Origin of the sequence: Flavobacterium frigidimaris (assembly GCF_002217275.1) — a bacterium.
Lineage (GTDB): Bacteria > Bacteroidota > Bacteroidia > Flavobacteriales > Flavobacteriaceae > Flavobacterium > Flavobacterium aquidurense.
Map to the genome: position 1 here is coordinate 57,672 of NZ_MUGV01000026.1, position 57,671 is coordinate 115,342.

Annotated in this window: 53 protein-coding genes (2 of these 53 cut by a window edge); 34 read left to right on the plus strand and 19 right to left on the minus strand. The window is 32.6% G+C overall.

All coding sequences use genetic code 11. The features are described from left to right. On the plus strand, positions 1–578 hold the 3' portion of the coding sequence (locus tag B0A65_RS15950) for a peroxiredoxin (protein WP_074659163.1). Its footprint begins 61 nt before the window's first position; 578 of the gene's 639 nt are visible here — the last part of the coding sequence; its start codon lies beyond the left edge, outside the window; it ends in the stop codon at positions 576–578. Between the two features lie 92 nt (positions 579–670). On the opposite strand, the gene B0A65_RS15955 is transcribed toward B0A65_RS15950, so the two are convergent. From B0A65_RS15955 to B0A65_RS15970, 4 genes are all read right to left on the minus strand, one after another. Continuing rightward, positions 671–2,908, minus strand: coding sequence for a cation:proton antiporter domain-containing protein (locus B0A65_RS15955; RefSeq protein ID WP_074659162.1), 2,238 nt, complete (start codon positions 2,906–2,908; stop codon positions 671–673). Between the two features lie 262 nt (positions 2,909–3,170). After that, the gene (gene purB / locus B0A65_RS15960; RefSeq protein ID WP_074659161.1) at positions 3,171–4,517 is read right to left on the minus strand and encodes an adenylosuccinate lyase; all 1,347 of its coding nucleotides are present in this window, start codon (positions 4,515–4,517) and stop codon (positions 3,171–3,173) included. A gap of 187 nt (positions 4,518–4,704) precedes the next feature. Next, complete coding sequence (locus tag B0A65_RS15965) at positions 4,705–5,409, minus strand: SIR2 family NAD-dependent protein deacylase (protein ID WP_074659160.1); 705 nt, start codon at positions 5,407–5,409, stop codon at positions 4,705–4,707. Between the two features lies 1 nt (position 5,410). Continuing rightward, positions 5,411–5,935, minus strand: a complete 525-nt coding sequence (locus B0A65_RS15970) for a GNAT family N-acetyltransferase (protein ID WP_074659159.1) — start codon at positions 5,933–5,935, stop codon at positions 5,411–5,413. A 133-nt stretch (positions 5,936–6,068) separates the two neighbouring features. Here B0A65_RS15970 and B0A65_RS15975 point away from each other — a divergent pair, with 133 nt between their 5' ends. Then, on the plus strand, positions 6,069–6,704 hold the full coding sequence (locus tag B0A65_RS15975; protein WP_074659158.1) for a hypothetical protein: 636 nt from the start codon (positions 6,069–6,071) through the stop codon (positions 6,702–6,704). After that, complete coding sequence (locus tag B0A65_RS15980) at positions 6,697–7,359, plus strand: TrmH family RNA methyltransferase (RefSeq protein WP_074659157.1); 663 nt, start codon at positions 6,697–6,699, stop codon at positions 7,357–7,359. Before B0A65_RS15975 ends, B0A65_RS15980 begins: the two co-directional genes overlap by 8 nt. Positions 7,360–7,438: 79 nt before the next feature. On the opposite strand, the gene B0A65_RS15985 is transcribed toward B0A65_RS15980, so the two are convergent. The 7 genes from B0A65_RS15985 to B0A65_RS16015 all read right to left on the minus strand — a co-directional run bounded on the left by B0A65_RS15985 (position 7,439) and on the right by B0A65_RS16015 (position 17,313). Next, the gene (locus B0A65_RS15985) at positions 7,439–9,034 is read right to left on the minus strand and encodes a PepSY-associated TM helix domain-containing protein (RefSeq protein ID WP_074659156.1); all 1,596 of its coding nucleotides are present in this window, start codon (positions 9,032–9,034) and stop codon (positions 7,439–7,441) included. Positions 9,035–9,136: 102 nt separating this feature from the next. Next, complete coding sequence (locus tag B0A65_RS15990; RefSeq protein ID WP_074659155.1) at positions 9,137–11,296, minus strand: TonB-dependent receptor; 2,160 nt, start codon at positions 11,294–11,296, stop codon at positions 9,137–9,139. A gap of 101 nt (positions 11,297–11,397) precedes the next feature. After that, positions 11,398–11,601 carry a hypothetical protein gene (locus B0A65_RS23550; protein ID WP_242670294.1) on the minus strand — a complete coding sequence of 68 codons (204 nt, stop codon included), beginning with the start codon at positions 11,599–11,601 and terminating at the stop codon, positions 11,398–11,400. 397 nt (positions 11,602–11,998) lie between these two features. Next, entirely contained in the window at positions 11,999–15,340 is a 3,342-nt protein-coding gene (secA, locus tag B0A65_RS16000; protein WP_074659153.1) for a preprotein translocase subunit SecA, read from the minus strand. Between the two features lie 89 nt (positions 15,341–15,429). Beyond that, positions 15,430–15,651, minus strand: a complete 222-nt coding sequence (locus B0A65_RS16005; protein ID WP_007138072.1) for a DUF2795 domain-containing protein — start codon at positions 15,649–15,651, stop codon at positions 15,430–15,432. Between the two features lie 277 nt (positions 15,652–15,928). Beyond that, positions 15,929–16,498, minus strand: a complete 570-nt coding sequence (locus B0A65_RS16010) for a cob(I)yrinic acid a,c-diamide adenosyltransferase (RefSeq protein WP_074659152.1) — start codon at positions 16,496–16,498, stop codon at positions 15,929–15,931. Between the two features lie 128 nt (positions 16,499–16,626). Beyond that, complete coding sequence (locus B0A65_RS16015; RefSeq protein WP_074659151.1) at positions 16,627–17,313, minus strand: ABC transporter ATP-binding protein; 687 nt, start codon at positions 17,311–17,313, stop codon at positions 16,627–16,629. Between the two features lie 293 nt (positions 17,314–17,606). Here B0A65_RS16015 and B0A65_RS16020 point away from each other — a divergent pair, with 293 nt between their 5' ends. Next, positions 17,607–18,266, plus strand: a complete 660-nt coding sequence (locus B0A65_RS16020) for a DUF6565 domain-containing protein (protein WP_074659150.1) — start codon at positions 17,607–17,609, stop codon at positions 18,264–18,266. A 55-nt stretch (positions 18,267–18,321) separates the two neighbouring features. On the opposite strand, the gene B0A65_RS16025 is transcribed toward B0A65_RS16020, so the two are convergent. Then, on the minus strand, positions 18,322–19,113 hold the full coding sequence (locus B0A65_RS16025; protein WP_074659149.1) for an O-methyltransferase: 792 nt from the start codon (positions 19,111–19,113) through the stop codon (positions 18,322–18,324). Between the two features lie 180 nt (positions 19,114–19,293). Between B0A65_RS16025 and B0A65_RS16030 the strand changes: the two genes are divergently transcribed. Next, entirely contained in the window at positions 19,294–20,844 is a 1,551-nt protein-coding gene (locus B0A65_RS16030; RefSeq protein ID WP_074659244.1) for an SDR family oxidoreductase, read from the plus strand. 166 nt (positions 20,845–21,010) lie between these two features. Here the strand turns inward: B0A65_RS16030 and B0A65_RS16035 are convergent, their stop codons facing one another. The 5 genes from B0A65_RS16035 to B0A65_RS16055 form a co-directional block, all read right to left on the minus strand. Beyond that, a complete protein-coding gene (locus B0A65_RS16035; protein WP_074659148.1) occupies positions 21,011–21,553 on the minus strand; it encodes a hypothetical protein in 543 nt (180 codons plus the stop codon). A gap of 237 nt (positions 21,554–21,790) precedes the next feature. After that, the gene (locus tag B0A65_RS16040; RefSeq protein WP_074659147.1) at positions 21,791–22,255 is read right to left on the minus strand and encodes an FKBP-type peptidyl-prolyl cis-trans isomerase; all 465 of its coding nucleotides are present in this window, start codon (positions 22,253–22,255) and stop codon (positions 21,791–21,793) included. Between the two features lie 71 nt (positions 22,256–22,326). Next, on the minus strand, positions 22,327–22,701 hold the full coding sequence (locus B0A65_RS16045) for a four helix bundle protein (RefSeq protein WP_074659146.1): 375 nt from the start codon (positions 22,699–22,701) through the stop codon (positions 22,327–22,329). A 109-nt stretch (positions 22,702–22,810) separates the two neighbouring features. Continuing rightward, positions 22,811–24,673: an ABC-F family ATP-binding cassette domain-containing protein gene (locus B0A65_RS16050; protein WP_074659145.1), complete on the minus strand. Its 1,863-nt coding sequence runs from the start codon at positions 24,671–24,673 to the stop codon at positions 22,811–22,813. 93 nt (positions 24,674–24,766) lie between these two features. Continuing rightward, positions 24,767–25,732: a hypothetical protein gene (locus B0A65_RS16055; protein ID WP_074659144.1), complete on the minus strand. Its 966-nt coding sequence runs from the start codon at positions 25,730–25,732 to the stop codon at positions 24,767–24,769. A 652-nt stretch (positions 25,733–26,384) separates the two neighbouring features. Here B0A65_RS16055 and B0A65_RS16060 point away from each other — a divergent pair. The 14 genes from B0A65_RS16060 (at position 26,385) to B0A65_RS16125 (ending at position 44,011) form a co-directional block, all read left to right on the plus strand. Next, positions 26,385–27,917 carry an aldolase catalytic domain-containing protein gene (locus tag B0A65_RS16060; protein ID WP_074659143.1) on the plus strand — a complete coding sequence of 511 codons (1,533 nt, stop codon included), beginning with the start codon at positions 26,385–26,387 and terminating at the stop codon, positions 27,915–27,917. A 6-nt stretch (positions 27,918–27,923) separates the two neighbouring features. Then, entirely contained in the window at positions 27,924–28,616 is a 693-nt protein-coding gene (locus B0A65_RS16065) for an acylneuraminate cytidylyltransferase family protein (RefSeq protein WP_074659142.1), read from the plus strand. Next, entirely contained in the window at positions 28,609–29,235 is a 627-nt protein-coding gene (locus B0A65_RS16070; RefSeq protein ID WP_074659141.1) for an HAD family hydrolase, read from the plus strand. Before B0A65_RS16065 ends, B0A65_RS16070 begins: the two co-directional genes overlap by 8 nt. 259 nt (positions 29,236–29,494) lie before the next feature. After that, a complete protein-coding gene (locus tag B0A65_RS16075) occupies positions 29,495–30,955 on the plus strand; it encodes an MATE family efflux transporter (RefSeq protein ID WP_123890368.1) in 1,461 nt (486 codons plus the stop codon). A gap of 10 nt (positions 30,956–30,965) precedes the next feature. Beyond that, entirely contained in the window at positions 30,966–31,985 is a 1,020-nt protein-coding gene (locus tag B0A65_RS16080; RefSeq protein WP_074659139.1) for a polysialyltransferase family glycosyltransferase, read from the plus strand. A gap of 26 nt (positions 31,986–32,011) precedes the next feature. Further along, complete coding sequence (locus B0A65_RS16085) at positions 32,012–32,971, plus strand: glycosyltransferase family 2 protein (protein ID WP_074659138.1); 960 nt, start codon at positions 32,012–32,014, stop codon at positions 32,969–32,971. Beyond that, positions 32,971–34,101 carry an O-antigen ligase family protein gene (locus tag B0A65_RS16090; RefSeq protein WP_083370412.1) on the plus strand — a complete coding sequence of 377 codons (1,131 nt, stop codon included), beginning with the start codon at positions 32,971–32,973 and terminating at the stop codon, positions 34,099–34,101. The genes B0A65_RS16085 and B0A65_RS16090 overlap by 1 nt, the downstream gene beginning before the upstream one ends. Further along, positions 34,094–35,317, plus strand: a complete 1,224-nt coding sequence (locus B0A65_RS16095) for a glycosyltransferase family 4 protein (RefSeq protein ID WP_074659136.1) — start codon at positions 34,094–34,096, stop codon at positions 35,315–35,317. Before B0A65_RS16090 ends, B0A65_RS16095 begins: the two co-directional genes overlap by 8 nt. 38 nt (positions 35,318–35,355) lie before the next feature. Further along, positions 35,356–36,609, plus strand: coding sequence for a sialidase family protein (locus B0A65_RS16100; protein WP_074659135.1), 1,254 nt, complete (start codon positions 35,356–35,358; stop codon positions 36,607–36,609). 290 nt (positions 36,610–36,899) lie between these two features. Further along, the gene (locus B0A65_RS16105; RefSeq protein ID WP_074659134.1) at positions 36,900–38,123 is read left to right on the plus strand and encodes a right-handed parallel beta-helix repeat-containing protein; all 1,224 of its coding nucleotides are present in this window, start codon (positions 36,900–36,902) and stop codon (positions 38,121–38,123) included. Positions 38,124–38,149: 26 nt separating this feature from the next. After that, positions 38,150–39,256 (plus strand): DUF1972 domain-containing protein, encoded by a 1,107-nt coding sequence (locus tag B0A65_RS16110; RefSeq protein WP_074659133.1) that lies wholly within the window; start codon positions 38,150–38,152, stop codon positions 39,254–39,256. Position 39,257: 1 nt separating this feature from the next. Next, positions 39,258–40,676: an undecaprenyl-phosphate glucose phosphotransferase gene (locus tag B0A65_RS16115; protein WP_074659132.1), complete on the plus strand. Its 1,419-nt coding sequence runs from the start codon at positions 39,258–39,260 to the stop codon at positions 40,674–40,676. A 140-nt stretch (positions 40,677–40,816) separates the two neighbouring features. Then, positions 40,817–41,605, plus strand: a complete 789-nt coding sequence (locus B0A65_RS16120) for a polysaccharide biosynthesis/export family protein (RefSeq protein WP_074659131.1) — start codon at positions 40,817–40,819, stop codon at positions 41,603–41,605. 15 nt (positions 41,606–41,620) lie between these two features. After that, positions 41,621–44,011: a GumC family protein gene (locus B0A65_RS16125; RefSeq protein WP_074659130.1), complete on the plus strand. Its 2,391-nt coding sequence runs from the start codon at positions 41,621–41,623 to the stop codon at positions 44,009–44,011. Between the two features lie 81 nt (positions 44,012–44,092). Here B0A65_RS16125 and B0A65_RS16130 read toward each other — a convergent pair whose 3' ends face one another. Then, positions 44,093–44,836 carry a tyrosine-protein phosphatase gene (locus B0A65_RS16130; protein WP_074659129.1) on the minus strand — a complete coding sequence of 248 codons (744 nt, stop codon included), beginning with the start codon at positions 44,834–44,836 and terminating at the stop codon, positions 44,093–44,095. A 149-nt stretch (positions 44,837–44,985) separates the two neighbouring features. Here B0A65_RS16130 and B0A65_RS16135 point away from each other — a divergent pair, with 149 nt between their 5' ends. The 15 genes from B0A65_RS16135 to B0A65_RS16210 all read left to right on the plus strand — a co-directional run bounded on the left by B0A65_RS16135 (position 44,986) and on the right by B0A65_RS16210 (position 57,383). Beyond that, on the plus strand, positions 44,986–46,176 hold the full coding sequence (locus tag B0A65_RS16135; protein ID WP_074659128.1) for a DUF5009 domain-containing protein: 1,191 nt from the start codon (positions 44,986–44,988) through the stop codon (positions 46,174–46,176). A 151-nt stretch (positions 46,177–46,327) separates the two neighbouring features. Then, on the plus strand, positions 46,328–47,512 hold the full coding sequence (locus tag B0A65_RS16140; protein WP_242670296.1) for a BamA/TamA family outer membrane protein: 1,185 nt from the start codon (positions 46,328–46,330) through the stop codon (positions 47,510–47,512). A gap of 30 nt (positions 47,513–47,542) precedes the next feature. Next, complete coding sequence (locus tag B0A65_RS16145; RefSeq protein ID WP_074659127.1) at positions 47,543–48,706, plus strand: glycosyltransferase family 2 protein; 1,164 nt, start codon at positions 47,543–47,545, stop codon at positions 48,704–48,706. A gap of 84 nt (positions 48,707–48,790) precedes the next feature. Then, complete coding sequence (locus B0A65_RS16150) at positions 48,791–50,125, plus strand: dihydrolipoamide acetyltransferase family protein (protein WP_074659126.1); 1,335 nt, start codon at positions 48,791–48,793, stop codon at positions 50,123–50,125. A 206-nt stretch (positions 50,126–50,331) separates the two neighbouring features. Further along, positions 50,332–51,102 carry a 3'-5' exonuclease gene (locus B0A65_RS16155; RefSeq protein ID WP_074659125.1) on the plus strand — a complete coding sequence of 257 codons (771 nt, stop codon included), beginning with the start codon at positions 50,332–50,334 and terminating at the stop codon, positions 51,100–51,102. 74 nt (positions 51,103–51,176) lie between these two features. Further along, positions 51,177–51,788, plus strand: coding sequence for a fumarylacetoacetate hydrolase family protein (locus B0A65_RS16160; RefSeq protein WP_074659124.1), 612 nt, complete (start codon positions 51,177–51,179; stop codon positions 51,786–51,788). Then, positions 51,788–52,132, plus strand: coding sequence for an Hpt domain-containing protein (locus B0A65_RS16165; protein WP_026984878.1), 345 nt, complete (start codon positions 51,788–51,790; stop codon positions 52,130–52,132). Before B0A65_RS16160 ends, B0A65_RS16165 begins: the two co-directional genes overlap by 1 nt. Positions 52,133–52,516: 384 nt before the next feature. Continuing rightward, on the plus strand, positions 52,517–53,770 hold the full coding sequence (locus B0A65_RS16170; protein ID WP_074659123.1) for a CinA family nicotinamide mononucleotide deamidase-related protein: 1,254 nt from the start codon (positions 52,517–52,519) through the stop codon (positions 53,768–53,770). 71 nt (positions 53,771–53,841) lie between these two features. Next, positions 53,842–54,078 (plus strand): 50S ribosomal protein L28, encoded by a 237-nt coding sequence (rpmB, locus tag B0A65_RS16175; RefSeq protein ID WP_007805815.1) that lies wholly within the window; start codon positions 53,842–53,844, stop codon positions 54,076–54,078. A gap of 27 nt (positions 54,079–54,105) precedes the next feature. Continuing rightward, positions 54,106–54,288 carry a 50S ribosomal protein L33 gene (gene rpmG / locus B0A65_RS16180; RefSeq protein ID WP_008253902.1) on the plus strand — a complete coding sequence of 61 codons (183 nt, stop codon included), beginning with the start codon at positions 54,106–54,108 and terminating at the stop codon, positions 54,286–54,288. Positions 54,289–54,362: 74 nt separating this feature from the next. Further along, positions 54,363–54,515, plus strand: coding sequence for a DUF4295 domain-containing protein (locus B0A65_RS16185; protein WP_007805819.1), 153 nt, complete (start codon positions 54,363–54,365; stop codon positions 54,513–54,515). A 168-nt stretch (positions 54,516–54,683) separates the two neighbouring features. Continuing rightward, on the plus strand, positions 54,684–55,637 hold the full coding sequence (gene ftsY / locus B0A65_RS16190) for a signal recognition particle-docking protein FtsY (protein WP_074659122.1): 954 nt from the start codon (positions 54,684–54,686) through the stop codon (positions 55,635–55,637). A 204-nt stretch (positions 55,638–55,841) separates the two neighbouring features. Next, positions 55,842–56,447 carry a Zn-dependent protease gene (locus B0A65_RS16200; RefSeq protein WP_074659121.1) on the plus strand — a complete coding sequence of 202 codons (606 nt, stop codon included), beginning with the start codon at positions 55,842–55,844 and terminating at the stop codon, positions 56,445–56,447. Between the two features lie 218 nt (positions 56,448–56,665). Further along, positions 56,666–57,106: a hypothetical protein gene (locus tag B0A65_RS16205; RefSeq protein ID WP_074659120.1), complete on the plus strand. Its 441-nt coding sequence runs from the start codon at positions 56,666–56,668 to the stop codon at positions 57,104–57,106. Beyond that, positions 57,087–57,383, plus strand: a complete 297-nt coding sequence (locus B0A65_RS16210) for a DUF721 domain-containing protein (protein ID WP_074659119.1) — start codon at positions 57,087–57,089, stop codon at positions 57,381–57,383. The genes B0A65_RS16205 and B0A65_RS16210 overlap by 20 nt, the downstream gene beginning before the upstream one ends. 126 nt (positions 57,384–57,509) lie before the next feature. Here B0A65_RS16210 and B0A65_RS16215 read toward each other — a convergent pair whose 3' ends face one another. Continuing rightward, positions 57,510–57,671, minus strand: the 3' portion of a protein-coding gene (locus B0A65_RS16215) for a nucleoside-diphosphate kinase (RefSeq protein ID WP_026984871.1). The gene runs 258 nt beyond the window's last position; the window shows 162 of its 420 coding nt (coding positions 259–420); the start codon falls outside the window, past its right edge; its stop codon occupies positions 57,510–57,512.

The following is a 57,671-nucleotide window of genomic DNA, read 5'->3' on the forward strand; positions in this document are numbered from 1 at the left end:
CGATCAATTTTCATGAATGGTTAGGAGATTCATGGGGAGTTTTATTTTCGCATCCATCAGATTTTACTCCTGTTTGTACAACAGAATTGGGAACAGTAGCTAATTATCTTCCGGAATTTACTAAAAGAAATACAAAAGTTATCGCTTTGAGTGTTGATGGTTTAGAGTCACACAAAGAGTGGATTAAAGACATTAACGAAACTCAAAACACAACCGTTAATTTCCCGATAATTGCTGATGAAGATAAAAAGATAGCCACTTTATATGATATGCTGCATCCAAATGCAAGCGATAAATTTACAGTGCGTTCTGTTTTTGTCGTTGGTGCCGATAAAAAAATCAAACTGACTTTAACGTATCCAGCTTCAACAGGGAGAAATTTTGACGAATTGCTTCGTGTTATTGATAGTTTGCAATTAACAGCAAATTACAGCGTAGCAACTCCGGCAAACTGGAAAGACGGTGAAGATGTAGTTATTACTCCGGCAGTTCCTGACAGTGATATTCCGGCGAAATTCCCAAAAGGGCACACGCCAATAAAACCGTATTTGCGTATGACACCGCAACCGAACAAGTAAGGTGCTGAGGGACTAAGGTTCTGAGATTCTAAGATTTCGTAAAGAGGTAAAAACCTTAGAACCTTAGTACCTCAGAACCTTTGAACCTTTTCCTACGCTCTCTTCATCAACTCACTCATTCTTTTCTTGTCTCCAACAACCCAGATAATATCATTTTTTCCTAAAATGATATTGGATTCCGGATTTAAGATTCGATTTCCGTTTCTTTCAATTCCAACCACCATTCCGCCTGTTTTTCCTCTAAATTGGCCAATACTTTTATCAATAAACTCTTCTTGGGAAACTTCCAGCTGACGTAGTACAATTTGAGATTCTTCAACGGATGCAGGTGCTTCAACTTCGTTTTGATTTAAATATTTCGTAAACTCGGTAACCTGAGCATCGGTACCAATTACACATATTTCATCACCAGGAAACAAACGTTCATTTTTGGTTGGGATAGAGATCATAACATCGCCTCGTTTTATATAAGCAATATTAATTCCCATTTGCTCTCGAATACGGAGTTCTTCCAATGTTTTTCCTGCCAAATTTGATTCTTTTCCAATATCAAAAAACGACATGTGACCGTCCCAAGGCATTAAGTTTGCATAACGTCTGTCTATTTTTTTGTTTTCCCGATCGTTTAGATTTTTTAAAAAATGACTTTCAATTCTATGGTATTGTTCATTTAGTTTTTTCGGGAATATTTGATAAACTGCAATGGCAATGACCAGGGCAACAAAAGCAACTAATGGAGAGAAGAAAATATTCAGTAAGAAACCAATAAAAAACAATCCTAATCCCATTCTAATTAATATCATCATCAATAGGGCGCCGCGATATTTACGTTCTTCCCAAAGTAATTCTACTTCATCATCTGCTATTCGTCGCAGTGAAAGTGCCCATAAAAAAGGAGCAATGACAATCAATGTTATTAGAGCTGCCAATGTATTTCCAAATCTTGTATCGGCTACTAACGGTGCAACAAACTTTGAGGATAATAAAATTACTGCAGCAATAATAATGGTATGCAGAACGATTTGCATAATATAAGCATTCAATACTTTTTGCCAGATGCTGACTGATTTTATGGCTTGCGCATTCACACTATAGCGGTTAATGTTTTTAACCCATTTTCGTGGTAATTTACGTTCCAGAAAGTTTGAAAAAGGTACGGCGTATTTCACCATAAAAGGCGTTGTAAATGTGGTTATAGCAGAAACGGCTACTACCACAGGATATAAGAAAGAACTTGTAACGTTTAAGGTCATTCCTAAAGTGGCAATGATAAACGAGAATTCCCCAATTTGGGACAAACTCATTCCGGTTTGTACGGATTGTTTCAGGGGTTGTCCCGCCAATAAAGCGCCAATTGTTGAACTTACAGATTGTCCCACAATAGTAACAAGCGTTAAAATAGCAACCGGAAGCGCATGTGTATAAAGCATTTTTGGGTCAATTAACATTCCCACAGATACAAAGAAAATCGCCCCGAATAAATCTTTTACGGGTTTTATTAAATGTTCAATATGTTCCGCCTGGGTAGTTTCGGCAATAATAGATCCCATGATGAAAGCGCCTAATGCCGGTGAAAAACCAACATTCGAAGCAAAACTTACCATCATTAAACATAAGGCTAACGAAATAATCAGCAGCATTTCATCCGTTAATAAATGCTTTGTTTTTTTAAGAAGGGTAGGAATAAAAAATATACCACCTAAAAACCAAACGGTCAAAAAGAAAATTAGCTTTAATACAGACATCATCAACTCACTTCCTGAAAATTGCTGACTTACCGCAATAGTCGAAAGTAAAACCATCATTAAAATGGCAACAATATCCTGAACGATAAGAGAGCCGATAACAATACCGGCAAACTTTTGGGCTTTAACACCCAATTCATCAAAGGTCTTTAAAATGATAGTAGTAGAGGAGATAGATAAAATAACGCCAAGAAATATACTATCCATAGACGCCCAGCCCATCCATTGCCCGACGAGATAACCAATAATGACCATGGTAATAATTTGGGTAATAGCCGTAATTGAAGCCGTGCCGCCAACTTTCATTAATTTCTTAAAACTAAACTCGAGCCCCAAACTAAACAACAAAATGATCACACCAATTTCAGCCCAAACTTCAACGCTTTTCATTTCGGTGATAGAAGGGAAAAAATCAAAATGGTTTCCTGCTAAAAAACCGGCAATCAAATAACCTAAAACCAAAGGCTGTTTCATTTTTTTAAAAAGTAATACAGCAATTCCGGCAGTGATCAGGATTAATCCCAAATCACTAATTAAAGGTCTCAAATGGTGTGTAGTTTCAGCAGCAGCGTATAAGGAAATCATAAAGTGGTATTTTTTGTTCAGGAGCTAATCCAGCTTTCCATTTCAAGCTTTTATTCAAAAAACATATTTTTAAAGTAGTTACAGGAGCTTCAGAAGTTTATCCCGATACTTCGGGAGTCGTTCTGTATCTACAAAAAAATATAGTTTTTTTCACAAAAGGCTTTTCATTTCACTCTGGGCTAATTTCCCAATCAGGTTTACAAGCAATAAAAAAAGCTATCGTTAAAGATAGCTTTTTTTGAGAAAATATTTTAGGTTTTCTTTAGATTCCTGTGAAATTAGCAGGTGTTATCTGCATTAATTCTTCTTTAATAGCTTCAGAAACTTCTAAAGTGGCAATAAAATTATGAATCGCTTTTTTGTCAATTGCCTCATTTGTTCTTGTCAAACCTTTCAAAGCTTCGTACGGATTTGGATATGCTTCACGACGTAAAATGGTCTGAATTGCTTCTGCAACAACAGCCCAGTTTTTCTCTAAATCTTCAGCAAATTTTGATTCGTTTAATAACAATTTGTTTAAACCTTTCAGCGTAGCTTCAAAGGCAATAATAGTATGACCGATTGGAACTCCAATATTACGTAAAACAGTACTGTCAGTCAAATCACGTTGTAATCTTGAAACGGGTAATTTAGCAGCTAAATGTTCGAAAATAGCATTGGCGATTCCTAAGTTTCCTTCAGAATTTTCAAAATCAATTGGGTTCACTTTATGTGGCATTGCAGATGATCCAATTTCTCCTGCTTTGATTTTTTGCTTGAAATATTCCATCGATACATACGTCCAGATATCACGGTCTAAATCGATGATGATATTGTTGATTCTTTTTAAAGCATCAAAAAAGGCAGCAAAATGATCGTAGTGTTCAATTTGAGTTGTTGGAAAAGAATGGTGTAAACCAAGATCTGTTTCTACAAATTTATTTCCGAATTGTTTCCAGTCGATTTGCGGGTAAGCTACATGATGTGCGTTGTAGTTTCCTGTTGCACCACCAAATTTAGCTGCAAACGGAATGTTGAATAACAAACGCATTTGCTCTTCTAAACGCTCTACAAAAACTAAAATTTCTTTACCCAAACGAGTAGGAGAAGCCGGTTGTCCGTGTGTACGCGCCAACATTGGAATATCCTTCCATTCTACGCTTAATTCTTTTAATTTAGAAATTAAAGAAATTAAAGAGGGCATATATACCTGCTCAAAAGCTTCTTTTGTAGAAAGCGGAATAGCAGTGTTGTTAATATCCTGAGATGTTAATCCGAAGTGAATGAACTCTTTGTATTGAGATAAACCTAATTTTTCAAAAGCATCTTTGATAAAGTATTCAACCGCTTTTACGTCGTGGTTGGTTACTTTCTCCGTTTCTTTAATCCAAAGTGCATCTTCAGTTGAGAATTTTTTATAGATATCTCTTAAACTGTCAAATAAATTTGGGTTTACACCTGAAAGTTGTGGTAATGGCACTTCGCATAAAGCAATAAAGTACTCGATTTCAACCAATACACGGTATTTGATTAAAGCTTCTTCAGAGAAAAAAGGTGCTAATGAAAGGGTTTTGCTTCTATATCTTCCGTCAATTGGCGATATAGCATTCAATTCGTTTAAAGTAGTCATTGTTATGTTGTTTGTTCGAAAGGTGCAAATATAAACAGAATTTGCGGATTTAACAGACAAAAGATCAAACACAGATTTCACAAATTTTCACAAATTATAAAATTATTTTAATTTTATAAAAAAAGAATAAAATTGGTTTTAAGTAAATAGGCATCAAGATAATAATTCAACTTTTAAATCATTCGAATTAGTGAATATTTGTGAAATTAGTGTTTAATCGCTCTCGTAATTCTGCAACTCCTTCCGAAGCAATTTTAGCAATAACTTCCACTTTGTTTTGGATATTCGGAATCGCAATTGGCTTTGGATCAATATAGAAAACCGGTGTGATGCTATACGTATACGAAATCAGTCCAGCAGCGGGATATACTTGTAATGACGTTCCAATTACTGCAAAATAATCTGCGGTTTCTGTAATTTCGATGGCTTCTTCCAATGCGGGAACGTCTTCGCCAAACCAAACAATATGAGGTCTCAACTGGTCTCCGTTTTCATCAAAATCTCCGGTATATAAATCTTCGGTCCAATCAAGAATCAGGTTTCTGTTTTTAACGCTGCGGACTTTTAGTAATTCTCCATGCAAATGCAAAACCTTTGTGCTGCCAGCACGTTCGTGCAAATCATCTACATTTTGCGTAATGATATGTACATCGAAATCCTGTTCTAATTCGGCTAAAATTTTGTGACCTAAATTAGGTTCTACTTCTTTAAGTTGCTGACGTCTTTTATTGTAAAAATCTAAAACTAATTCCTGGTTTTTTCGCCAGCCCTCAGGAGTTGCGACTTCCATTACATCATGGCCTTCCCATAAGCCATCGCTGTCACGAAACGTTTTTATGCCACTTTCAGCACTAATTCCGGCTCCGGTTAGCACGACTAATTTCTTTTTCATTTTATGACTTCAGTGTTAATTTCATTAGTAAATCGGTTTGCTCGTCGTCGCCTAATCTAAAAATGTGTTTGTCAAATTCGACAAAACCATTCTTTTTATAAAAGTTTAAAGCTCTGTGGTTTTCTTCCCAAACACCTAACCAGACATAATTTATATCAGCGTCTTTAGCGATTTGTACAGCTTTGTCATATAATATTTGACCAATTTTCTGCCCGTGAAGCTCTTTTAGGACGTAAATACGTTCTATTTCGAGACCATTTTTATCTTTTAATTCTGTTTGTGATTCTGCAAAATTCACTTTTAAATAGCCCAGAATTTTAGTGTCAGTATAAGCAAAATAAAATTCAGAATTAGAATCTGTCAACTCAGAAGTTAGCTTTTCAAGTGAAAATTTTCCTTTTAAGTATTCATTCATATTTTCCTCAGAATTGTCATTGGCAAAAGTTTCAGAAAATGTTTGTTTTCCTATTTTTTGTAACTCGTGTATTTCTGGAAGACCAATTTTTTTAATTGCGGGTGTTTGCATAAGGCAGTATTTTTTCACGAATTTAATCAAAGTTAGATGAAGAGAAAAGTTTATTTTAATCTGGCAAAGAATAATCTAATGATAAATTTCTAAAACGAAATACTTATTTTAGCTGATAAAAAAATGGAATAAATTGGAGTCAGAACTTAAAGTAAAAATTAAAAGAAGTTTTTTAGATAATTATCACAGACCCTTGCACCTTCATCCGGAATTTATTCAATTTGAAGATAAAGATCTGATTAATAATGGTTTTACAACTTTTAAATCTTCGGAGATAAAAGATTTTCGTTGTGGAGTCAATTGGTTTCAATACTATTTTGTTTTTGGTAGAGAATATGAGTTTCACATTAGAAATTTAAGCGATGAAGTTTTAAAGATTAAGTTTAATTCTTATTTCGGAATTAAAAAAAGAGAGCAGCATAAACTTTATACGAGTATAATTGATTCGCTGTGGAATTTATATTTTAATAATCAGGTAAATGATTTTTTAAAAGAATTTGAAACAGGTGAATCTTTTTATATTGGAGATGTTGTTGTTAATCCAAAAGGTATTATAATCAAAGTTTCAAAACTTACGAAATTAGAAAAGATCCAAATTCCTTGGGACGATTTAAGATTTAAATTATACAGAACTTATTTTTCTGTTTATTCTAAAAATAATCCGACTCAAATTAACAGAGGCTATTCTTATAAAGAAGATTGGAATACATTTGTATTACATAACGTGATAAAAATTATACTCAGCAATAAAAAAATAAATAATGATTGATTTAGAATACCTTGCTTTCCTTGAAAATATATTGACAGATAATCGTAAAGAAAGATTCTTAGATGTTTTAGGAAAACGTACAAAGCATTTTACAATTGCTGTTGAAGACGTTTTTCAGATGCACAACACAAGTGCCGTAATGCGTAGTTGTGAAGTTTTCGGAATTCAGGAACTGAATGTTATTGAACAGCGTTACGGAAAAAGAATAGATAAAGAAATTGCAATGGGTGCGCAAAAATGGGTTGATATCAATCAATATGATTCCATTACAACTTGTATTTCTACTTTAAAAAATCAAGGTTATCAAATTATTGCTACGACACCGCATGAAAATGATTGTTTGTTGGAAGATTTCGATATTACAAAACCAAGTGCCTTATTTTTCGGAACAGAAAGAGACGGATTATCAGAAGAAATTCTGGAAAAAGCAGATGGTTTTCTTAAAATCCCGATGGTTGGTTTTACCGAGAGTTTGAATATTTCAGTTTCTGCCGCCATCATCATTCAAAACTTAACCAACAGATTACGAAATTCAGCTATCAAATGGCAATTGTCAGAGGATGAAATTTTGGAGAAACGTTTGTCCTGGGCTAAAAGTTCAATTAAAGATATTAAACGAATTGAGGCGCGTTATTACGAAGAGAACGCAAGATAAGATACTTAGAGGCTAAGTTACTAAGTTGCTAAGAAAAAAACTTAGAATCTTAGCAACTTAGAACCTCTGTACCTTTGTTTTACTTCTTCAAAAACAAAATAAATCCTAAAACACAAACAACCAAAATGCTCAAAGCTGCCAGAACCATTGTTAAATCCCGAATGTTTTTTCCTGCCCAATCCATAAATAAAAACTTGTGGAGAATGGCAAACGAATAACCTTCTACCATATCTGAACTTTTAATTTTTGCGGCCAATCTGGAAGTTCCTGTTTCTATAAAATAGGTTGTTTTTTCAGGAGTGTCGTAAGCCAATTTTACAACTGGCAATCTCTTATTTACAAAACCATATTCTCTGCTTTCAAAATCCGTCAGAACTTTAGATTCTAATAGTTTTGCATTTTCTAATGAAGCTTCCGGTTCGTCTGAACTTTCTACCATTTCGCAACAAGCGGCTTTTGGAGCACCATCTGTAAAGTAATAAGCGAGAAACTTAGCATATTCAAGATCAATATTCGGAACCACTTTATTGGTTGTAGCATTGATGTAAACAACTTCTGATTTTTGATCGTTTTTTTTATTCCATTTCGAATTAGAATCGGCTTTTGAATTTTTGAATTTTTCTTTTTCCAATAATTGACAACGGAAGTAAGTCGTATCATTTAAAGTAATAATGCTTGCATTTTGAAAACGACTCCAGTCTAAATTCAAATTATTACTCGCTAACGGAATCTCTTTAGTTTCGAAAGTTGGTTCGTAAACCATTTGCGATAAAGTGTACGGAACCCATTTTGTAGTGGCGTGATAAGCGCCGCTAAAAGCAAATGTTAAAGTAAAAAACGAAACCCAAATCCCAATTTGGCGGTGGTATTTTCGAAGTCCTTTTTTGGGTTGCAAACTATCTGTTTTTTTGAATTGTTTCCATAATAAGCCATAAATTAAGATTCCGCTCAAAGCAGAAAATCCAATTATAGAAAGCAAGAAAATCATTGTAATAATTCGGATGCTGTTGTTTGTAATAGCATCTACAAAAGACCAATTATGAAAAGTATCGAAAAACCAAATAAACCATTGTCTTGAAGTTGGATTATAAGTTGCCAGTTTACCTGATGAGGTTTCTACATAAACTTCCATTGTATCGGGACGATCAAAACTCAGTTTGTAAACAGGTAAATAACGGTTTACATATTTATATTGTGAGGTGAATTCAGTAACAATTTCACTCTTTTTTACAGCGCTTTTTTGGTCATCCAGAAAATATCGCGAAAGCCATTCAGCATATTTTTGATCTCCGTTGTCTAACTTTTCAGCTGTCGAGGCGTCAAAATACCATAATTCGCCAATTATAGTTTTAAGCTGATAGTACGTTTTGTTATTGAAAGTAACAATTCGGAAATTTTTGAATTGCGTTAGTTCATTTTTCTGTAAAACTTCCTGAATTGAAAATTTCAATTGATTTTTATCAATATGCTGTTGTTCTAATTTGTCGTGGGCAATCTCCGGTTTAAAAAAATGTGCCATAAAAGGATGCATCAAACCAGATAATGTCCAGAAAATTACAGGAATAATGGTAATCAAGCCAATTGTACGATGCCATTTGTACATGTTTTGCTTGATTTTCTTGACAAGCTTAGAATCTTTCTTTTTAGACTTTTTCTCTTTTATTTCTTTACTCATATTCGTGGTGTTATGATTTGTCTACTTGATGTTTTAGCCACAGATTAAAGGATTAAAATGATTTTTACAATCTGTGTTAATCCTTTAATCTGTGGCAAAATATTATTTTTTTAATGAAAAATTATATTGAATTCCGAAAACAAAAGTTCTTGGAGCAGCTGCTGTATAAGTCGGTTGAGCGTTTGTTGTATTGGCTCTTGTAACGTTGTAAGCGTATAATTTGTCTGTTAAATTAAGTACGTTTCCATAGATTTCAATACCCTTCCATTGATATCCAATTCGCGCATTAAAAATGTTGTAACCATCATATTTTACGGTATTAATCTGATCCTGGTAATAACTTCCCACAAGTTGCCATTCAATAGAAGTTCTTAGATTTGGAAGCCAGTTTGGGTAATAACTTAACTCTGAATTTCCAGACCATTTTGGTGCTGATGGCATTTCTTTTCCATTTAGATCCTGAACCGGATCAGATGGTTTGTCTGAAAGTTTAAAATCGATATAAGTGTGTTGTGCGTAAGTTCCGCCAAGACGAAAGTTAATTTGTTTTGAAGGACGATAAGTAGCTCCAAATTCAATTCCTTTATGACGTGTCTCTCCAGCCGAACGATAATCTGTTGAATTATCTGCCAGTTTGATATTTAAAAGTTCATTTTTTCCTTCCATATAATAGAACGCATAATCAAAATTTAGTTTGTTTTGAAGGAAAGAAAGCCATCCGCCAACTTCATAATTGTTGAAAGTTGCAGGTTCTAGATTATAATAGAAATCAGCAGGAACGCCAGTTGTTCCGCCAGTTCCTGGTTTTGTTCTGAAAATAGAAGTAATTCCGGGAGGCGCAAATCCTTGTGAATAATTGCCATAAAAACCAGCAAATTCAAACGGATTGTAATTCGCACCCGCTTTAAAAGTCATTTTGTCATAAACTTTGCTTCCTGTAGAATGATCTAAAGCATTGTCGTAATTGACTTTCATGTTGTCATAACGACCGCCAACAGTAACAATTAATTTTTCAATCGGATTAAAACTTACTTGTGCATAACCGGCCGTGTTAAAAATATCGGCTGTATAATCGGCTAATTTTGAATCCGGATGCTCTGCAATAATTTCATAAGAATCTACGGTTTGTTTTCCGGCTTCTCCCGGATTTAAGTTCGCTTTCAAATCAATCACATAAGCCCAATAGGTGACCGGAGAATAATCATATAAGGCACCGGCAACTAGTTTTGTATTTAGGAAATGGAATTTTTGAGTATGTTGTCCAATAGCGCCGTAACTTTTGAAGTTATTCGAATTTACTTCGCCTGTTGCTTTAGTCGGATTTACTGTCGGACTCCATTTAATTCCGTAAGAAGGATTTTGGCCTAATTTATTGTCGCGTAAATAAGCGGTTATATAACTGCTTGAATTACTGTTCCAATCGTGTTCTAATGTTAAGCGGGTTCTTAAGGCATCTGATTTTCTATAGGTGAAATCGGTTGTGCTTTTATACGTTCTGTTGTTAAAAGCTTCCTCGTTTACACTTCCACTCATGTCAGAGTAATATTTTCCATACATGGTATTACTGATCAATCGGGTAGAAGAAGAGATATTATAATCGATTCTCGCATTTAGATTGTCTTTGTTGTAATCAGAATACGTCATCCAGCCGTTTTCCTGTAAGCTTGAAATTCCGGCGATATGAAAACCAACTTTTCCGATAGTTGCCCCACCAGCCGCCTGAAATCTTCTGTAACCATAATTATCAGCCTGAACGCCAAATTTAAATTCAGGGTCAACAGGTGGTTTTACAGAAATTAAATTAATTGTTCCTCCAACTGCTTCCGGACCATATAGAGAAGAAACAGGCCCTTTTACTACTTCAATACTTTGTAAGTTATATTGATTGATTTCCAATAAGGCATTGTGATTGAAGATTCCCATTGGACGAATTGGTAAACCGTCTTCTAAATACAAGTAATAAGCATTGGTTGTCATGGGCTGACGAATCGACATCATATGTTGTTCGTTTCCTAAATTAACCATTAAAACGCCGGGCGTTTTATTGATGATTTCGTAGACTGCCGTTGCTTTGGTTTCGTTGATCGTTTTTGCTGTTATTTTACTAATAGCAACAGGAGTTTCTTTACGTAAAGTTGCAGTACGATTGGCAGTTATGAAAATGTTTTCTAATTCTTGAGATTTTGTAGTGTCTTGTTTTGCTTCATTTTGCGCAAAAACACATTGCCCTATGATAAGTAGGGTAAAGTATATTTTTTTCATTTTAAATTATATAAATTTTAAAAAGTAACAGATGTTTTCTTCTGGCTTAAAGCCAGGAAAAAAATCTTTTCAATTTTGAGATTGAAAAGTGCAGCTAAAATTTATATAAAATAGGATGGAGGGTGGAAAGTACGGTTTGAAACCGAAATTGGTTTTTTATCAAAAGAAGCAAAAAGTTTTGCTGCAGATTCGATAGGAGTTACTAATTTAAAATTAGCCGTTGCCGTACTTTGAATGTAAACAACTTCTGCTTTTTCTTTCAGATTGTTTTGCATTCTTTTTTCATTGTCAGCGTATTTCTTCAAACTTTTTTGAAGTTCACATCGACCATTACAAGAATTAAAAACCATTTTCCGTTGTACACAGATGGTTTTTGAAATTTCTTCCTGATTTAATTTGAATGAGGTATAAACAAAGAAACTGCCAAATGATGGCAGCAAAAGCATGCAGGAAAGAAATACGATTAAAATGCGTTTCAAAGCTTTGTCTATTGTTTACGGTGGCAAAAATACAGTTTATTCGTTTTAGAAAGAATTTTTTTTTGAGTTTTCAAAAAAAAAGTTTTCAGTCTCAGTTTTCAGTCACAGATTGTAAATTGAAAACTATTTTAAAAGACAAAACCCGACAGGTTTTAAAAACCTGTCGGGTTTGATGTATATAATTTAAAGTACCAGTCTGTAAACTGCGACTGTAAACTGCGACTTATTTAACAAGTACCCAAGCGCCAGAAGCGATTAAAGTTTCTGCTTTTTTAAATTTCATTTCTTCAGTTCTACCTGTTGCAACTTCCTGAACTGTTACAGTATCATTACGGTTGATTTTTGGCATATCTCTCACAATCGTTTCAGTAACCTGACGTTGTTGTGTTTCTCCCGCTTCGCGGTTGATTTCTTCACTGTTTGGAATTTCATCTTTGCTTAATTTGAAGTTCTCTTTTTGGCGAACTTCTTTTGCTTCGTGAATTTCCGGAACGTTTTGAGCTGGTAAATCACCTTTAAATAAGAATGAAATAACTTCTTTGTTAACGTTGTCCAACATTCCTCTAAACAAATTGAAAGCTTCTAGTTTGTAGATAAGCAATGGATCTTTTTGTTCGTGAACGGCCAATTGAACAGATTGTTTCAATTCATCCATTTTACGTAAATGTTTTTTCCAGGCCTCATCAACAATAGAAAGTGTGATGTTTTTCTCGAAATCAGCAATTAACTGAGCACCTTCACTATCGTAAGCTTTTTTCAAATCTGTAACCACATTCAAAGTTTTGATTCCGTCAGTAAATGGAACTACGATACGCTCAAAATGATTGTTTGGCTCTTCGTAAACTCCTTTAATGATTGGGAAAGCTTCTCTTGCGCTTCTTTCTGTTTTCTCCGTATAGAAAGCTAAAGTTTCTTTGTATATTTTTCCTGTGATTTCGATATCCGTTAATTTCTGGAAATCAGCTTCAGAAATTGGAGAAGTGATTGAGAAATAACGAATCAAATCAAATTCGAAATTTTTGAAATCATTTGTAGGTTTAGTTTCGCTTACGATTAATTCGCAAGTGTCATATAACATATTCGCGATATCCAGTTTCAAACGCTCACCAAACAAAGCGTGACGACGACGTTTGTAAACTACTTCACGTTGCGAGTTCATAACGTCATCATATTCTAATAAACGTTTACGAACACCAAAGTTGTTTTCTTCTACTTTTTTCTGAGCACGCTCGATAGATTTAGTCATCATAGAATGCTGAATAACTTCACCTTCCTGTAATCCCATTCTGTCCATTACTTTGGCAACTCTTTCAGAACCAAATAAACGCATTAAGTTATCTTCAAGAGAAACATAGAATTGAGAACTTCCCGGATCTCCCTGACGTCCTGCACGACCACGTAACTGTCTGTCAACACGACGAGAATCATGACGCTCTGTACCCACGATTGCTAAACCTCCGGCAGCTTTTACTTCTGGAGATAATTTAATATCGGTACCACGACCAGCCATGTTTGTTGCAATAGTTACAACTCCGGCTTTACCTGCTTCTTCTACAATTTGAGCCTCTTGTTTGTGCATTTTAGCATTCAAAACGTTATGTGTAACGCCTCTCATTTTCAACATACGGCTTAATAATTCTGAAATCTCTACAGAAGTTGTTCCAATCAATACTGGTCTTCCTGCATTTGATAATTGAGTAACATCTTCAATTACAGCGTTGAATTTCTCACGTGTTGTTTTGTAGATATAATCTTCTTTGTCTTGTCTCAACATACCACGGTTAGTTGGAATTTCGACAACGTCTAATTTATAAATCTGCCATAACTCGCCAGCTTCTGTAACCGCTGTACCTGTCATACCACCTAATTTGCTGTACATTCTGAAGTAATTCTGTAATGTAACAGTTGCAAAAGTTTGTGTAGCAGCTTCGATTTTTACATTTTCTTTAGCTTCAATCGCCTGGTGTAATCCGTCAGAATAACGACGACCATCCATGATACGACCTGTTTGCTCATCGACAATCATAATTTTGTTGTCCATGATCACATATTCTACATCTTTTTCGAATAATGCATATGCTTTTAAAAGCTGTGTAAGGGTGTGAATACGCTCGCTTTTTACTCCAAAATCCTGGAACAATCTTTCTTTAGCTTCCGCTTCAGCGTCTTTATCCAGTTTTTGTTTTTCGATTGCAGCAATTTCAGTTCCAATATCCGGAAGTACGAAAAAGTCAGCATCAGTATCTCCTGAAAGGTATTGAATACCGTTATCAGTCAATTCAACCTGATTGTTTTTCTCTTCAATTACAAAATACAAAGCTTCATCCACTTTATGCATTTCACGATTGTTGTCCTGCATGTATTGGTTCTCCGTTTTTTGAAGCAATTGTTTGATTCCTTCTTCGCTTAAAAACTTAATTAATGCTTTATTTTTAGGTAAACTTCTGTAAGCTCTCAGTAATAAGAACCCACCTTCTTTAGTATTTCCTTCTTTGATTAATTTTTTAGCTTCTGCTAAGAAATTATTTGCTAATTGACGTTGTAGTGCAACCAGATTTTCGATTTTTGGTTTCAATTCATTAAATTCATGACGGTCTCCCTGAGGAACTGGTCCTGAAATAATAAGAGGAGTTCTTGCATCATCAATTAATACAGAATCGACCTCATCGACAATCGCATAGTTGTGTTTTCTTTGTACTAAATCGCCTGGCGAGTGTGCCATGTTATCTCTTAAATAGTCAAAACCAAATTCGTTGTTGGTTCCGTAAGTGATATCAGCGTCGTATGCTTTTTTTCTTTGCTCTGTACTTGGTTGGTGATTATCAATACAATCAACTGTTAAACCGTGAAATTCGAATAAAGGCGCTTTCCATGTACTATCACGTTTTGCCAAATAATCATTCACCGTTACTAAGTGAACTCCGTTTCCAGTTAAAGCATTCAAGTAAAGTGGAAGTGTAGCAACCAAAGTTTTACCTTCTCCTGTTTGCATTTCGGCAACTTTACCTTCGTGTAAAACCATACCTCCAATTAACTGAACATCATAATGAATCATGTCCCAGGTAATTTCTTTACCAGCGGCATTCCATTTGTTAGCCCAGGTTGCTTTTTCACCTTCAATAGTGATATATGTTTTTGAAGCTGAAAGTTCGCGGTCTTTTGGAGTTGCAGTAACTTCAATAAAGGAATTATCTTTAAAACGACGTGCGGTTTCTTTAACTACAGAGAATGCTTCCGGAAGAATTTCCAATAAAGTTTTCTCTGATATTTCGTAAGCTTCTTTTTCAAGAGCATCAATAGCATCATAAAGATCTTCTCTTTTATCGATGTCTTCGATGTTTTCTACTTCCGCTTTAAGCGAAGTAATTTTAGCATCTTTATCAGCTCTGGCTTGTTTTATTCTGTCTTTAAAATATACGGTTCTGGCTCTCAATTCGTCGTGAGACAAACTCATTAAGCTGGTTTCGAATGTTTTAATTTTGTTTAAATAAGGTTGTAAAGCTTTGACATCTTTCTGTGATTTATCACCTACAAAGACTTTTATAATACTGTTTATGAAACTCATGATTTGTTATATTTCTATTATATGTAAATGTTGTATTTAGAACCAAAAAAAAAGCCTCTGTGATGAGACTTTTTCCTTTGGTTTATTTTTTAATATTCATCCTCATTCCAAAGATAATCTTCGTCTGTTGGATAATCAGGCCAAATTTCTTCCATTGATTCATATATCTCTCCTTCATCTTCAATTGACTGAAGGTTTTCTACTACTTCTAATGGAGCACCAGCTCTAATGGCGTAGTCAATAAGTTCGTCTTTGTTAGCAGGCCATGGCGCATCACTTAAATAAGATGCTAATTCTAATGTCCAATACATCTGTTATCTGTTTAGTTTGTGCAAAAATAAATTTTTTACTGAAAAAGACAAGTAAATTTTGATTTATTTTAATAAAATTTAAGAACGTCCTTTATAGTATTCAGTTTTCAGTGCCAGTTTTCAGTCTGAAAACTTGAAATAGCTACTGTTTACTTCTTTTTGAAGTATTCCGTTTTAAGTGACAGTTTACAGTGTAAATCTGAGAAAATGCGATTCTTTAATTTCTTTTCAAGAATTCGTTTTTTCAGAGAAAACTGTGACTGCGACTGTTAACTGTTTACTTCCTCGGAATCCATTTCACTTCCTCCGCTTTTAAGTCTGAGGACAACTTCCGTGCCAAGACAAAAAGGTAGTCAGAAAGTCGGTTTAAGTACCTGATTGCGATTTCAGGAACGTGTTCATTATGACTTAAATGCACTGCCAAACGCTCTGCGCGACGGCATACACAACGTGCAATATGACAATATGACACAGTTTGATGGCCTCCAGGTAAAACAAAATGCGTCATCTGCGGAAGGCTTTCTTCCATTTTATCAATTTCATTTTCTAATAATTCAATATCAGAATCAATAATTCCGAGATTTTTTAAACGAAGTTCACCGTTTTTTAAAACTTCTTTTTCTTGTGGCGTTGCCAAAATGGCGCCTACCGTAAAAAGACGATCCTGAATTTCAATCAAAATCGTTTTGTAATGAGAATCCATTTCCTGATCACGAATGAGACCTATATAAGAATTCAATTCGTCAACAGTTCCGTAACTGTCAATTCTGATGTGATCTTTAGGAACGCGCGTGCCTCCAAAGAGAGCCGTTGTTCCTTTATCTCCGGTTTTTGTATATACCTTCATTTATTTTAGATTTTAGATTTCTGATTTTAGATTTAATATTTGGAATCTAAAATTGTTTTTATATCGATTTAAAATCGCAAAGTATAAGTTACACGAGCAATCTAAAATCTAAAATCAGAAATCTACAATTATTTAGTCGTATCGCTTTCAATCAAACCATCTCGCAAACGAATTACGCGATGTGCATAAGCTGCAATATCTTCTTCGTGGGTTACCAGAATGACAGTATTTCCCTGTGCGTGAATATCTCCAAAAAGTTTCATGATTTCCACAGAAGTTTTACTGTCTAAGTTTCCGGTTGGTTCATCGGCTAAAATAATCGAAGGTTTGTTAACCAAAGCACGGGCAATGGCAACACGTTGGCGTTGTCCTCCAGAAAGCTGATTGGGTTGGTGATCCATTCTATCGGCAAGATTTACCTGTGTTAAAACTTCTTTAGCACGTTCATTTCTGTCTGATTTAGAATAGCCTGCGTAAATCATAGGTAAGGCAACATTATCTAAAGCTGTCGTTCTAGGCAAAAGATTAAAAGTCTGAAAGACAAAACCAATTTCTTTATTTCGAATTCCTGCCAGTTCATCATCTTTCATCTGGCTGACATCTTTTCCGTTTAAAACATAATGTCCGGAAGTTGGTGTATCAAGACAACCAAGCAAATTCATTAGAGTCGATTTCCCGGATCCTGATGGCCCCATTAAAGCTACATATTCTCCTTTGTTGATTTGTAAATCTATTCCTTTTAAGACATAAACGATTTCATTACCAAGTACAAAATTTCGTTTAATGTCAGTTATTTTAATTAATGGATTTGCCATTTCGTTTTACAATTTTGGATTTAAAAGTACAAAACACTTTTCAATAAACGATAAGTAGCGCGAAATTGATTTTTGTTACAAAAACATCTTTTGGTTTACACCACGATTAAATAATAAATATATTTTTTTTGAATTAATTATACTTTTTTTGATTTATTTTATAAAATTATCATTATTCTGCAAGTTTTACATGTTTAAAATCTTTTTAATATTAAAAACATGGTAATGATGTAATTTTTGATATTAGGTTATTAGATACATTTGTTAATGTATTAATTAAACAATCAATAATTATGAAAAACATACAATTATTATCAGGAATTGCATTAATTGCATTGAGTTTTACATCATGTAAAGACGAAAAACAAGAAAAAGCTCAAAAGACAATTGACTCGTATGTAGCCTATGTCGATTCAGTGAAAAATGTGAAAGCTGACGATTTGAAAGCCGATTGGAAAGATGTAGAAGCTGAATATGACAGAAGAGCTGAAAATGCACAATTGGCACTTGCTGACATTAAAGACAATACTGCTGAAACCGAAAGGATAAATGCAAGTAAAGTTAAATACGAAGAATTTAAAAATGAAATGACCGCCGTTTTTGCCCCACCTGCTCCAAGTCCGAAACAACAATTGCGTAACGCTTTGTTTGGTGAAGGGAAAATTGGAGACGATATGAGTTTTTCATGGGTAAATGCCCAAAATATTCATAGTGTTTACCAACAATTTGTTCACACAGTTGAAGATAATAAAGACAGTTATTCTCGTGAAGACTGGGATGAGATTAAATTGATGTACGAAGCACTTGACAGCCGTAAAAATACAGTTGAAAAAGAAGGTTTAACTTCTGAAGATAACAGAAAAATTGCAGGTTTAAAAGTGAAATTTGCTCCAATGTATACTTTAAACAGAATGGGAGCTAAATCTGAAGAAAATAAAGAATCTAAAAAATAAAAGTTAGATAAATTGAATTAGTATTAAAAAGGCAATCAGAAATGATTGCCTTTTTTTATGCTCTAATCACAAAGTGCTCTTTTGGCTGTTCGTATCTGAAAAAGACAAATCCCCATTGAAAAGTATCAATCGTAACGGTTACTTGAGGATGGTTTTTAATAATTTCCCAGGCTTCTTCCATTTCTGGTGACCAATGAATATCGTCGAAAATCCAAACCGAATCGTTATTAATAGTGTGCAATAAAAGATCGAAATAGGCTAAAGTGGCTTTTTTAGAGTGATTGCCGTCGAAATAAATTAGGTTGAAGTTTTCAGTTTCAGTTTTCAGTCTCAGTTTAATATCTTCAAAGTATTTTTCAAATTCTGTTACAATTGAATTTACATTATTGAAACTGAATTTTTGTAATTGTAATTGACATTGATTTGCAGTTTCAGGACAACCTTCTAAAGTGATTACTTTTGCATTAGTATTGCCTAAAGCGAGGGCAGAAGTTGCCAAACCTAATGAGGTTCCTATTTCCAGAATAGTTGCGGGTTGAAAATAATTTGTAACTCTAAATAATAATTCGGCTCGTCTTGGAGAAATTCCGGCTGTTGATGCAATCTTCGAAATTTGTCTTCTGTTTGATTTGAAAACTTTTGAGCCGGCACCAAAATCGGTTACTTCAATAAAATTTTTATTCTGAAGTAATGATTTTCTATAGTTTTTCAGAATTGTATATTCAGGCTTCGACTTTTTATCGTAAAAACATTTCGTCAATAGATTAAAAACAAACGGAGAATGGACACCGTGTTCGTTTTTTGAATTCCACAGGAATTTTAGATAAGATTTTACTTGAAATAGCATAATAGAATTTACAAGTGCGAAGATACAAAAAAGTAGAAAGTCATAAAGCGAAAAGTCATAAAGTCACAAAGTACAACTATTAGTTTTCAGCTTTCGACTTTATGACTTTCGACTTTACGACTTGTAAAAAGACTATATTTGCGGACTTTAAATTAAGCTAATAGTAATACATTTTTTATGATGTTGAAGGAGGAAATAGAAGAGAATAGCATAATATCTTCTGAAGAAATTAATCGATGCATTGCTATTTTGGCACAATTGAATACTAATACCGATCAAATATTTGATATTCCGAAAGAGCAAAGAATAGCTTTAATTAAAGAAGCCGGAATGTTTTCCAGACCAGACAGAGGTGAGTTTTCCAGAAGAGTTAAAGACGGAGTACAGGCAGCCAAACGAAAAAAGGAAAAGAAAGACAAAACAGCTCGTAAGGAAACCGGAATTAGACATGCACGTGAAGCGAGCATATTTGTTGCGCCTAAATTACTGGCCTATAATGATCTCGTTCATAAAGAACAATTAGAACTGGAAACACCCCGAAATTGTTATGTCTGTAAAACGGAATTTACTAAAATGCATCACTTTTATGATACTATGTGTACAGATTGTGGTGATTTTAATTACGCAAAACGTTTTCAGACGGCAGATGTAAAAGGACAAATTGCTATTATTACCGGTTCTCGTTTAAAAATTGGTTATCATATTACTTTGATGCTTTTGCGTGGAGGAGCAACTGTTATTGCTACTACTCGTTTTCCTGTTGACTCAGCTTTGCGTTTTGCTAAGGAAGATGATTTTATGGAATGGGGACATCGGTTGAAAATTCATGGTTTAGACTTAAGACACATTCCAAGCGTTGAGATTTTCTGTAATTTTATTGAGCAAAAATACGAACGTCTTGATATTTTAATTAATAATGCAGCGCAAACGGTTAGGAGGCCAGCCGGATTCTATTCGCATTTGATGGAGAATGAAAACTTGCCAATAAGTGCACTTCCGCAACAGGCACAAGAATTATTATTGGATCATCTTAATTGTTTAGACGAATTAAAAATGTTGACCAGCGCAGCTTCTTCAAACGAAAACATGCCTGTCACCTGGCACGGACCCGAACCCGGAATAGGTTTGCGTGCTTCTGCTCAATTATCTCAAATTCCCTATTCTTTTGATAATGCCTTAGTGGCGAATGAAGTTTTTCCCGAAGGAGAACTCGATGCCGATTTACAGCAGGTCGATTTGCGGAAAACAAACAGTTGGCGTTTGCGACTGGGGCAAATAGAAACGACTGAAATGATTGAAGTGCAATTGGTGAATTCAGTGGCACCTTTTGTCTTGTGCAACCGACTTTCAGAAGTAATGAAGAAGGATAATACAGGACAAAAACACATTATCAATGTTTCGGCGATGGAAGGAAAATTTCATCGATTTTTTAAAGAAGACCGCCATCCGCATACGAATATGGCAAAAGCGGCTTTGAATATGTTAACGCATACCTCTTCAGGAACCTTGGCGAAACACGGTATATTTATGAATGCCGTTGATACAGGGTGGGTAACTGATGAAGATCCTGCTGAATTGGCAAAGAAAAAGCAGGAGCTAGAAGATTTTCAGCCACCATTGGATATTGTGGATGGTGCAGCGAGAGTTATGGATCCTTTATTTGATGGAATCAATACCGGAAAACATTGGTGTGGAAAATTTCTAAAAGATTATAATCCGATTCCCTGGTAGTTTTTAGTCACATTTTCAGGGGTAATTTTCAGTCTCAGTTTTCAGTCACAGCCACAAGGTCGATGATAAAAATTGTGTAAATTCGAGAAATTCTTGTTTTAAAAAATAGAAAAAACCACAACAGAATTAAATTTTGTTGTGGTTTTTTTATTGAAAAAGAAAAAGATTATCTGTAGATATTCAGTGCATTATTTGCTTTCCATTGTTGTTCAAGATATTCGGCATCTTCGCTATTACGCGGGTGAACGCCTAAGACAACATGACCGTCTTTAATTCCATCTTCATAAATTTTTGCTCTGTCTTCAGGAATTCCTGATCCTACTAAGGCGCCAATTATACCTCCGGCAATTCCGCCAGCACCCGCACCTGCTAATCCTGCAGCTAATGGACCGGCAACAATTAATCCTAAACCAGGAATAACAAGACTCGTTCCTATTGCAGCAACAACTCCTGCAATTGCTCCAATTGTCCCTCCAATGGCAGAACCTGTTCCGGCTGTTTCAGCTGCTTTTGTTCCAAGTTCAGAATGGTCGTCTTTGTCTGAGTAATGTTTTTTTCTGGTTTCATCAGACATGATAAGGTTAATTTCATCTTTTGTATAACCTCTTTCGCTTAAATTATCGTAAGCTCTTTCTATGCTGTCACGATCTGAAAACATTCCTGTTAATACCTCACGTTTAGTTCCATCGGGATTATGTAAATTTTCCATTTTATATAGTTTTTATTTTGTGAATTCATTTTCACTAAAACAAAGCTCGGAAAACAGATTTATTAATTTTTACATGATTTTTATGGATTATTACATAATAAAATTTAGGTTATCGTAAAATTGAATAGCCGTATTTTGTTATTATGTAAAGATGTTATTCTTTACTAATAAAAAAAGGACCTTAATAAAATGTTTTATTAAGGTCCTTTGTATTTAGGGAATAGAAATCTTCTGTGATTAATTTATTGAGCTCAACTTAACATCAAAAATAAGTACTGAGCCTCCGGGAATACTACCATAGTTATAACTGCCATAACCTAAATGCGAGGGAACTAATAGTATACCGCTTCCTCCAACTTTAAAAAAAGGAATACCTTCTGTCCAGCCTTTAATTACCTGATTTAATCCGAAGGAAAGCCCTGCAGGTTTGCTTTGGTCAAAAACAGTTCCATTAGTAAAATATCCTTTGTAAACTACAGTTACATTTGAGCTTGCAGTTGGTTGCGCACCATCTCCAGGTTCGTTGATAACATAATATAAACCAGAATCGGTTCTTTTTGCTGTTAATTTGTTTTTAGCAATATAATCAACAATTTCTTTTTCGTTTTCAACAGTGTAATCCGTTTTGGTTGGTTGACTATCGCTAGGATTGCAAGAGATAAAAAGGGTTAATGCTAATAATGATGTTAAGATGTATTTCATGGTTTTTAAAAATGTAATATTTAGTGAGGCTAATATAATAAGTTTTCAGTCACAGTGGCAGTTTTCAGTTTTTATTGTGAAATATTGCAACCAAATTTGTTCGGATTATTGATCATGTAGTTTATTAGTTTGCCAATTTCAATGCTTTTCTTATTTAATATATCAAATACTTCCTGATTGATATATTTACATTGTAAAGCAAATTCAAGCCAAACAAATGTTTCTGAATTTTCTGCATCGCTATCGGTTAGTTTGCTTATAAAATGATTTACGTATCGTCTTTTTCTATAGGATTCTGCAATATTTGCAGAAACACTTCTTGAGGATCTTCTTATTTGATCTGTTAGTGAATATTTTTCTTCTTTTGGAAATGTTTTTGAAAGTTCAAATAGGTCCATAGCAAGTTCACATGACTTTTTATAAGCTAATAATTCTTTAAAATTCATTGTTTAATTTTTTACAAGAATAATAAAAAAATAAGAAAAAACTTATATTAAATAAAAATAGTATCACAAAACAAACTGAAAACTGCGACTGAGACTGAAAACTAAAAAATTATCCTTCGATTTTAGCCGAAAGCTCAAACCAACGTTCTTCTTTCTGGTCTATTTTATTAATGATGTTTTGTAGCTCATTTGCTTTTTTCTCGATATCAGCATCGGCAACTTTTCCATCAGAAAATAATTGTTCGATTTTGGTTTTATCAATCTCCAGATCTTTAATTTCTCTTTCTAGTTTTTGATATTCTTTTTGCTCATTGAAAGTTAAATTTCCTGTTGGATTGTTTTGTTTCCAATCTTTCTTTTCGGCTTTGTTTTCTTCTTTTTGAGCAACATCAGCACTGTCTTCATAAGCTCTGAAATCAGAATAATTTCCTGGGAAGTTTTCGATTTCACCTTTTCCTCTAAAGATAAATAAGTGATCCACAATTTTATCCATGAAATAACGGTCGTGCGAAACAACAAGTAAACATCCCGGATAATCTAAAAGGAAACTTTCCAAAACATTAAGCGTTACAATATCTAAATCATTTGTTGGCTCATCCAGAATCAAAAAGTTCGGATTCTGAATTAAAACCGTACATAAATACAAACGTTTCAACTCGCCACCACTTAATTTTTCGACAAAATCATATTGTTTTTTAGCATCAAAAAGAAAGCGTTCCAACAATTGTGAAGCCGAAATCATTCTGCCTTTTGCCAACGGAATAAATTCTCCGTATTCTTTAATAATATCAATTACACGCTGATTTGGTTTCGGATTGATTCCGCTTTGTGTGTAATAGCCAATTTTAATGGTATCACCTTTTACGACACGGCCACTATCAAGCGGAAGTGTTCCGGTAAGAAGATTTAAAAAAGTAGATTTTCCGGTTCCGTTTTTACCAATGATTCCAATACGTGCTCCACGTTGAAAATCAAAGCTGAAATTGTCCAGAATAACATGATCCTTGAATTTTTTTGAAATTTTGTGAAGCTCGATAATCTTGCTTCCCATACGTTCCATGTTAATTTCGAGTTCCACTTTATTTTCCTGGCGACGACTTTGCGCTTTTTCCTTAATAAGGTAAAAATCATCCTGACGCGATTTCGATTTTGTCGTTCTCGCTTTTGGCTGACGGCGCATCCACTCCAATTCTTTTACGAATAGGTTTTTTGCTTTGTCTACACTGGCATTTTCAGAGGTAATTCGCTCTTCTTTTTTCTCTAAGTAGTAAGAGTAATTTCCTTTGTATTGGTATAATTTTCCGTTATCCAATTCGATGATTTCATTACAAACACGCTCCAAAAAGAAACGGTCGTGCGTTACCATAAATAGCGTAATATTTTCTTTAGCAAAATAACTCTCCAGCCATTCGATCATTTCAAGATCCAGGTGATTCGTTGGCTCATCTAAAATCAATAAATCCGGACGATTAATTAAAATAATAGCCAGGGAAAGACGTTTCTTTTGTCCACCCGAAAGATTTTTTACTTTAAGTTTAAAATCTTCCAGTTTTAGTTTGAATAAAATCTGTTTGTATTGCGTTTCAAAATCCCACGCATTATGCTGATCCATTCCGTCAAAAGCTTTTTGATAGGCTTCTTCGTCGTCTGGGTTTTCAAGCGCTTTTTCGTAAGCTTCGATTACTTTCAAGGTTTCATTGTCAGAAGCAAAAATGCTTTCTTCAATGGTTAACTCTTCCTGTAAATTATTATCCTGAGAAAGAAAAGCCATGCGGATTCCTTTTCGCAAAACAACCTGTCCCGTATCTGGTTCATCCAAACCATTAATGATGCTCATAATGGTTGTTTTTCCAGAACCATTTTTGGCAATAAAAGCTATTTTTTGGTCTTTATTAATACCAAATGAAATGTTGTCAAATAATGTTCTTTCACCAAAAGACTTCGAGATGTTTTCAACGGATAAGTAATTCACTTTGTAAAATATGAGTTATAAATTATAAGTTATGAAGGTTTTACAAATCACAACTTTTTTGCAAAAGTAAGCTATTATATTGCGATTTGCGAATTATTTATGGAGATAGGAATTCAGAATCGGACTTAAGTCAAAATAATGAATTTGTTGCGGAACATTCAAAATAGGTTTTCGAACCAAAGCTTCATTAGTCAGATAATAGTGCAAACCATTATTTGTAGCAATTCCTTCTATTTGATGAAAAGATAACTGGAGATCAATACGGCGTTTATTTCCTGACAGAAAATCAGAATTTTTAAAATCATATAATAAATATAAAAACGGCTTTCCGAATTTAGAATAACCGCAAAGCACAATCAATTTTTTTGCTTCCAGATAAGTGGCGCCAGTAACAAGACCTTTCGTATCCAGCGTTTTTTTAAATTGTGCAATATGATTTCCGCTTTGATTGGGGAGCACATAAATACTTGTTTTAGAGGAGTGCCATTGTTTTGTAAACAGATAAATACTGTCTTTAGAAACGATAAAAGCTTCGCAGTCAAAATTGGTCGTGTTTGGTTTTTGTGGAGTCAAATCAGTTTGATCTGAATAAGAGAAGGAAATAGTTTCAATAACTGGTTTTTCCGCTAAAAAAGATTTCTTTTCTATTTTAAGAATGTGTAAATCAGTGCGGTTTCCTGAAGCGTTATTACCAAAATCGCCAATGTAAATATGGGAACTGTCTTGGGAAATTTCTTCCCAGTCGTGATTAAGGGTTTGATCCAGCACAATTTTTCGCCTAATTTTTCCTAAAGAATCTAATCCGTAAATGGTTTTATCATGATCGTCATTGTGTGTCCAAAGTAATTGCTCAAAAGATACTAATCCTGAAGTCTCCTTAATGGAATCACTTAGTCTGTGTGTGACTATTGGTTTTGTTTTGAAAGTTTCATAATCGCAGCTTCCGTCATTTACCGTTGCCTTCGAATTATAATTTTTCGATAGCGGATCTGTACAGCCGGAGATTTGGGCCTGTATTGAGTTGAGCATTAGGAAGAAGAGGAAAGCTAGTTTTTTCATCTCTATTTTTGACTTGTCTATTTAATTTCAAAATTAAGTTAAAAAGAAAAATAAAAGCAATTTAAGAATTTATGCTACGTTTAATATCTTCAAAATTTGTTTAACAAATAGTTAGTTTTTTTCTGACTCCTATTTTTTCTTAGTAAAATAATTACGTTTTAAATATATAATAATAGGACATTTCTTGGTTTGTAATTTTTATGTTCCTTTTTAAGATGTTATTTTCGCGAAAATATAAATGAATTCTTTCAAAGAAAAACGTATCTGTTTGACTTTTAGCCAACTATCGTATGTTGTTAATTTTGAAATAATTAGTTCAAAATATTGTCTTAAAAGTCTAAAAATTGTCAATATATTTGCAGCCATTTTAGCTTTTTCTGATTTCTACTAGTGGGAGTTGGAAGGGCGAAGCTGTGTCGTGAAGTTAAATGTTATATTTACATTACTGAAAAATTTGTAAAAAGTAAAATTATTTAATTTTTAATACAACGAAAGGTGCTTTATTAAATTATTTGACTGATAAGATTTAATATTTCATATCAGTGGTTTAATTGGGAAGGAGCATAAATAACTACAAGCTAAAGACAAATGTTTTAATCAACTTGTAAATTTAAAAAGGAAATACTCTTTTAATAAAAAAGAAAATATACATATGAAAATATTAGATTGTACATTACGTGATGGGGGGTATTATACAAATTGGGATTTTGATAAAAATTTAGTTGATACTTATTTAACAGCTATGAATGACTTGCCTGTAGAATATTTAGAGGTAGGTTATAGAAGCCCAAAGTTATCCGGATACTATGGAGAATATTTTTATTGTCCCGATTTTGTTTTAAAAAAGCTATCTGTTATATCAAATAAGAAATTAGTAGTTATACTTGATGAAAAAAATATAAAATTAGAGACAGTTGAAGAATTATTGAAGCCATGTTTAGGTATAATTACAATGGTAAGAATTGCTATTGATCCCGAACAATTATTGAGAGCGATTGATTTGGCCAAAAAAGTTAAATCAATGGGATTTGAAGTAGGTTTCAATGTTATGTATATGTCTAAATGGAAAAATCTTCCAGACTTTTTATCTAATCTAAAATATGTAGATGGTGTAGCAGATTATTTTTATATGGTTGATTCGTATGGAGGTGTCTACCCTGAAGATGTAAAAGAAATTTTTTCTCTGGTTCGTTCCCAAATGAAAACTAAGATTGGTTTTCACGGTCATAATAATTTAGAATTGGCACTTGTAAATACCTTAACTGCAATTGAATGCGGTGCAGATATGGTTGATGCAACTATCACCGGAATGGGAAGAGGTGCTGGAAATTTAAAAACAGAACTTTTGTTGACAGCTTTAAATCAGAGAAATAATATAGAAGTTGATTTCAACGCACTGTCTTCAGTTACAGATGCTTTTTCTCAATTACAAAAAGAATATGAATGGGGTACAAATTTACCCTATATGGTATCAGGAGCCAATTCACTTCCTCAAAAGGATGTTATGGACTGGGTTGGAAAAAGATATTATTCATACAATAGTATAATCAGAGCACTTAGTAACCAGTCCAAAGGATTAAAAGATAATGAAACATTAAACGAATACAATCCGACCGAATTATTTCAAAAAGCTTTAATTGTTGGTGGGGGTGATAGCGTTAGGGAACATATTGATGCAATAAGGAATTATCTATCATTAAATCCGGAGGTTGTTATCATACATTCAAGTTCACGAAATGTAAGTTATTTGAATGATTGTAGTAATAAACAATTTCATTGTTTAGCTGGTAATGAAGGCCATCGATTAGAAAAAGTATTTAATTCAATTCCCAATAATAGAATTGCAATATTACCACCTTATCCTAGAGCGATGGGAACATATATACCAGTAAATTTTAAATTTAATTCGTTTCAACTTTCGGAAATCAATGTAACGGATAGATATAAAAGCTCAATTACTTCTTTAGTTCTTCAATTGGTAAAAGAGATGAAAGTTAAAGAGTTGATAGTTTGTGGATATGATGGTTACAATGGAGAAATTACGCAACATAAACTAGAATTATTTAATGAAAACGAATATTTGTTTAGAAATTTTTCAAAAAACAATTTTGCTTTAAAATCTTTTACTCCTACAAAATATAAAGGGTTATCGCAGGAATCTGTTTATTCGGAACTATATAAATAATACCAGATGGAAACTGTTAGTGTGTTTTTGCCTACAAGAAAAGGCAGTGAAAGAGTAGCAAATAAAAATACCAGAATATTTGCTGGTTTTCCGAACGGTCTATTAGAAGTTAAGTTGAATCAACTTATAAAGACAAAACGAATTGATGAGATTGTTTTGTCTTCAAATGATGAAGCATCTTTAGATTACGGAAAAAAAATTGCTAAACAAGAAAGTAGACTAAAAATTATAGAACGTCCTGATGATCTGGCATTAAGTAGTACAAATCTAATTGATTTAGTAAATTATGTTCCCTCCATATGTACTATGTCCCATATTTTATGGACTCATGTTACTTCTCCATTTGTTATGGGTGAAGATTATGACAACGCTGTCAAAACTTATTTTCAGACTTTAAATGAAGGTTATGATTCTTTAATGAGTGTAAAAACTATACAAAATTTTTTATGGTCAAAAGAGAAAAATGATTTAATAAATAGGCTGACAGATATTAAATGGCCAAGAACACAAGATTTAATGCCTTTGTATGAAATCGACAGCGCATTCTTCATTGCTTCTAAAAATGTTTATTTAAATAACAAGGATAGAATTGGAGTAAAACCTTTCTTAATGGAACAGTCTGGACATAAATCGTTTGATGTTGATTGGGAAGACGATTTTGAATTAGCAGAATTAATTTATAAACATTCAAATGGATAAATTTAAAATAATTCTATGGGATTTTGATGGAGTTATCATGGATTCAATGCCTGTACGTGACAAAGGTTTTGAAATTGTTTTGCAGAATTATCCTCAGGATCAGGTTTCGCTTTTAATGGAATACCATAGAAATAATGGAGGGCTTTCGAGATATAATAAATTTAGATATTTTTTTGAAGAAATAAGAAAAGAGTCTGTTACAGATTCAGAAATAAAAGTTTTAGCAGAGGAATTTTCGGTAGTAATGCTTGAAAATCTTTTAAATTCTAAATTGCTAATTAATGACTCTTTAAATTTCATAAAAGAAAACTACTTAAAATATAAAATGCATATTGTCTCAGGTTCAGATGGTAATGAACTGAGATATATTTGCGAAAAATTAGGATTGTCTAAATATTTTTCTTCAATTCATGGATCACCAACTCCCAAAAATAAATTAGTTGAAGATTTAATGACTGAAAATAATTATAATAATGATGAAACATGTTTAATTGGAGATTCATTTAATGATTTAGAAGCAGCAGAAGTGAATAAAATAGTTTTTTTTGGTTATAACAATGAAAAGCTAAAAGGATTGAGGAAAAATTTCATTCATAGTTTTAAAAACTACAGTATTTAAAACTGTGAATTTGTCAATTATTGATAAAAAAGGATGCATTATGTCTGTATCTTGAAATTATGTTTATATTGATTTTTTATATTCTTTGTAATATCGACAATAATTAAATTTCTTAAATTATAACATTAGCCTAGAAGTACTTTTTTGCTTACATAACAATGAATTGAAAAAAAATTGTTTCTTTTTTCTGTATGGCAAATTTAAAAGTATAATCTTATGAATAATTGTTTTGGAATTATCTAAATTTTTAAAAATTAAAGTGAAAATACTAAATTTAAATTATAACATAAAGAAACATAACTTTTGGAATTCACCCACTTTGATGACATGGATGAGTTATTCTACAAAAGCATTCACTTTAGTGGGGATTTTACCTCTTATTTTAAAAAAATTTAGTCCTGAAGATATTATATTATGGTATTTGTTTTCAACAATTATTGGATTGCAATCTTTAGCAGATTTTGGATTTCGTCAAACTTTTTCAAGGATTATATCTTTTGCTTTCGGTGGAGCTAAAGATATAGGTACTTTTACCACTAAAAAAGAGGTAGCAGAAATTAATGAATGCAATATTCCTCTATTATCTTCCATTGTTGCAACTATGTTGTTTTTATATCGAAGGTTAACATTAATAGTGTTTTTATTAATGACGACGATAGGAACTTGGTCTATGATAAAGCCTGTGTCTAATGTTAATTTACCTAATCAGGCATGGATTGCATGGGGAATAGTTATAGTAGCTTCTTGTATTAGTTTTTTTTCTCGTTCTTATATGAACTTTCTTGAAGGTCTAAATAAAATTGCATTAGTACGTAGAGTAGAAACATTAACATCTTTAGGGGCTATTATTAGTAGTTTAGGCGTATTGCTGTGGGCACCTTCATTATTAAATTTAGTTATTGCTAATCAATTTTGGTTAATTGTGGCTTCAGTACGTGATTGGATTTTATGTAAAAGAATCGATAATGGTTTTTTTTCAAAATTAGATTTGACTCAACCAATCGACAAGAAAATTATCAAAGAAATTTGGAATCCTGCTTGGCGTAGTGGAATTGGCGGATTAATGTCAGCCGGTGTAACTAATATTACTTCTATTGTATATGCCCAATTTGGCAATACAGCTTCTGTAGCCTCATATTTATTGGCGATTAGATTGATAACTCAAATTAGAGAAATTTCGATGGCTCCATTCTACAGTAAACTATCTACAATGGCAATATATCGAGTTAAGAATGATTTAGATTCATTGAAAATTACAATTAAAAGAGGAATGCGTCTAAGCCATTTAGTATTTATTATTGGTTTTATATTAACTTCTATTTTAATAAATCCTTTTTTAAAATTAATTAATTCTGAAGTGTCATTTGTTAGCATGGGAGTTTGGGCCGCTTTAGGATGGGCTTTCTTTACTCACCGTTTTGGAGCGATGCATATTCAGGTCTATTTAACTACTAACCATGTAATATCACATATTGCTGACGGTATATCAGGGTTAATTTTTATTTCACTAACGATATTGTTAAGTAATTATATCGGAATTTATGCAATACCAGTAGGAATGATTGCTGGACATTTAGGTTTTTACTGCTGGTTTACCGCTTTATATTCTTACAGGTCTTTGGGTAATGAATCTTTCTGGAATTTTGAAAAGAATGTCAGTGTTCCTTCTATAATATTACTGATTATATTTTCTTTTATTTCTTTATTTTTTAATTTATAATTGTTTTTGGATGAAGCATATTTTTTTGGTACATACTCACATTACATACATTGTAGCACAAAGTATAATAGAATCCCTTTCATTAAAAAATGAAGAAATATTTTTTATATCTACAAGGAATTATAAAATTGATTTTACGGATCAAATAAATTTAAATGCCGAATTTGAATTATTAAATAATACAAATTATTCGAATTTTTTTTTAAAATGGCAGTTGATTAAGAAAGTTGATGAGAAATTGCTTAATGCGAATATTGGTTTATATCAAATTTATTTACCGCATATTGCTCATCCTCTTTTTCAAATATTAGGTAGTAATAAAAAATGCACTAAAATAAATATAATGGAGGAAGGTTCTAATTGCTTGTCCTATCGTCTTTATAATCCTCCAGTAAATATTAAAAAAAGACTTATAGCTTTGATATTTAATAAATCAGGTTTATGGGGGCAGAATAGATATTTTAGGGTTAGTTCTAATAGTGAATTAAAATATTTTGATAAAAAATTATTACCAGTGTTTTATGGGATATCACCTAAAAGTTTTCAGAATGTCATTGGTTATGAAAAACGAATTATAAGTATACATCAAGAAAAAACAGCAGTATCAAAACAAATACCTGACAATGTAAGTGTTTTATTATTAGAAAGTATAATTGAGCAAGACAATTTGAGCAGTTCTCTTTTTTTTGATAGTATAGAATTGTTAGCTAAAAAACTGAATAGCGAAGAAGTTTATTTAAAATTTCATCCATATCAAAATGCAGAGAATAGGAAGCATGTAATTACTATATTAGAAAAATACACAAATGTTAAATTAATTGCAGATGATATAGTTATGGAAAAAGTGTTTTTATGTTCAAAGAATCTAAAAGTTTATGGTTTTACAACTTCTCTACTTTTTTATGCAAAATCATTTGGACATGAGGCTTTTTCATTTGCTTATCTGTGGAAAGATGATTTAAAGTATAAGAATTACACCAAATTCAACGATTTTAATATAGAAGAATTTGTTCAAAGAACAAATAATTAATACTTTAAGCTAAAAATAAATTAGGAATGTTATCATCTTGTAATCCTGAGCCATTAATTTCAGTATTAATACCAACATTTAATGTAGAAAATTTTGTTGAAGAGGCCATTAGAAGTATAATGGATCAGACATATAAAAATTTGGAAATAATTATTGTTGATGATTGTTCCACAGACAGTACATATTCAATTTTATTAAATCTAGCCTCAATTGATAAAAGAATAAAACTTTTTAGAAATACTGAGAACAAAAAAATAGTAGAGAGTCTTAATTTTGCCATTTCAAAAGCAAGTGGTGAGTATTTTGCACGAATGGATGGTGATGATGTCAGTTTGCCTGAAAGGATTGAAAAACAATACGATTTTTTGTTGAACAATCCAGAAATTGATTTGGTTGGACTTAATGTTGTCATGATAAATGAAGATGGGGAGGTAATACAAGAAGAGAAGTATTTGCAAAATCATGAAGAAATTTTACGAGCTAGTAAATATGTATCTCCTGTACTTCACATTTGGCTAGCTAAAAAAAATGTATATAATAAATTAGTTAAGTATAGAATTCCGACTGTTGAAGATTATGATTTTATTTTAAGATGTATTGATAATGGATTTAAATTATCAAATTTACAATCGTCATTATATCTACAACGAATTAGAAAGGGAAATACTATTACTGCTTCGGGTTTGATTCAACATAAATCAAGACTTTACATTAAAAAATTATCTGAAGAAAGAGCTATAAATGACAACATAGACAGTTATTCTGAGAAGAGTTATAAGAAAGTAATAACGGTTTCGTCATTTTCTTTATTTATGTATAAATTATCATCTTCTTTTCACATGAAATATCTTAAGTATAAACATAGATTTAGACTTGTAGCCTTATTTTTCAGAATATTGTCAGTTTTGTTTTCTCCTGAACTTCAAATATCTCAAATGATTTTAAGAATAAAATATAAAAGATTGTTCATCAGTAATATTCAATAATGAAGCACCCTAAACCATTCCTTAGAAGTTCAGAATTATTGCTGTTTATAATGATTATTCCAATAATTCAATTTTTGGAATTTTATTTATCTGGAGCGAAAGATGTTTTAACATACACAGTAGAAAATAGCTTTATACCATATGTAAATATTATTGTATTTATTTCAATTATTTACAAAAGTAAATTTGATAAAAGACAATTATTTCTTTTACTAGTATTTGTTTATTATTCAATTTTCTTTAAAAACTCTTTTGCAAACAATGCGAGCTATATGATTAATATCATAATCACGTGTAGTTTACTTCTGTTTTTTACCAACTGTCAAATTGAAAAATTATCTAAAAAGCAAGAGAAAATATTGATATGTTTTTCGATTTGCTTAATATCTTTATATTATTTATATTCATCTGAAAGATTTTATGAAGATCGATTTTATTTAGTTGGATTTATAATACCACATCAATTTTCTTATTATTGTGCATTTTTACTTTATTATTTTATAAGTAAAAAAAAGTTCATAATTTCTGTTTTTATCGGTCTAGCAGGTATATATGTTGGTGTTAGATCGGGATTTTTAGCAATATTAATTTCGTTATTATCTTACTTTCGTACTATTAATACCGGAAGAATGGCAAGTGTTACTATAAAGATTCTATTTTCTTTTGTAATTCTATATATAATTATAGGTTCTGTAAATAATAAATCTTTTGAAAAAATTGATACTTTGATTTCAAATACATTCAACACTAATAAACAAGGTCAGGATGAATATACCGCAAGTAGAAGTATAATTTGGTTTAACATGTTTGAAGAAGTTAAAGGTGATGGATTTTCCTTTAACAATATTATTGGAAGAGGCCCTAGATCATCATATGAGTTTAATAATAAAAAAATTGGAGTGGCAATATGGATGCATAATGATATCTTAGATATCTTATTTTCATTGGGAATCTTCGGTTTATGTATATATGTATATTCCTTTTATAAATACTTAACAACATATAGAGACATTATTTCAGTTCTTCTTTTTTTAATTTTAATCTTTACAAATGGTTTTTTTACATATTCGCCATTAACTTTAATTGTTTTACATAGACTTGCTCAAAATAATAGTATAAAGAATGCTTAAAATACTTCAAATTAACAAATATCACTATATCAGAGGTGGTTCAGACAGTGTTTATTTTAATACAGCCAATTTGCTCAGAGAATATGGACATCAGGTTATTCATTTTGCTATGGATTTCAGCGAAAACGAATTATGTTCTGAATCTAATTTCTTTGCATCAAATAATGATTTTACAAAGCAGTCATTAATTCAAAAAATGTCTAACATACCATCTTTTTTTTATAATAGAGATGCCGCGGAAAGATTAAAAGAATTAATTGAAATTGAAAGACCTGATATCGCGCATTTACATATTTTTTATGGAAGCCTTACTTCTTCAATATTAAAAGTATTGAAGGAATATAAAGTACCAATTGTTGTATCTGTACATGATTACAAGTTTGTTTGTTCGGCTTATCTCTTTCTAAATAATAAAAATGAAGTTTGTGAAAAATGTGAGGGGAAAAAGCATTATCAAGGAATTGTAAATAAATGTGTTAAGGGAAGCAGATTGTTCAGTACTGTATTTGCATTGGAAGCGTATTATCGCGACACATTTTATCCTATTCATAAAATGTTCGATCGTTTAATATTTGTAAGCAAATTTTCGGCAACTATTCACAATAAATACAATCGAGAGTTACAACACATTACTTCACATTTATATAACTTCGATCCTTTATTAAACAGTAAAATTGCTAATAATAAAAAAGGCGATTATTTTTTATATGCTGGAAGACTATCAAAAGAAAAGGGACTAAAAACATTAATACAGGCATTTGCTAAATTACCTAACATTCAATTAAAAATTGCAGGGACTGGGGAAGAAATGGAATCATTAATATTAGAGGCTACAAATAATGTAGAGTTTTTAGGTTTCCTAAAAGGAGAAGAGTTGCAAAATGTCATTTTAAATGCATCATTTGTAGTAACTCCATCTGAATGGTATGAAAATAATCCGATGGCTGTAATTGAAGCTTTAACCTTAGGAAAACCCGTTATAGGTGCAAATATTGGTGGAATACCAGAAATAGTGATAGAAAATACTTCAGGATTTCTTTTTTCTCACGGATCAGAGGAAGAGCTTAAGCTAAGTATTCTAAAAGCTAATCAATTGAGTGACGAAGATTATTTAACATTATCAGTAGCTTCAAGAAAATTTGCTGAAGAACATTTTTCACCAGGGAAACACTATGAAGGCTTAATAAAAATATATACTGATTTGCTTGAGAAATAATATATAAACTATTTTTTTAATTTATAAATAAAAGGAAGATGATTACTAAATTTTATTCAAAGATATTTTTTTTACAATTTGCTATTTTAATTTTTTTTTCATCCTGTGATGAAATGTCTTCGGTGCCAAATAAAAATGCAATTAGCTTTTCATCAAAACCAATAGATTCTACTAGCGGACCTAATTATTATTCAGTACTTAATAATGATGATGAGTCTAAAACTCTATTTCAATATAATGAAATGCAAAATCCAAATGGTAAGACAAGAGGATGGCAGGGATGTCCAACCATAGGAATTAAAGATGATAAAATATTTGTTGCATGGTATGCAGGAGAAACAGGAGAATTACCAGGAAACTATATTGTGCTTTCAACAAGTGATGATATGGGACAAACTTGGACTCCAAATAGATTACGAATAGTTCCTTCTGATGAATCTTTAAGAATGATAGATCCTTCATTGTGGAATGACAAATTTAATAATCTTAATTTATCATGGACAAAGACATTGGGGGTTTGGGATTATGGTGCGGGTGGTCTCTGGAAAGTAAAAATTAAAGATGCAAATAATGAAATTAAAATTACTAAACCCGTTAGGCTCTTCAATGGTGTAATGAACGTAAAACCTACACCTTTGGGTGATGATAGTTCTAAAATGATTTTTCCTGTTTCTGCATGGAATCTTGGGGTGTTTGATGTAAAAGGTAATTATATATTGTCCAAGGATTATAATGGAGCATACATTTATAATGGATATTATGATGGAATAGATGAGCTTGTAGTTCCATCTTCTTTTTCTAAAATAAACCTTAATAATTCAATAAGATCTTATGATGAACACATGATAGTTTCCGTAGACGAAAATTATCTCATATGTATGTTAAGAACTTCAGATGGAATTTATAGTACAAAAAGCTTCGATGGAGGTCAAAAATGGGAAACTCCTGTTAAATTTAACGATCTTGGACCAACTACTTCTAGTAGATTCTTCTTTGGAAAATTAAAATCGGGTAATCTTTTATTTGTTCTGAATAATAGTTTAACTAGAAACAAATTGACAGCTTTTTTATCCGTGGATAATGGAATTACATGGAAATATAAATTATTGTTAGATAGTAGAGAGGTGTCATATCCAGACGTTACACAAAATAATGAAGGAGAAATTTGTGTTGTTTATGATAGATCAAGACCGTATTATGGCGAAATTTTATTTTTAAAATTTACCGAACAAGATATAATAAATGGCAATTCTGATAAATTGATTCCACGAATAGTAAATAAACTTAAATAAATATCGCTAAATTTTAGCCAATTTTAATTTAAAAAAAAAGCAATAAAAAAAGCAATATTGGGTACTCGTAGTATAACAAATTATTACGGAGGTTTCGAGCAATGTGCCGAGTATCTCGCTTTAGGATTAATGAACAGGGGATTTGAAATAATTCATATAACAATAGGGGAAAATAAGAATTTTTAATGTATTAATGCGCTTCAATAAACTATGCATTGAGCTTGGAGTATTAATCTTTATCAAATTTTCTTCTTTATGGTTTTGATATGTTGTATTGTAGATATTTATTTATGAAAAGTTTTTTTCTTTTGCTGATATTTATATTAAATGGATACTCACAAAAGATTTATTTTATTTCTCAATCTGGCAATGATCAAAATACGGGGACATCCGTTAAAAGCCCATGGAAAACCCTTAAAGATTTTCAGCAAGGGAATACTTATTTATTTCATGCCAGTGATACATTTTATCTAAATATTCCTAAAATAAAAATTGAAGACAGTTTACCAACAACAATATCGTCTTATGGAAAAGGTATTAAACCTTTGATAAGTGGATATCGCATCATATCTCCAAATATGATTTTCCCAACTAATTTTCAAAATGTTTGGCAAGTAGATATAAATAGTAATTTGTTAGGAGGGTTGAAATCCGATCAAAATGAAAATGTTGGATTCCTAATGATTAAGGGAGAAATTTATGGTAATAAGTGTAAAGCGTTAAATTTGTTAAAAAAAGATGGTGATTTTTTTGATGAGAAAGGGATCTTATATATTTATGCATCACTGAAGCCCAACAACAAAATATATTTTGCCTGCAACGGAAATATTATAACTTTAAGTAATAACTTGACAATATCGAATCTAAGAGTTGAAGGGGGTGGTAGTCATGGTGTTCAAGGAGTAAATGTGAGAAATGTAAGAATTAAAAATCTCGATATTAAGAATATTGGAGGTGCTTATCTTAAAGGATTTGGTAATGGTTTCATTAGGTATGGTAATGGAATTGAATTTTGGGAAAGTGCCGCTAATTGCTATGTTGAATATTGTTCTATTAAAAATGTTTATGATGCAGGATTTACTGCACAGGGCAGAAGTCCTTCAAAAGTGTTTTCTAATATTATTTTTAGGAACAACAGTATTTCTTACTGTGAACAGGCAATAGAGTTCTGGCAGGAGCATTGCCTTGATGGATTTAAAAAATGTTCTTTTTCCAATAATAAATCCATTTATGCTGGTTATGGGTGGTCGCATGACGTAAGACCAGATACTAGTGCAGGGGTTCATGTATTAGTTTATTTTCCACTACTTGGTAAATCAGATGTTGAAATAAATGATAATAGTTTTACAAATGGTAGAACAGCCTCTTTAAGATTACCAGTAGATTTTAATAAAAATAATTGTTTGTCTTTAGATAATAATTCCTATTATGGCAATAACGATAAGTTTATTTATTATAATAATGGAGAAATTAAGAGTATAAGTGACTTCAAGTCGAACGTTTCAAAAGAGTAGTTCTCAAACTTTAATAATTTATATAGATGAAAATAGCAATATTAGGAACAAGAGGAATTCCTAATCATTATGGTGGTTTTGAACAATGTGCAGAATATCTTGCTTTAGGATTGTTAAAAAGAGGATTCGAAGTCATCGTTTACAATTCGCATAATCATCCTTATCAGGAAAAAGTATGGAATGGTGTGCAAATTCTACATTGCTACGATCCTGAACATAAATTGGGGACTGCTGGTCAATTTATTTATGATTTGAATTGTATTTTAGATGTTAGAAAACGCAATTGTGATATTGTTTTACAATTAGGATATACCAGTAGTTCTATCTGGGGTTGGTTGATGCCAAAAAAAGCTGTAGTAACTACAAATATGGATGGTTTGGAATGGAAAAGAACTAAGTATTCTGAAAAAGTAAAAAAGTTTTTGAAGTATGCTGAATCATTAGGTGTAAAATACAGTGATCATTTGATTTCAGATTCTATAGGAATTCAAAATTATCTTAAAGAAACATACAAAGCAGATTCTACTTATATAGCCTATGGCGCAACTCTTTTTGAAAAGAATAATGTAGAGGTTTTATCTAAATATAATTTACAACCTCACAATTATGATATGTTGATTGCCAGATTAGAGCCTGAAAATAGTATAGAGATTATTTTAGATGGGGTTGCTAAAGCAAATCTTTCTCGTCCTTTTTTGGTGGTTGGTAATAACGATACGGCATATGGTAATTATTTAAAAAACAAGTTTTCTGCTTCTTCCCAAATTAACTTTATTGGCGGAATTTACAATATTGAGATATTAAATAATTTACGTTATTATTCTAATATTTACTTTCATGGTCATACCGTTGGAGGAACTAATCCATCTTTATTAGAAGCAATGGCTTCAAACAGTTTGATCTCTGCCAATGATAATGATTTCAATAGATATATTCTAGGTAATGATGCAATTTATTTTAAAGGGGCAGATGATGTTACAAAACATTTGTTAGATGTAGAATATAATAATATTCGTTTTCAATCCATGTTACTTGAAAACCGAATTAAAATAGAAAATATTTACGATTGGGAAATTATTGTAGAGCAATATGCGAAGCATTTTGCGGATATTACTAAAAGGAATAGTAATTAATATGAAAATTTTAAAAGAATTATCCCAATTTCACTTCTCCCGATATTTTAAGTTACTGTTTGTAATTTGGGATGTAGTATTGTTAAATGTAAGTATAGTCTTGTCTGCGTTAGTGCGATTTGGAACTTTAGATAAACTATTTTTGAAAGAAGTGCAAACAGTTTCTTTATTATGCAATTTAGTTTGGATTGGTTTATTGCTTTTTAGGGATTCTTATAGAATTGTAAGGATAGAGCGTATTGAATCGATAATATACCGAACGATAAAAAAGGTTCTTATTCATGCTGCGGTAATTGCAATTTTTGTTGTATTCTTAAAATATTCGGATATCTCAAGATTACGATTGTTCTATTTTTATTCCTTTTTCTTTGCATTATTAATGATTTCTCGTTATTTATCAATGAAGCTTCTCAAGTACATTAGGGCGAAAGGATATAATTTTAGAAGTTTTATTATAATTGGAGCAAATGATGCCGGAGAACGTATTAGGAAAACGTTAGCAAAAGATTTAACTTTTGGTTATCGTTTTTTAGGTTTTTTTGATGAAAAGTTAGATCCATTTGCTTTTATTTCTTCAACTCTTGTAGGTGGATTTGATGATATTGAAGAATTCATAATAAATGAGGAAGTAGATGAAATGTATGTGGCGTTGCATATTGACAATATTGAAATAATCAATAAATTAACACGAATCTGTGAACATAATATGGTTCGTATTAAGTTTATTCCTGATTTTCAATTGTACACCAAATCGAATAAAGTTGAGCTTTCCTTTTATGAGAATACACCGGTGCTAATGTTTCGTCCGGAGCCGCTTGAGTTTACGGTAAATAGATTATTAAAAAAGGCTTTTGATGTTGTTTTTTCTTCTCTGGTTATTTTATTGATTTTCCCGTGGTTGTTTCCCATAATTATGTTAATGATAAAATTAGAGTCTCCTGGACCTATTCTTTTTAAGCAAGAACGTTCCGGAAGAGATAATCGCTCCTTTACCTGCTGGAAATTTAGAAGTATGCGTCTTAATGGTGCTGCTGATAAAAAACAGGCAAAAAAAGGGGATAGTCGGGTAACGAAGTTTGGAGCATTTATGCGTAAAACAAGTATCGATGAGCTACCGCAGTTTTTTAATGTTTTTTTTGGTGATATGTCTGTTGTTGGTCCGAGGCCTCATATGGTGAATCATACCAAACAATATAGTGAGCTTATTAATAATTATTTAGTACGGCAGTATGCTAAACCAGGGATTACTGGATGGGCGCAGGTAAATGGATATCGTGGTGAAACAAGAGAATTAATTGATATGGAAAACAGAGTCGAGTATGATATCTGGTATATTGAAAATTGGAGTCTATTACTGGATATAAAAATAATAATAAAAACCGTTATCAATGTTGTTTCCGGAGAAGAAAATGCCTATTGATAATTTTGTCACAATGTTCCTAAAATAAGATAAAATCTTTATATGTTAAAGTTTAAAAGTAAAACTTTAAACAGGAATAAAAAATCAGGAGAATTCAATTCGTTAATTCTTATATTTGCCGTCTTAAAATTATACCCTTAATGAAATCTAAAACTTCCTTTATAAAAATAAGTTCTATTGTATTGCTTTTATTTTTATGCCTTTCTTGTGGATCTAAACAAGATGTTGTGTATTATCAAAATATTGACAGTATGGCTGCACAGCAAAATAGTAACTCCTACGAAATTAAAATTCAACCAGACGATTTGCTGATGATTATTGTATCAGCTGATGATCCTGAAGTGGCTATCCCTTTTAATTTAAGGACTTATAGCATTTCAACTAACAATAGGCTTGATATCGCACAAGGGCAACAAACGGTTCAGTTATATTTAGTAGATCAGAGCGGAAATATTGAATTTCCTGTTGTAGGAAAATTAAAGCTTGGTGGTTTAACGCGAACGGAAGCACTTCAGCTATTACAGACTAAAATAGGTGTTTATATAAAAAATCCAATTGTCAATCTTCGTATTACAAATTTTAAAGTTTCCTTACAAGGCGAAGTAAATTTGCCAGGAACGTACCCTATTGCCTCTGAAAGAGTCACTTTGGTTGAAGCCTTAAGTATGGCCAAAGATTTAACGATATATGGTAAACGTGATAATATTTTAGTGATTCGAGAAACGAATGGTGTTAAATCCTACAATAGAGTTGATATTACGAAATCAGATTTTATTAATTCTCCTTTTTATTACCTGGCTCAAAATGATGTGGTGTATGTGGAGCCAAATAAAACAAGAATCAATTCTTCAGCAGTGGGTCCAAATACTTCTGTAATTATCTCAGCGATCTCGATTTTAGTGTCGCTTTCTGTCCTAATCTTTAAATAAAATTAAAATACCAAAATGCAAAAGCAAGATTTTTATAACGATATTATAGAAGATGAAATCGAAGAGGTTAACCTTAGAGAGCAATTAGAAAAATATTTAGTACACTGGCGTTGGTTTTTATTAAGTGTGGTAATTGGTTTAATTTTGGCTTTTTTGTATTTACGTTATACCACACCCAGTTACGAAGCGACGACTACTATCTTAGTTAAAGACGAAAAAAAAGGTGGGATGTTGTCCGAATTATCCGCTTTTGCTGATTTAGGCATGGGAGGTGGTTTGAAAAATAATGTTGATAATGAAATAGAAATTTTAAAATCAAGAACATTAGTCGAAAGCACAATAAAAGAACTTGATCTTAATGTTGACTTATATGTTAAAGGAAATGTGGTAGATCGTAACATATATGCAGATAGCCCTATTCATGTTTATTTTTACAATAAAAATAATGTATTTGATAAAGCTAAATTTGATTTGAATTGTGAACTTTTAAGTTCAAATTCTTTTCGTTTAGAAGATGAAACGGAAGCGGATTCAAAAGAGAAATTTATTTTATCGTCTAAAAATGAATTTAATTATGGTGAAAAAATAGCAACCAGAATTGGAACGCTTGCACTTACTAAAACTTCTTTTTATGGGAAAAATCACACCGGACGTTTTAAATCAGTAAGAATTGTAGGGAGTCCGTTAGACGAAGTAACAGAAGGATTTAGAAAAGGATTAAAAGTAGAACCCGTCAGTAAAACCAGTAGTGTCGTTAATATTTCAATCGCTGATCCCGTATCAAAAAAAGCAGAAAACTTTTTAGATACCATGATTGAAATTTATAATGAAAATGCTGCAGAGGATAAAAATTACATTTCTGAAAATACATCTAAATTTATTGCAACCAGGCTAGCTTTAATAGCACAGGAATTGGATGGAGTAGAACAGGATGTAGAAACCTTCAAAAAAGCTAATAAATTGACAGATATCGAATCTGAAGCAAAACTTTTTATTGAAGGTTCAAGTGAATACGACAAAAAAGGAGTAGAAGCGGAAATTCAACTGAATGTTGTTTCTTCTATGCTGGATTTTATGAAGAAAAGCACTAATTCAGACTTGTTACCAACCAATATAGTTTCTGACAATGGAGATGCAAGCGGGTTGATTAGTTCTTATAATCAATTGGTATTAGATCGAAATAGAATATTGAAATCAGCTACTGCTGAAAATCCTTCCGTAATTAAGTTAGATGCACAAATATCTTCTTTGAAATCTAATGTTGCTGCCAGTTTAAGACGTATGCAGGCTAATTTGCAAATTCAAAATCGCGATATAAAAAGTCAGGAAGGGATTTTAAATAGTAAAATAGGTAAGATTCCGGTTCAGGAGCGTCAATTTAGAGTAATTGCAAGGCAACAAAAAGTAAAAGAAGAATTGTATTTATACTTACTTCAAAAGCGGGAAGAAACTGCTATTTCATTAGCGGCGACAGAACCAAATGCTCGTGTTATTGACGCTGCTAAAGCAGAAAAAGATCCAATTAGTCCAAAGAAGAAGATCATTTATTTAGCAGGAATGTTATTAGGTTTATTAGTCCCATTCGGTATTATTTATGCAGACGATTTACTGGATACAAAAATCAAGAGCAAGTTAGATTTAGAAGGTAAAACACAAATTCCGTTTATTGGAGACGTACCAACTTCTGATGATATTGCTGAATTAATAAAATCGGAAAGCAGAACCAGTTCAGCTGAAGCAATACGTATTGTAAGAACCAATCTGGAATTTATGTTGAATAAAGTTCCAGAAGGGCTCGCCAAGACTGTATTTGTTACGTCTACCTTTCCATCAGAAGGAAAAACTTTTATATCCGTAAATCTGGCCGCTACATTTGCTTTATCAGGAAGAAGAGTGTTGTTAATTGGTGCGGATATTAGAAACCCAAAATTTGGTGAATATATTGATGTTCCTAGTTTAGGTTTAACCAATTATTTGTCTTCAAATGATAAAAAAGTTCAGGATTTTATCATAAAACATAAAGGATATGAGAATTTCTTTATTCTCCCTTCAGGTGTGATTCCACCAAACCCGGCTGAATTATTAATGAGTAAAAGGGTAGATCAGCTTTTTGAAGAACTTAAGAAAGAATACGATTATATTATTGTGGATACTGCTCCGGTAAGCCTGGTTACAGATACTATTTTAATAGCTAAAAATGCTGATACCTTCGTATATGTAATGCGTGCTAATGTTTTAGAAAAACGTATGTTGGCGATTGCAAATACGTTCTATAAAGAAAAGAAATTACCAAATATGTGTATTGTTCTTAATGATACAGATTCTACTAAAGGTTATGGCTACGGTTATGGTTATGGCGTGAGAGAAGATAAAAAACCTTGGTATAAGAAGTTGTTATCAAAATAGACAAAAAACTAAAACATAAAAAAAGGGATCAATTAATTAATTGATCCCTTTTTTTATGTTTTAAAGTTTGAAAAAAAAAAATTAGAATTTGAAAAATTGATTATTGGCAATAATTTGCTTTAAGGCAGGAATATTGGTATTGTCAATTTTTATTTTTTGCTTAAAGGATGCAATATGATTGTTATGGTGAACATCGGTACCAACAAAATCATACATTCCTTTTTTTAGAAGCTCTTCTGCTACTTTAGTGATTTCGCTTCCATAATAACCTACCACAGCCAATAAATTCAATTGAAACATACAGCCTGCTTTCTTTAGTTTATTGTATTCATTGAAGTTTTTATGATAAAATAAATATCTTTCTGGATGTGCTAAAACAGGGATATATCCTGCAACCTGCAAATCGAAAAGAATCTTATACAATTGCACCGGGGCATTCATATATGACATTTCAACCAGTACATAATTGTCTTTTAAGGTAAGTAGCTTTTCATTTTGAAAATGGCTTTCAAACCAGTCATCCATGAAATATTCTGCAGCAGCCTGAAAGGGTATTTTAATATTTTCTCCTTCTAATAAAAGCTTGGTTTCTTCCTGTTTGGCTATAATTGCTTCCGGGGAGTTGTTCCAGATGTAATGACTGATATGGGGAGTTGTAATAAATTGTGTGACACCCATTTCCTGAAAAGATTTGGCAAGTTTGCCCGTGTCTGCTATTGTTTTGGCACCATCATCAATTCCTGGTAACAAATGTGAATGAATATCAACATAATTTCCAGTAAGAAGGTCCTGTAAGTACGGTTTTGATTTTAAGAATGATAACATGCTGCAAAAATAAAGAATTGAATAGGATTTTTAATGTTTAATTGTAAAGATTTTAAGGCAAAACACTTGCTCTTCTATTTATTATTAAAATCTAATCTGACATTTCGACTATTCTTTTATATTTGTTAAAATCAATAATGTAACATTTTATGAAAATTAAAGAGGACTTGTATAATAAAAGAATTGTTTCTATAGATGCTTTACGCGGAATTACCATTTTTGTAATGATTTTTGTAAACGAGCTTGCGAGTGTTAAAAATGTACCACAATGGATGAAACACATGCCGGCAGATGCAGACGCGATGACTTTTGTTGATCTTGTTTTTCCCTCTTTCTTATTTATTGTCGGAATGTCTGTTCCATTTGCATTTAACGCAAGATTGCTTAAAGGTGATAGTACGAAAACGATCTGGACTCATACTTTAAAACGGGCATTGGCACTAATTATTATTGGTATTTTTATGGTAAATGCCGAGTATGGTTACGATGCCTCAAAAATGTTAATAGCACCTGCTTTTTGGGGACTTTTAGCCTATGCAATGCCTATTCCTATTTGGAATAAATACCCTAAAGATTTTCCGCTTTGGTTAAAGTATATATTGCAATATGGCGGAATGTTCGTTTTGATTGCGCTTTATTTTTTATATGTTCAGGATACTGGAGAGATAGGAATGACGCCAAAATGGTGGGGAATTCTAGGTTTAATTGGCTGGGCTTATCTCTTTACGGTAGTTTACTACTGGCTTGTTTCGGGAAGATTATGGACAATGATTACTTTTTTAGTATTTTGTATAGCCGCAAATGCTATGAATTTAATCGAAGGATCTGTAATACAGCAATCTTCTCCGCTTAGTTTTATAGCCGGACATTTAACGCATGCATCTTTGGTAAGTGCTGGCGTAATTATTTCATTATTGTTTTTTGATCAAAAAGTAGGACCTAAAATTAATTGGCCTGTAATTGGTTTTGCCATTTTCTTTTTTGCTGTGGGGTATTTTCTTCGTCCTTATTTTGGAATTTCAAAAATAAAAGGAACACCTTCATGGACCATGTTTTCAGCGGCAATTTGTACGGTTTTGTTTTACTTTCTTTATTGGTTGATGGAAGTAAAAAAGCAAACAAAGTGGAGTGATTTTTTCATGCCCGCCGCCGCAAATCCGTTATTGATTTATATTTTGCCTGGCGTAATTTATTATTTCAATTTAGCTTTCAAAATAGAAATTATACCTGAATATTTTAGAGAGGGAGTTCCAGGAATTATTTGGAGTCTAGTTTTTTCTACTATTATGTTATTCGTAATGAAAATCTGCAATAAATATAAAATTCAATTACACCTGTAGGGAAGCTGTTTCAGGTTTCAGGTTCAGCAAAACCTGAAACCTGAAACCTGAAACTTGAAACAATTTTTTCTTTCTTTAATTCTTTTCAAAATCATGTATTTGTCTTAATAAAATTTTAAATTTGTAAGAATGCATTCTTAAAAGCTTTTTAATGAATAGTTTAAAAATCAAATTTATCTGGTTTGTTTTTTTTATTTCGCCATTTTGCTATTCGCAAAATGACAGTACTTCCGTGCAAAGCAAAGATATTTTAGATGTCATTCGAAAGATCTTCAAAAAGAATGATTCCATAAACAGCCAAAAAGATAGAAAATTAGCATTTTCGTTATTGCCTGTTCCTGTGGGAGCTAACAATTCAAATGGATTAGTAGTTTCTTTTTTAACTACTTTTTATTTAGGTGAAGATCATGAAACGACCAACATGTCACAGGTTTCGTTTTCTCCTTACTTTAGTTTCAGCAAGCAATATGTGTTCCCAATTCAGTCGTATATTTATACAAAAGACAATAAATGGAATTTTATTGGTGATTACCGTTATCTGATATATCCACAGCTTACTTACGGCTTAGGCGATCATAATACAAAAGAGGAAATGTCGACCTTAGATTATCAACAATGGCGTTTCTATCAATTTATTACACGGAAAGTAGTAGGTAATTACCGATTGGGGGTTGGTTTTCTATATGATAATTATCAAAATATATCTGAAGAATCCTATATCGATGAAGAAACCGATTACGTAAAATACATGAATGGAGATTTTTCAAATGAAACTTCTTTTGGTTTTGCTATTCAGGGTTTGTATGATTCCAGAAAAAATATCGTTAATCCGGAAGGAGGGCTTTATGTTGAAGCCGATTTGAGAATAAATACAAGTGGTGTTGACGGAAATAAATGGCAATCTTTATATTTTGATGCCCGAAAATACCATTCTTTCAGTACAACAAAACATCGCGTTTGGGCTTCTCGGGCTTTTTATTGGTCAACTTTTGGAGGTAAACCCCATTATCTTGATTTACCAAGCATCGGTTGGGATCGTGATGGAAAAACGGGGCGCGGTTTTACTAAAAACAGATATCGTAGTAATGCACTGATTTATTTAGAAACGGAATATAGAACGGATATTACCAGAAATGGTTTTTTTGGAGCCGTCTTTTTCGGTAATATTTCATCAGTTTCACAGTTGGATACCTATAAATTTGATAAATGGCATCCGGCTGTCGGAACCGGAATTCGTATTAAATGGAACAAAAAGAACAACAGTAATCTTGCCCTGGATTACGGAATCAGTAAAAACGATTGGTCATTACGATTGGGATTAACAGAAAATTTCTAACTTTCCAAAAAATCAACAGTTCAATTTTTCATGCAATTATCGGTAATTATCCTTAATTATAATGTACGTTACTTTCTGGAACAATGCGTTTTGAGTGTTCAGGAGGCACTTAGTACGCTTGATGCCGAAATTATTGTCATTGATAATAATTCGACAGATGATAGCTGTCTGATGATGCAGGAACGCTTTCCATCTGTAAAATTGATTCAAAATAAAGAGAATTTCGGATTCCCTAAAGGAAATAATATTGGAGTTTCTGAAGCCAAAGGAAAATACATTTGCATTTTAAATCCGGATACCGTTGTTGCAGAAGATACTTTTATTAAAATTTGGGCTTTCGCCGAAAAGCAAAAAAATCCTGGAATCATAGGTTGTAAATTGATTGACGGAACCGGAAGTTTTCTGCCAGAAAGCAAACGCGGAATTCCAACGCCCTGGGTCGCTTTTACAAAAGTCTTTGGTTTGTATAAACTTTTTCCAAAATGGAAATTATTCAATCAATATTATGCCCTGCATATAAATGAAAATGAAACCGGAAAAGTAGCAATTTTGGTTGGCGCCTTTATGTTTATGCAACGCGATTTATATCATGAACTTGATGGTTTTGATGAAAACTGTTTTATGTATGCAGATGATATTGATTTGTCGTATCGCGCATTGCAAAAACAAAAAACAAATTATTATTTTCCTGAAACGACCGTTTTGCATTATAAAGGAGAAAGTACGGTTAAGGACGAGAAATACATGAATCGTTTTCAGGAAGCCATGACGTTCTTTTATCAAAAGCATTTTAAGAAATCCTGGTTTTTTACCTTTTTTATTAAAATTGGAATTATACTTTTTTCCTTTATCAAAATGTTTCAGGGAAAACCAAAAGTAAAAGGGACGCCTGAAAGTTATATTTTTTACTCTTCAAATAGAATTTTGTCTGAAAAATTACCTTCTATTTTAAAAAATAAAGTACTCTTTTTCGATTTCAAAAAAGAAAAAATGGTAAATTCGTCCCTTGTTTTAGGGGCTGGTAAGACAGAGATAATTTTGGATAATCAGTATGTTTCATTCAAAAAATGTATCAAAATCATAGAAACTCTTAAAGATAAGAACATTACTTTTAAGATTTTCCCCAAAAACACCAATTTTATTATTGGAAGCAATTCGCGAAATGACAGGGGGCAAATTATAAAAATAGAGTAAAAAATTATATTAAATGTAATTTATATTTAAAATATTCAGTAATTTCGCAATCGGAAAATCAAAATCACCCTTGAGGTTAACAATATGGCAAGATTTGAATTAAAGCTTCCTAAAATGGGAGAAAGTGTCGCTGAAGCAACTATTACCAACTGGTTGAAAGAAGTAGGAGACAAAATTGAAGCTGACGAGGCTGTACTGGAAATTGCAACTGACAAAGTTGACAGTGAAGTACCAAGCGAAGTGTCGGGAATCTTAGTTGAACAATTATTTGGTAAAGATGATTTGGTTCAGGTGGGACAAACTATTGCGATTATTGAGACTGAAGGTGACGCTCCGACTGCTGTTGCAGTTGAGGAAACAAATGTTCCGGCTGAAGTTGCAGCTATCGAAAAAACAATAGAAACAGCTCAGGAAACTGTAGCAGCTCCACAAGATTTTTCAGGATCTGACAAGTTCTTTTCTCCATTGGTGAAAAATATTGCGAAAGAAGAAGGAATTTCGATTGCAGAATTGGATAGTATTCAGGGTTCAGGAAAAGATGGACGTGTTACAAAAGAAGATATTTTAAAATATATAGAAGATCGTAAAACTGGTGTAGTAATTCCTAAGAGTGCTCCAGTTGAGACTGTGACTGCGACTCCGGCTGCTCAAAAAGTGGCTGAACCAGTAGTTCAAAAAAGTCAGCAAGCTGTCCCGGTTTCTGTAAATGGAGGGGATGAAATCATTGAAATGGACAGAATGCGTAAACTGATTTCAGGATACATGGTAGCCTCTGTGCAAACTTCGGCGCACGTTCAGTCCTTTATTGAAGTTGATGTGACAAACATTGTAAAATGGAGAGAGAAAGTTAAAACGGCTTTCGAAAAAAGAGAAGGTGAGAAACTGACTTTTACGCCAATTATGATGGAAGCAGTTGCAAAAGCATTAAAAGATTTCCCTGGAATGAACATTTCTGTTGATGGTGATTATATTATCAAAAAGAAAAATATAAATTTAGGAATGGCAGCAGCCTTGCCAAACGGAAACTTAATTGTACCTGTAATTAAAAATGCAGATCAGTTAAACCTTGTGGGAATGGCCAAAGCGGTGAACGATTTAGGAAACCGTGCAAAAACAGGAAAATTGAAACCAGACGATACACAAGGAGGGACTTATACTGTAACAAATGTGGGTACTTTTGGAAGTGTTTTCGGAACGCCAATTATTAATCAGCCTCAGGTTGGAATCTTGGCTCTTGGTGCAATTCGTAAAGTACCGGCAGTTATTGAAACTCCGGAAGGTGATTTCATCGGGATTCGTCAAAAAATGTTCTTGTCACATTCTTATGACCACAGGGTTGTAGATGGTGCTTTAGGAGGAAGTTTTGTGAAAAGAGTAGCAGAGTATTTAGAAGCTTTTGATGTCGATAGAGATTTCTAAATCAATTAATAAATAAAATAAAACCCGGAAAAATTTTAAATTTTTCCGGGTTTTTTCGTTTTGATAAAAAATCAGCTTAATTTAAATAAAGTGGGTAAAAGAACCTTTTTGTAAATTGAAACGTCCTTTTTAACTAAAAAAAATAAAAAATAAGAGAGGGAAATTCGGCTTTAAAAATTACATTTGTAATCTTATAAAAACTAAAAATGGAACTGAAACTCAACAAACCAATCTGCTTTTTTGATCTTGAAACAACCGGAATAGACATCGGAAAAGATCGAATCGTAGAGATTTCAATATTCAAAGTTTTTCCAAACGGAAATAAAGAAAGTAAAACCTGGTTGGTTAATCCGACAATTCCAATTCCACCACAAACAACAGCTGTACATGGTATCACAGATGAAAAAGTAGCCAACGAGCCTACTTTTAATGAGCTGGCACCACAAATTCATAGCATGATAAAAGATAGCGATTTGGGTGGTTTTAACTCAGATCGTTTTGATATTCCGTTATTGGCGGAAGAATTATTGCGTGCCGGAGTTGATTTTGATATGAAAAACAAAGTTTCGGTAGATGTGCAGACTATTTTTCATAAAATGGAAGAGCGTACTTTGAGTGCAGCTCTGAAATTTTACTGTGGAAAAAGTTTGGAGAATGCCCATTCTGCAGAAGCGGATACGATGGCAACTTACGAAATTCTAAAAGCACAATTAGACCGTTATCCGGATTTAGAAAATGATATGAAATCATTGTCTGAATTCACAACCCGTAAAAAAATTGCTGATTTTGCCGGAATGATTGCTTTTGATGCAGACAACGAAGAGGTTTTTACCTTCGGAAAACACAAAGGTGTAAAAGTAGATAAAGTGCTGGAAACAGAGCCGGGGTATTTCAGCTGGATTCAAAATGCTGATTTTCCGTTATATACAAAAAAGGTTTTGACAGCGATTAAATTAAGAAAGTTAAATACGAAATAAGTTTTCAGTCCCAGTCTCAGTTTTCAGTTCACAACTGCGACTGCGACTGCGACTGAAAACTGAATACTAAAAAAATGAAGATTATCTGTATCGGTAGAAATTATACCAATCATATCGAAGAATTAAAGAACGAACGTCCAACGGAGCCGGTAATATTTATGAAACCGGATTCGGCGGTTTTGTTGAAACAACACCCGTTTGTAATTCCTGAATTTTCTGAGGAAATTCATCATGAAATTGAAATTATTGTAAAAATTAATAAAGTAGGAAAGTATATCGAGCCTAAATTCGCACATAAGTATTATGACGAAATTAGTGTGGGTATTGATTTTACTGCCAGGGATTTACAGGATAAATTAAAAGCAAAAGGATTACCTTGGGAAAAAGCGAAAGCATTTGATGGTTCTGCTGTTATAGGAGATTTTTTGCCAAAAACCGATTTTGTTTCGATGGAAAATCTTAGTTTTGAGTTAACAAATAATTCTCAGACCGTTCAAAAAGGTAATACAGCGCTTATGCTCTGGAAAATTGATGAGCTTATTGCGTATGTTTCGCAATATTTTACGCTTAAAATTGGAGATATTATTTTTACAGGGACACCTGCAGGAGTGGCGTCAGTTAAACCAAATGATGTTTTGGAAGGCTTTTTAGAAGATAAAAAATTATTTAGAATACAGGTAAAGTAATGGCTTTAAAATACAACCTTTCGAAAGTATATGCACTTTCAGATAATGATCCGGAATTTGTAAATGAAATTCTTAAATTATTTGTTACCGAAGTTCCTGAGGATTTAAAACAAATCAAAGAAGGAATTAAAAAGAAGGATCATAAATATGCGTATGCTTATGCGCATAAAATAAAACCTACTTTAGATTTAATTGGTCTAAATGTGGCTTTTGAAGAGATTTTGCAGGTAGAAGCCTGGACAAAGGCAGAAGGTAAGAAGAAAGAAATTATCGAAACTTTCAAAAGCATAAAAATACAGGTTAAAGAAGCGATTAAAGAAATCAAAAAAGACTTTGACGTATAATTGGGCATGTCCCTATTTTTGCCCTTTTTAAATTAGGTCAAAAATAGCGTCGGGTCATTTATTGTATTTCCGATTAGCAAAAACTACGGCAAAAAAAGCTACCGTCTGTATATAATTATAAAAACAAACACGAATTCCACTAATTGTCACTAATTTTCGTTCGTGAAATTAATTTCGCAAACTAAGCTGACTATTAAAAATGGTGCAAATTGGTGCAATTTGTGTTTAAAATTGATTTATAATGCATGTGTGCAGACGGTAGGAAGAAAAAGCCTCGTTTTTCTAAATCGAGATGCCGTTGCTACTCCTTACTCAAATCGTTCCGGCAACAACCTACTTTCTAATAATGACTTACGATCTTGTAAGTAAAAAAAATACATTTATATGAAAGCAACTATAATTACAATTGGAGATGAAATTCTAATTGGTCAAATCGTTGATACTAATTCCGGCTTTATTGCCAAATCACTGGATAGAATTGGAGTCGAAATACATGAAATGATTTCGATAAGTGATGATAAGAAACACATTCTGGATACTTTTGCGCAATTGCAAAACAAAGTAGATGTTGTGATTATTACCGGAGGATTAGGTCCTACAAAAGATGATGTAACCAAAAAAACGTTCTGCGAATATTTCGATGACGAGCTGGTTGTGAATCCGGAAGTTTTGGCACACGTGACTCAATTGATAGAAGGTTTTTATAAGCGACCTATTTCGCAACTGAATAAAGATCAGGCTTTAGTGCCGTCAACTTGTACGGTATTGCACAATCAGGTTGGTACCGCACCCGGAATGTGGATGAAGAAAGAAAATACTGTTTTTATTTCGCTTCCCGGAGTTCCTTATGAAATGAAATATTTGGTTGAAGAAGAAATAATTCCGAAAATCGTACGCGAATACAAACGTCCGTATATTATTCATAAAACCATTTTAACGTATGGACAAGGTGAGAGTATGGTGGCAGAGCGTATTGAAGACTGGGAGAATAATTTGCCGGATTTTATCAAATTGGCTTACTTGCCAAATCCGGGAAGAGTACGTTTGCGATTAACCGGGAGAGGAACGAATAAGGAAGAATTAGAAGCGGCAATTGAAGAAAATGTGAAATCTTTAGATGCGATAATTCATGATATTATAGTTGGTTACGAAGAAAATGAAACAATCGAAACTGTAATTGGAAAAATATTGACGAAACAAAATAAGACAATTTCAACCGCAGAAAGTTTTACTGGTGGCAAAATTGCATCGCTTTTATCGGCTGTTCCGGGAGCTTCAAATTATTTCAAAGGAAGCGTGGTTTCGTATGCTACAGAGGTAAAGGTTAATGTTCTCGGTGTCTCGCAAGCAGTAGTAGATCAATATTCGGTCGTTAGTGCTGAGGTTGCCTCGGCTATGGCTTTGAATGTGAAAGAGATGCTTAAAACAGACTATGCAATCGCGACAACTGGTAACGCCGGACCATCAAAAGGAGATTCAAATGCTGAAATTGGAGCTGTTTTTATCGCTTTGGCTACCCCGACTGACATAATTGTGGAAGAATTTAACTTTGGCCAACCACGTGAAAAAGTGATAGATAGAGCGACGATTAAGAGTTTAGAAATATTACAGAAAGAAATTTTAAAAAATGTGCACTAATTTTTTGCTACAATGGTTTATTTTTCTTTTCTTTGCACCCTGATTTTGAATAACGATAAAAGATAAGTATAATGTCAAGAGTTTGTGACCTTACAGGTAAAAGAGCGATGGTAGGAAATAACGTTTCTCACGCTATGAACAAAACTAAGAGAAAGTTTTCTGTAAACTTAGTTAAAAAGCGTTTTTATCTTCCAGAAGAAGATAGATGGATTACTCTTAGAGTAGCAGCATCTACGATAAAAACAATTAATAAAAATGGAATTTCTGCAGTTTTGAAAAAAGCGCAGTCAGAAGGATTTATCAAATAATCTTTTCCTAAATAAATATATAGCAAGATGGCAAAGAAAGGTAATAGAATCCAGGTAATTTTAGAATGTACTGAGCACAAGACTTCTGGTGTTCCAGGAACTTCTAGATACATTACAACTAAGAACAAAAAGAATACTCCGGATAGATTAGAGATTAAAAAATTTAATCCAATCTTGAAACGCGTAACTGTTCACAAAGAAATTAAGTAATAATTAGAGATTTTTGTAAATCTCAATGGTTTTGCCATTAGAGTTTTATAAAAGCTTCAAATAACATTTGAATCATGGCAAAGAAAACCGTAGCATCGTTACAAACATCTTCTAAGAGATTATCAAAAGCCATCAAAATGGTGAAATCTCCTAAAACTGGTGCATATACATTCGTAGAATCTATTATGGCTCCTGAAGAAGTTGATACTTTCTTGAAAAAGAAATAATAACAATCACATTATATAGAAAAGCTACTTTCATTCGGAAGTAGCTTTTTTATTTTTTATATTTGTCTAAAATTTAAAGAAGACTGCCTAATTTTAGCTTTCTTTAAATATTAAAGATTATTTAGATGGTAAAATCATATAATCTAAAAAACTAACAACCTATAAAAAATGAGTTTTTTTAAAAAATTATTCTCCACTGATAAAAAAGAGACTTTAGACAAAGGTCTTGAAAAATCAAAAACTACTTTTTTCTCAAAGTTAAGTAAAGCCGTTGCCGGAAAATCAAAAGTCGATGACGATGTTTTGGATAATCTGGAAGAAATTCTTGTGGCATCAGATGTTGGTGTAAATACAACTTTAAAAATTATCTCAAGAATTGAAAAACGTGTTGCTGAAGATAAATATTTAGGAACCGATGAATTGAACCAGATTCTTCGTGATGAAATAGGTGCTTTATTGTCTGAAACCAATAGAGGAGAAGCAACTGAATTTGAAATTCCGAAAGATAAAAAGCCCTATGTTTTAATGGTGGTGGGTGTTAATGGGGTTGGTAAAACAACTACTATTGGTAAACTGGCTTATCAGTTTAAAAAAGCAGGTTATAAAGTGGTTTTAGGTGCTGCTGATACGTTTCGTGCCGCTGCAATCGATCAGTTACAAGTTTGGGCAGATCGTGTTGATGTGCCAATCGTAAGACAAAATATGGGTAGTGATCCTGCATCTGTAGCTTTTGATACTTTACAGTCTGCCGTTGCTCAAGATGCCGATGTGGTTATTATTGATACCGCAGGTCGTTTGCACAATAAAATCAATTTGATGAACGAGTTGACTAAAGTAAAACGAGTAATGCAAAAAGTGGTTGCTGATGCTCCTCACGATGTTCTTTTGGTTTTAGATGGTTCAACTGGTCAAAATGCTTTTGAGCAGGCAAAACAGTTTACAGCTGCAACTGAAGTAACTTCATTGGCCGTAACTAAATTAGACGGAACTGCAAAAGGCGGGGTTGTGATTGGTATTTCAGATCAGTTTCAGATTCCGGTAAAATATATTGGAATTGGAGAAGGAATTGAAGACTTGCAAGTCTTTAATAAATACGAATTTGTAGATAGTTTTTTCAAATAATATTTTAGATAATTCAATGAGTTTTTCTTCTTTAAAGAATATAACGCCTGTTACTTTTTATTTCGCAAGTGTGGTGTGTTTTGTTTTAGCGAATGTGCTAAAAGATAAAAGTCTTTCCTTTTATTATATTCTATTGGTTCTGGGTTTAGGTTTATTTTTTGCTGGCATGATTAAAAGAATCCGTACTAAGAAATAAGTATTACTATGAAGTGCTATTTTCTTATTCTGTTTGTCTGTTTAATTTCTTGTACAAATAGGAATAATGAAAATAGTCTGAAAAAAACAGCAATTCAAAAAGTTATTGTACTTCAGCCTTTGGGTGATTTTAAATCTGAACAAGCAAATAAAGTGCTTTCTGAAATCAGGACTGTTAATCCAAATGTGGTTTTGAGGGCAACTATTCCTTTTCCTGACAATACCTATTATAGACCCAGAAACAGATATCGCGCTGACAGTATTATTAAAAGTCTTAAAAATAATATTGGAAAAGACTCAGTAATTGTTGGATTGTCACATTCTGATATCAGTACAACTAAAAATGGAATCAAAGATTGGGGTGTAATGGGATTGGGATACCGTCCCGGAAAAGCCTGTGTGGTTTCTGATTTTAGATTGTCTGTAAAAAACAACACTGAACAGTTTTATAAATTAGTTTTACATGAATTGGGTCATACAGCAGGTTTACCTCATTGCAAAGTTAAATCGTGTTTAATGCGTGATGCTAAAGGAGGAAATCATTTGGATGAAGAACATGCTTTCTGTCTCAATTGTAAAATTTTTTTATTGCGAAAAGGCTGGAAATTGGTTTAGACCAATTTTTGAGTAATCTCTCATTAGTACAAAAAATCCTTTTTCTTTTACTGTATTTATATTAACATTTAACGATATAAAGTTAACTTTGTAGTTCACGAAATTTCTTTTGAAAATAGATGCCCTAGCCCTGATGGCAGCGGTATCCTTTTTCTGGCTTCTTTAGCCAGGAAAAGATATAGCGGACAGCAGGATTAGCTCCTCATAAATAGTATTATATGAAAAACAGTTTTATAATTTTGGTTTTGTCGCTTTTGTTTGTAAGCTGTAAAGAGCAAATTAAGCCGGCAGATATTGCTAAGTTGAATGGTTATTGGGAAATTGAAAAAGTAGTTTTTGATGAAGGAGATGTGAAGGATTATGGAATGAATGAAAACTTTGATTTCTTTCAGATTAAAGGAACTAAAGGAACACGAACGAAGGTTATGGCGCAGCTTGACGGCACTTTTTTGACCACAAATACATTCGAAAATGTTTCGGTTCGATTTACAGATAAAGGAACTTTTTTGGATTATAAAACAGATTATGCGAAATGGAGTGAGGAATTAATTTCAGTTTCGGACAAAGAGTTTGTTGTTAAAAACGAACAGCAAAAAGAATATCATTATAAAAAAACAGCACCAATAAATATTTTAAACGATGGCAAAAAGACTAAATAGTCAAAGTACAATTGGGGATGTTTTGAACCAGATTATTCAGGTGAACAAATTACAGCCCGGAATGGATCAGATTGATGTAAAAGAAGCTTGGAGGCAGCTAATGGGAAATGGCGTGAACACGTATACTAAAAACGTTATCTTGAAAGGAAGTACGCTTTATGTTGAACTCGGATCTGCCGTTTTGAGAGAGGAATTGAGTCATGGAAAGTCTAAAATCGTTAAAATGATTAATGAGGAATTAAGACGTGAAGTGGTGACGGACGTGGTACTTAGATAGTTTTCAGTCTCAGTTTTCAGAGTTAGATCGAGCTAAATTGCAATATAAAAAAATCCCGTTTCAATTTGAAACGGGATTTTTTTGTAAGGTTTACTGTCACCGAAAACTGTGACTGCAAACTAAATACTAGAACTGCTCTCTTCCGGCAAAGTGGAATGCACCTTCGATAGCTGCATTTTCGTCGCTATCAGAACCGTGAACTGCATTTTCTCCGATAGAAGTTGCGTATGCTTTACGAATAGTTCCTTCAGCAGCTTCAGCTGGATTTGTAGCTCCAATTAAAGTTCT

Coding starts and splice junctions, on each gene's coding strand:
- B0A65_RS16045 (WP_074659146.1), bottom strand. CDS start 22,701: ATGAATTTTAAAGAATTATTAGCTTATAAAAAGTCATGTGAACTTGCT.
- B0A65_RS16055 (WP_074659144.1), bottom strand. CDS start 25,732: ATGAAAAAACTAGCTTTCCTCTTCTTCCTAATGCTCAACTCAATACAG.
- B0A65_RS16145 (WP_074659127.1), top strand. CDS start 47,543: ATGCAATTATCGGTAATTATCCTTAATTATAATGTACGTTACTTTCTG.
- B0A65_RS16130 (WP_074659129.1), bottom strand. CDS start 44,836: ATGTTATCATTCTTAAAATCAAAACCGTACTTACAGGACCTTCTTACT.
- B0A65_RS15970 (WP_074659159.1), bottom strand. CDS start 5,935: ATGCAAACACCCGCAATTAAAAAAATTGGTCTTCCAGAAATACACGAG.
- B0A65_RS16200 (WP_074659121.1), top strand. CDS start 55,842: ATGAAGTGCTATTTTCTTATTCTGTTTGTCTGTTTAATTTCTTGTACA.
- B0A65_RS16165 (WP_026984878.1), top strand. CDS start 51,788: ATGGCTTTAAAATACAACCTTTCGAAAGTATATGCACTTTCAGATAAT.
- secA (WP_074659153.1), bottom strand. CDS start 15,340: ATGAGTTTCATAAACAGTATTATAAAAGTCTTTGTAGGTGATAAATCA.
- B0A65_RS16210 (WP_074659119.1), top strand. CDS start 57,087: ATGGCAAAAAGACTAAATAGTCAAAGTACAATTGGGGATGTTTTGAAC.
- B0A65_RS16105 (WP_074659134.1), top strand. CDS start 36,900: ATGAAAAGTTTTTTTCTTTTGCTGATATTTATATTAAATGGATACTCA.
- B0A65_RS15955 (WP_074659162.1), bottom strand. CDS start 2,908: ATGATTTCCTTATACGCTGCTGCTGAAACTACACACCATTTGAGACCT.
- B0A65_RS16115 (WP_074659132.1), top strand. CDS start 39,258: ATGAAAATTTTAAAAGAATTATCCCAATTTCACTTCTCCCGATATTTT.
- B0A65_RS16010 (WP_074659152.1), bottom strand. CDS start 16,498: ATGAAGGTATATACAAAAACCGGAGATAAAGGAACAACGGCTCTCTTT.
- B0A65_RS16080 (WP_074659139.1), top strand. CDS start 30,966: ATGAAGCATATTTTTTTGGTACATACTCACATTACATACATTGTAGCA.
- B0A65_RS15990 (WP_074659155.1), bottom strand. CDS start 11,296: ATGAAAAAAATATACTTTACCCTACTTATCATAGGGCAATGTGTTTTT.
- B0A65_RS16060 (WP_074659143.1), top strand. CDS start 26,385: ATGAAAATATTAGATTGTACATTACGTGATGGGGGGTATTATACAAAT.
- B0A65_RS16040 (WP_074659147.1), bottom strand. CDS start 22,255: ATGAAATACATCTTAACATCATTATTAGCATTAACCCTTTTTATCTCT.
- B0A65_RS16090 (WP_083370412.1), top strand. CDS start 32,971: ATGAAGCACCCTAAACCATTCCTTAGAAGTTCAGAATTATTGCTGTTT.
- B0A65_RS16025 (WP_074659149.1), bottom strand. CDS start 19,113: ATGCTATTTCAAGTAAAATCTTATCTAAAATTCCTGTGGAATTCAAAA.
- B0A65_RS16155 (WP_074659125.1), top strand. CDS start 50,332: ATGGAACTGAAACTCAACAAACCAATCTGCTTTTTTGATCTTGAAACA.
- B0A65_RS16170 (WP_074659123.1), top strand. CDS start 52,517: ATGAAAGCAACTATAATTACAATTGGAGATGAAATTCTAATTGGTCAA.
- B0A65_RS16095 (WP_074659136.1), top strand. CDS start 34,094: ATGCTTAAAATACTTCAAATTAACAAATATCACTATATCAGAGGTGGT.
- B0A65_RS16150 (WP_074659126.1), top strand. CDS start 48,791: ATGGCAAGATTTGAATTAAAGCTTCCTAAAATGGGAGAAAGTGTCGCT.
- B0A65_RS16065 (WP_074659142.1), top strand. CDS start 27,924: ATGGAAACTGTTAGTGTGTTTTTGCCTACAAGAAAAGGCAGTGAAAGA.
- B0A65_RS16160 (WP_074659124.1), top strand. CDS start 51,177: ATGAAGATTATCTGTATCGGTAGAAATTATACCAATCATATCGAAGAA.
- B0A65_RS16015 (WP_074659151.1), bottom strand. CDS start 17,313: ATGGCAAATCCATTAATTAAAATAACTGACATTAAACGAAATTTTGTA.
- B0A65_RS15980 (WP_074659157.1), top strand. CDS start 6,697: ATGATTGATTTAGAATACCTTGCTTTCCTTGAAAATATATTGACAGAT.
- B0A65_RS16005 (WP_007138072.1), bottom strand. CDS start 15,651: ATGTATTGGACATTAGAATTAGCATCTTATTTAAGTGATGCGCCATGG.
- ftsY (WP_074659122.1), top strand. CDS start 54,684: ATGAGTTTTTTTAAAAAATTATTCTCCACTGATAAAAAAGAGACTTTA.
- B0A65_RS16120 (WP_074659131.1), top strand. CDS start 40,817: ATGAAATCTAAAACTTCCTTTATAAAAATAAGTTCTATTGTATTGCTT.
- rpmG (WP_008253902.1), top strand. CDS start 54,106: ATGGCAAAGAAAGGTAATAGAATCCAGGTAATTTTAGAATGTACTGAG.
- B0A65_RS16185 (WP_007805819.1), top strand. CDS start 54,363: ATGGCAAAGAAAACCGTAGCATCGTTACAAACATCTTCTAAGAGATTA.
- B0A65_RS16110 (WP_074659133.1), top strand. CDS start 38,150: ATGAAAATAGCAATATTAGGAACAAGAGGAATTCCTAATCATTATGGT.
- rpmB (WP_007805815.1), top strand. CDS start 53,842: ATGTCAAGAGTTTGTGACCTTACAGGTAAAAGAGCGATGGTAGGAAAT.
- B0A65_RS16070 (WP_074659141.1), top strand. CDS start 28,609: ATGGATAAATTTAAAATAATTCTATGGGATTTTGATGGAGTTATCATG.
- B0A65_RS16020 (WP_074659150.1), top strand. CDS start 17,607: ATGAAAAACATACAATTATTATCAGGAATTGCATTAATTGCATTGAGT.
- B0A65_RS15965 (WP_074659160.1), bottom strand. CDS start 5,409: ATGAAAAAGAAATTAGTCGTGCTAACCGGAGCCGGAATTAGTGCTGAA.
- B0A65_RS16030 (WP_074659244.1), top strand. CDS start 19,294: ATGTTGAAGGAGGAAATAGAAGAGAATAGCATAATATCTTCTGAAGAA.
- purB (WP_074659161.1), bottom strand. CDS start 4,517: ATGACTACTTTAAACGAATTGAATGCTATATCGCCAATTGACGGAAGA.
- B0A65_RS16205 (WP_074659120.1), top strand. CDS start 56,666: ATGAAAAACAGTTTTATAATTTTGGTTTTGTCGCTTTTGTTTGTAAGC.
- B0A65_RS15985 (WP_074659156.1), bottom strand. CDS start 9,034: ATGAGTAAAGAAATAAAAGAGAAAAAGTCTAAAAAGAAAGATTCTAAG.
- B0A65_RS16100 (WP_074659135.1), top strand. CDS start 35,356: ATGATTACTAAATTTTATTCAAAGATATTTTTTTTACAATTTGCTATT.
- B0A65_RS16135 (WP_074659128.1), top strand. CDS start 44,986: ATGAAAATTAAAGAGGACTTGTATAATAAAAGAATTGTTTCTATAGAT.
- B0A65_RS16085 (WP_074659138.1), top strand. CDS start 32,012: ATGTTATCATCTTGTAATCCTGAGCCATTAATTTCAGTATTAATACCA.
- B0A65_RS16035 (WP_074659148.1), bottom strand. CDS start 21,553: ATGGAAAATTTACATAATCCCGATGGAACTAAACGTGAGGTATTAACA.
- B0A65_RS16125 (WP_074659130.1), top strand. CDS start 41,621: ATGCAAAAGCAAGATTTTTATAACGATATTATAGAAGATGAAATCGAA.
- B0A65_RS16140 (WP_242670296.1), top strand. CDS start 46,328: ATGAATAGTTTAAAAATCAAATTTATCTGGTTTGTTTTTTTTATTTCG.